The sequence below is a fragment of the Enterococcus raffinosus genome (assembly GCF_019175485.1).
Lineage (GTDB): Bacteria > Bacillota > Bacilli > Lactobacillales > Enterococcaceae > Enterococcus_A > Enterococcus_A raffinosus.
The window spans coordinates 344,914-402,584 of the sequence record NZ_CP072888.1 but is presented as its reverse complement, the minus strand read 5'-3'; the positions used below and the strand labels follow the sequence as shown (position 1 = coordinate 402,584).

The 57,671-nt window shown below is 40.2% G+C and carries 44 protein-coding genes and 1 other annotated feature (2 of these 45 only partly in view); of the genes, 14 read left to right on the top strand and 30 right to left on the bottom strand.

The annotated features are described in order from the left end of the window. The 6 genes from J9537_RS02025 to J9537_RS02000 all read right to left on the bottom strand — a co-directional run. On the bottom strand, positions 1 to 1,080 hold the 5' portion of the coding sequence (locus tag J9537_RS02025; protein WP_218256534.1) for a BglG family transcription antiterminator. It extends 936 nt beyond the left edge of the window; 1,080 of the gene's 2,016 nt are visible here — the first part of the coding sequence; it begins with the start codon at positions 1,078 to 1,080; the stop codon falls past the left edge of the window. A gap of 12 nt (positions 1,081 to 1,092) precedes the next feature. Next, positions 1,093 to 1,410 carry a PTS cellobiose transporter subunit IIB gene (locus J9537_RS02020; RefSeq protein WP_010747039.1) on the bottom strand — a complete coding sequence of 106 codons (318 nt, stop codon included), beginning with the start codon at positions 1,408 to 1,410 and terminating at the stop codon, positions 1,093 to 1,095. Between the two features lie 57 nt (positions 1,411 to 1,467). Continuing rightward, positions 1,468 to 2,901 (bottom strand): 6-phospho-beta-glucosidase, encoded by a 1,434-nt coding sequence (locus J9537_RS02015; RefSeq protein ID WP_218256533.1) that lies wholly within the window; start codon positions 2,899 to 2,901, stop codon positions 1,468 to 1,470. Between the two features lie 196 nt (positions 2,902 to 3,097). After that, positions 3,098 to 4,447 (bottom strand): APC family permease, encoded by a 1,350-nt coding sequence (locus J9537_RS02010; protein ID WP_218256532.1) that lies wholly within the window; start codon positions 4,445 to 4,447, stop codon positions 3,098 to 3,100. Between the two features lie 245 nt (positions 4,448 to 4,692). Further along, positions 4,693 to 5,694: an NAD-dependent epimerase/dehydratase family protein gene (locus J9537_RS02005; RefSeq protein ID WP_218256531.1), complete on the bottom strand. Its 1,002-nt coding sequence runs from the start codon at positions 5,692 to 5,694 to the stop codon at positions 4,693 to 4,695. Positions 5,695 to 5,731: 37 nt separating this feature from the next. Beyond that, positions 5,732 to 6,937 carry a glycine C-acetyltransferase gene (locus J9537_RS02000; RefSeq protein ID WP_218256530.1) on the bottom strand — a complete coding sequence of 402 codons (1,206 nt, stop codon included), beginning with the start codon at positions 6,935 to 6,937 and terminating at the stop codon, positions 5,732 to 5,734. Between the two features lie 817 nt (positions 6,938 to 7,754). Here J9537_RS02000 and J9537_RS01995 point away from each other — a divergent pair. Further along, the gene (locus J9537_RS01995; protein WP_218256529.1) at positions 7,755 to 8,807 is read left to right on the top strand and encodes a hypothetical protein; all 1,053 of its coding nucleotides are present in this window, start codon (positions 7,755 to 7,757) and stop codon (positions 8,805 to 8,807) included. 119 nt (positions 8,808 to 8,926) lie between these two features. On the opposite strand, the gene J9537_RS01990 is transcribed toward J9537_RS01995, so the two are convergent. The 7 genes from J9537_RS01990 to J9537_RS01960 form a co-directional block, all read right to left on the bottom strand. Further along, on the bottom strand, positions 8,927 to 9,235 hold the full coding sequence (locus J9537_RS01990) for a DUF2089 family protein (protein WP_218256528.1): 309 nt from the start codon (positions 9,233 to 9,235) through the stop codon (positions 8,927 to 8,929). Between the two features lie 24 nt (positions 9,236 to 9,259). Then, positions 9,260 to 11,980, bottom strand: a complete 2,721-nt coding sequence (locus tag J9537_RS01985) for an LPXTG cell wall anchor domain-containing protein (RefSeq protein WP_218256527.1) — start codon at positions 11,978 to 11,980, stop codon at positions 9,260 to 9,262. Between the two features lie 9 nt (positions 11,981 to 11,989). Next, a complete protein-coding gene (locus J9537_RS01980) occupies positions 11,990 to 12,844 on the bottom strand; it encodes a peptidylprolyl isomerase (RefSeq protein WP_218256526.1) in 855 nt (284 codons plus the stop codon). Beyond that, positions 12,841 to 14,046, bottom strand: a complete 1,206-nt coding sequence (locus tag J9537_RS01975) for a class C sortase (RefSeq protein ID WP_218256525.1) — start codon at positions 14,044 to 14,046, stop codon at positions 12,841 to 12,843. The genes J9537_RS01980 and J9537_RS01975 overlap by 4 nt, the downstream gene beginning before the upstream one ends. Before the next feature lie 103 nt (positions 14,047 to 14,149). Beyond that, positions 14,150 to 16,018, bottom strand: a complete 1,869-nt coding sequence (locus J9537_RS01970; RefSeq protein ID WP_245001276.1) for a SpaH/EbpB family LPXTG-anchored major pilin — start codon at positions 16,016 to 16,018, stop codon at positions 14,150 to 14,152. A gap of 17 nt (positions 16,019 to 16,035) precedes the next feature. Next, positions 16,036 to 17,595, bottom strand: coding sequence for a SpaH/EbpB family LPXTG-anchored major pilin (locus J9537_RS01965; RefSeq protein ID WP_218257307.1), 1,560 nt, complete (start codon positions 17,593 to 17,595; stop codon positions 16,036 to 16,038). A gap of 1 nt (position 17,596) precedes the next feature. Beyond that, positions 17,597 to 20,626 carry a hypothetical protein gene (locus J9537_RS01960; protein WP_218256523.1) on the bottom strand — a complete coding sequence of 1,010 codons (3,030 nt, stop codon included), beginning with the start codon at positions 20,624 to 20,626 and terminating at the stop codon, positions 17,597 to 17,599. A 411-nt stretch (positions 20,627 to 21,037) separates the two neighbouring features. Here J9537_RS01960 and J9537_RS01955 point away from each other — a divergent pair, with 411 nt between their 5' ends. Together J9537_RS01955 and J9537_RS01950 are read left to right on the top strand one after the other, a co-directional pair. Beyond that, a complete protein-coding gene (locus tag J9537_RS01955) occupies positions 21,038 to 22,528 on the top strand; it encodes a sensor histidine kinase (RefSeq protein ID WP_218256522.1) in 1,491 nt (496 codons plus the stop codon). Then, positions 22,518 to 23,276 carry a LytR/AlgR family response regulator transcription factor gene (locus J9537_RS01950; RefSeq protein WP_218256521.1) on the top strand — a complete coding sequence of 253 codons (759 nt, stop codon included), beginning with the start codon at positions 22,518 to 22,520 and terminating at the stop codon, positions 23,274 to 23,276. Before J9537_RS01955 ends, J9537_RS01950 begins: the two co-directional genes overlap by 11 nt. 45 nt (positions 23,277 to 23,321) lie before the next feature. Here the strand turns inward: J9537_RS01950 and J9537_RS01945 are convergent, their stop codons facing one another. After that, positions 23,322 to 26,807, bottom strand: a complete 3,486-nt coding sequence (locus tag J9537_RS01945; protein WP_218256520.1) for a MucBP domain-containing protein — start codon at positions 26,805 to 26,807, stop codon at positions 23,322 to 23,324. Positions 26,808 to 27,235: 428 nt separating this feature from the next. Continuing rightward, entirely contained in the window at positions 27,236 to 28,162 is a 927-nt protein-coding gene (locus J9537_RS01940; RefSeq protein ID WP_218256519.1) for an aldo/keto reductase, read from the bottom strand. 163 nt (positions 28,163 to 28,325) lie between these two features. On the opposite strand from J9537_RS01940, the gene mafR reads away from it, so the two are divergent. Beyond that, positions 28,326 to 29,774 (top strand): global transcriptional activator MafR, encoded by a 1,449-nt coding sequence (mafR, locus tag J9537_RS01935; RefSeq protein ID WP_218256518.1) that lies wholly within the window; start codon positions 28,326 to 28,328, stop codon positions 29,772 to 29,774. 9 nt (positions 29,775 to 29,783) lie between these two features. Here mafR and J9537_RS01930 read toward each other — a convergent pair whose 3' ends face one another. The 5 genes from J9537_RS01930 to infC form a co-directional block, all read right to left on the bottom strand. Beyond that, on the bottom strand, positions 29,784 to 32,336 hold the full coding sequence (locus J9537_RS01930) for an HAD-IC family P-type ATPase (RefSeq protein WP_218256517.1): 2,553 nt from the start codon (positions 32,334 to 32,336) through the stop codon (positions 29,784 to 29,786). A gap of 155 nt (positions 32,337 to 32,491) precedes the next feature. Beyond that, complete coding sequence (locus tag J9537_RS20760; protein WP_280640431.1) at positions 32,492 to 32,620, bottom strand: hypothetical protein; 129 nt, start codon at positions 32,618 to 32,620, stop codon at positions 32,492 to 32,494. Between the two features lie 188 nt (positions 32,621 to 32,808). Continuing rightward, entirely contained in the window at positions 32,809 to 33,168 is a 360-nt protein-coding gene (rplT, locus tag J9537_RS01925; RefSeq protein WP_010747118.1) for a 50S ribosomal protein L20, read from the bottom strand. Between the two features lie 61 nt (positions 33,169 to 33,229). Further along, positions 33,230 to 33,430: a 50S ribosomal protein L35 gene (rpmI, locus tag J9537_RS01920; protein ID WP_010747119.1), complete on the bottom strand. Its 201-nt coding sequence runs from the start codon at positions 33,428 to 33,430 to the stop codon at positions 33,230 to 33,232. A gap of 73 nt (positions 33,431 to 33,503) precedes the next feature. Next, complete coding sequence (gene infC / locus J9537_RS01915) at positions 33,504 to 34,028, bottom strand: translation initiation factor IF-3 (protein ID WP_010747120.1); 525 nt, start codon at positions 34,026 to 34,028, stop codon at positions 33,504 to 33,506. Between the two features lie 27 nt (positions 34,029 to 34,055). Beyond that, positions 34,056 to 34,184 (bottom strand) — a sequence feature (ribosomal protein L20 leader region). 132 nt (positions 34,185 to 34,316) lie between these two features. On the opposite strand from infC, the gene J9537_RS01910 reads away from it, so the two are divergent. Next, positions 34,317 to 35,351 carry an FUSC family protein gene (locus J9537_RS01910; RefSeq protein WP_218256516.1) on the top strand — a complete coding sequence of 345 codons (1,035 nt, stop codon included), beginning with the start codon at positions 34,317 to 34,319 and terminating at the stop codon, positions 35,349 to 35,351. A gap of 78 nt (positions 35,352 to 35,429) precedes the next feature. Further along, positions 35,430 to 36,239 (top strand): Cof-type HAD-IIB family hydrolase, encoded by an 810-nt coding sequence (locus J9537_RS01905; RefSeq protein ID WP_218256515.1) that lies wholly within the window; start codon positions 35,430 to 35,432, stop codon positions 36,237 to 36,239. Between the two features lie 128 nt (positions 36,240 to 36,367). On the opposite strand, the gene J9537_RS01900 is transcribed toward J9537_RS01905, so the two are convergent. From J9537_RS01900 to J9537_RS01880, 5 genes are all read right to left on the bottom strand, one after another. After that, positions 36,368 to 37,837, bottom strand: a complete 1,470-nt coding sequence (locus J9537_RS01900) for an IS1182 family transposase (protein ID WP_137438785.1) — start codon at positions 37,835 to 37,837, stop codon at positions 36,368 to 36,370. 154 nt (positions 37,838 to 37,991) lie between these two features. Further along, positions 37,992 to 38,897, bottom strand: a complete 906-nt coding sequence (locus J9537_RS01895; protein ID WP_010747123.1) for a magnesium transporter CorA family protein — start codon at positions 38,895 to 38,897, stop codon at positions 37,992 to 37,994. Positions 38,898 to 39,051: 154 nt separating this feature from the next. Then, positions 39,052 to 39,891, bottom strand: coding sequence for a sugar ABC transporter permease (locus tag J9537_RS01890; RefSeq protein ID WP_010747124.1), 840 nt, complete (start codon positions 39,889 to 39,891; stop codon positions 39,052 to 39,054). Beyond that, on the bottom strand, positions 39,891 to 41,216 hold the full coding sequence (locus J9537_RS01885; protein WP_376713203.1) for a carbohydrate ABC transporter permease: 1,326 nt from the start codon (positions 41,214 to 41,216) through the stop codon (positions 39,891 to 39,893). Before J9537_RS01885 ends, J9537_RS01890 begins: the two co-directional genes overlap by 1 nt. 130 nt (positions 41,217 to 41,346) lie before the next feature. After that, complete coding sequence (locus J9537_RS01880; RefSeq protein WP_218256513.1) at positions 41,347 to 42,603, bottom strand: extracellular solute-binding protein; 1,257 nt, start codon at positions 42,601 to 42,603, stop codon at positions 41,347 to 41,349. A gap of 331 nt (positions 42,604 to 42,934) precedes the next feature. Here J9537_RS01880 and J9537_RS01875 point away from each other — a divergent pair, with 331 nt between their 5' ends. From J9537_RS01875 to J9537_RS01860, 4 genes are read left to right on the top strand one after another with little or no spacing between them, the layout of a single operon-like run. After that, complete coding sequence (locus J9537_RS01875; RefSeq protein ID WP_218256512.1) at positions 42,935 to 44,038, top strand: ABC transporter ATP-binding protein; 1,104 nt, start codon at positions 42,935 to 42,937, stop codon at positions 44,036 to 44,038. A gap of 14 nt (positions 44,039 to 44,052) precedes the next feature. Next, a complete protein-coding gene (locus J9537_RS01870) occupies positions 44,053 to 45,819 on the top strand; it encodes a glycoside hydrolase family 13 protein (protein WP_218256511.1) in 1,767 nt (588 codons plus the stop codon). A 45-nt stretch (positions 45,820 to 45,864) separates the two neighbouring features. Next, positions 45,865 to 47,490, top strand: a complete 1,626-nt coding sequence (locus J9537_RS01865; protein WP_218256510.1) for a glycoside hydrolase family 13 protein — start codon at positions 45,865 to 45,867, stop codon at positions 47,488 to 47,490. Between the two features lie 2 nt (positions 47,491 to 47,492). Then, a complete protein-coding gene (locus J9537_RS01860; RefSeq protein ID WP_218256509.1) occupies positions 47,493 to 49,115 on the top strand; it encodes a glycoside hydrolase family 13 protein in 1,623 nt (540 codons plus the stop codon). Between the two features lie 25 nt (positions 49,116 to 49,140). Here the strand turns inward: J9537_RS01860 and J9537_RS01855 are convergent, their stop codons facing one another. Then, a complete protein-coding gene (locus J9537_RS01855; protein WP_028020537.1) occupies positions 49,141 to 49,797 on the bottom strand; it encodes a deoxynucleoside kinase in 657 nt (218 codons plus the stop codon). A 383-nt stretch (positions 49,798 to 50,180) separates the two neighbouring features. On the opposite strand from J9537_RS01855, the gene mvk reads away from it, so the two are divergent. From mvk to fni, 4 genes are read left to right on the top strand one after another with little or no spacing between them, the layout of a single operon-like run. Continuing rightward, positions 50,181 to 51,122 carry a mevalonate kinase gene (mvk, locus tag J9537_RS01850; protein WP_218256508.1) on the top strand — a complete coding sequence of 314 codons (942 nt, stop codon included), beginning with the start codon at positions 50,181 to 50,183 and terminating at the stop codon, positions 51,120 to 51,122. Next, positions 51,115 to 52,104 carry a diphosphomevalonate decarboxylase gene (gene mvaD / locus J9537_RS01845; protein WP_218256507.1) on the top strand — a complete coding sequence of 330 codons (990 nt, stop codon included), beginning with the start codon at positions 51,115 to 51,117 and terminating at the stop codon, positions 52,102 to 52,104. The genes mvk and mvaD overlap by 8 nt, the downstream gene beginning before the upstream one ends. Beyond that, positions 52,105 to 53,193 (top strand): phosphomevalonate kinase, encoded by a 1,089-nt coding sequence (locus J9537_RS01840; RefSeq protein ID WP_218256506.1) that lies wholly within the window; start codon positions 52,105 to 52,107, stop codon positions 53,191 to 53,193. It abuts the gene before it with no gap. After that, positions 53,183 to 54,226, top strand: coding sequence for a type 2 isopentenyl-diphosphate Delta-isomerase (gene fni / locus J9537_RS01835; protein ID WP_218256505.1), 1,044 nt, complete (start codon positions 53,183 to 53,185; stop codon positions 54,224 to 54,226). Before J9537_RS01840 ends, fni begins: the two co-directional genes overlap by 11 nt. Positions 54,227 to 54,244: 18 nt before the next feature. Here the strand turns inward: fni and J9537_RS01830 are convergent, their stop codons facing one another. The 4 genes from J9537_RS01830 to adhE form a co-directional block, all read right to left on the bottom strand. Then, positions 54,245 to 54,886, bottom strand: coding sequence for a FadR/GntR family transcriptional regulator (locus J9537_RS01830; RefSeq protein WP_218256504.1), 642 nt, complete (start codon positions 54,884 to 54,886; stop codon positions 54,245 to 54,247). Continuing rightward, complete coding sequence (locus J9537_RS01825) at positions 54,870 to 56,027, bottom strand: MFS transporter (protein ID WP_218256503.1); 1,158 nt, start codon at positions 56,025 to 56,027, stop codon at positions 54,870 to 54,872. The genes J9537_RS01830 and J9537_RS01825 overlap by 17 nt, the downstream gene beginning before the upstream one ends. A 137-nt stretch (positions 56,028 to 56,164) precedes the next feature. Beyond that, positions 56,165 to 56,638 carry a hypothetical protein gene (locus J9537_RS01820; RefSeq protein ID WP_010747138.1) on the bottom strand — a complete coding sequence of 158 codons (474 nt, stop codon included), beginning with the start codon at positions 56,636 to 56,638 and terminating at the stop codon, positions 56,165 to 56,167. 280 nt (positions 56,639 to 56,918) lie between these two features. After that, a protein-coding gene (gene adhE, locus J9537_RS01815) for a bifunctional acetaldehyde-CoA/alcohol dehydrogenase (RefSeq protein ID WP_218256502.1) crosses the window boundary here: on the bottom strand, positions 56,919 to 57,671 show its 3' end. Its footprint extends 1,848 nt past the window's final position; only the last 753 of its 2,601 coding nucleotides appear in the window; the start codon falls outside the window, past its right edge; its stop codon occupies positions 56,919 to 56,921.

Here is a 57,671-nt window from a genome sequence, read left to right as displayed (position 1 = left end):
GATTTCCTCCAGCAAGGGATTCTCAATACTGGAGTTGTTCTGCAGCCTTGTTAGCAATGGAATGAAGTGGATCATCAGCCCATCAATCAAGATCGTATCATGTTCCAAGTCAAACGGTGTGTCCTGATCAATCGCCTTCAACGTTTCCAACAATTGGGATCGAATTTCATCCTCTGTCGCATCCGCTTTTTGAAAAATCGTTTTAGCGGTAATTTTGTTTTTTAAATGAAGAGCAATAAAATCCGCCTCTTCAGAAGAAAACGTGATCCCCATCGCCTGTTCGATCCTTGCTAATATTTTCAACGCGGTTTGATATTCAATCGAATCCTCGTCAAAAGCAATCGGCGCTTGGATATCCATCAAAAAACCGTTTTGAATCCGCTTGATCGCTAAGCCGATATGGAGGACTAAATTGTAAACGATGAAATCTGAAAGCTTTAATTGGGATTCCCGACATTCATCTAAAACAATAATGACAATTTCCTCGACACTGATTCCTTCTAATAAATTCGCGTACATGGAAAAGGCAAATAAATTGTCATGCAAACGATCCATAAAAAAGTAATTCATAATAAAGTGGCGGATATTCTGTTCATTTCCTACGACGAAGATCCCTTTATTACTTTTACTTTGAAGCTCGATTTGATACGGTGTGATCAGTTTTTTAATTTCGACTAGATCGTTCGATATGGTTGAGCGAGAAACAAATAGCTCATCTGCGATTGCATCAACGTAAACAGCACTTTGTTCAAAAAAAAGACGGTTTAAAATATAGTATTGTCGATCATTTGATTCCTGAATCGTTGTGATATCCTTTGAAGTAGACTGCTCCTTTACTTCATTCAGATAAAATACATCAAATTTTTTGCTATCTTCAATTTTCAACTGATAGCCATTTCCTTGCTTCGCGTCGATGGTTGCAACAGCTTCCTTTTTCAATGCATCCTCTAGCAGATGCAGATACTTTCTGGCTGTTCGATTGGAAACATCAATTCCCGAAGCAATTTCTTGGCTCGTCAAATACGTGTGCCTATGATCAAAAAGCAGTTTTAGGATTTGTGTTTCTCGTTTGCTCAACATAGCTCTCAACCTTTACTCAATATTTTCAAGAATCACTTTAGACAATTTATCAATCCCCATTGGAATTGGAACATAAGCCTGCGGCGGGATGTTGACAATCGGCTTATTAACTTTCTTCGCACTCTTTTCTAAGCTGTCAAAGTACATCTTCGTTTGCGGACTAACAAGGTATAAATCATATTCATCCTTCGCAATCGTACTTGCTCCTTGCGATTGAGACGTCGCATCTACTTGGATTTCTTCTCCTTTTCCTTGTAAGTTCTCTGTTGTTTTTTTTGCGATTACTGATGAAGACATTCCTCCGGCACAAATAATTAATGCTTTTTTCATCGTTTTTTCCTCCCTATTCGTTCTTATTTTTATCTCCCTTATCATTAGGGAGCTTCTTTAAGCTAAATTCTCACCATTTGACGCAATGACTTGCTTGAACCAATCAAATGACTCTTTTTTGCTCCGTTCCAAGGTTCCATTGCCTTCGTTGTCCCGATCCACATAAATGAAGCCATAACGTTTTTTCATTTCGCCAGTTCCAGCGGAGATTAAATCAATACAGCCCCAAGGCGTGTATCCCATTAAATCAACACCGTCTTCCACGACCGCTTTCTTCATTTCTTTGATATGATTGCGGAAATATTCGATTCGATAAGTGTCATGAACGCTGCCATCGTCTTCTTTTTCATCGATGGCGCCAAAACCATTTTCCACAATAAATAATGGGACATGGTAGTGGTCTGTGAACCAGTTTAATGAATAACGCAATCCTTCTGGATCGATTTGCCATCCCCAGTCTGAGATACCGATATATTCGTTTCTGACAAAATCCTCCTGCTCATGGTAATCGAAATAAACATTCTCCTCTTTATGCGTGATGGCAAAGGACATGTAGTAACTAAAGCCGATATAATCGACGGTTCCTTTTTTCAATTCTGCTAAATCTTCAGGTGTTATATCTAAATCATAACCTTTTCTATCGAAGTATGTCATCATGTAACCTGGATAAGTGCCGTGCACGTGAACATCCGTGAAGTAATAGCGTTTTTCCATTGCTTTCTGTGCCATCAGAACGTCTGCGGGCTTACAGGTCGCAGGATAGATCGGACACATGGCGATCATACAGCCAATCTCAAAATCTGGATTGATTGCTTTACCGATTTGAACAGCCTTTGCACTGGCCACTAACTCGTAATGAGCGGCTTGGTACATAATTTGTTCGCGATCGTCACCTTCTTTGTAGGCAATTCCAGAGTTCGTAAATGGGAAAAATTGGTCATTGTAATTGGCTTGGTTGTTAATTTCATTAAAGGTCATCCAGTACTTCACTTTGTCTTTATAGCGGTTAAAACAAACCTCTGCGAACTTCACAAAGAAATCGATCAACTTGCGATTGGCAAATCCACCATACTCGGTTACTAAATGATACGGCAACTCAAAATGTGAAAGTGTCACAACAGGCTCGATCCCATATTTCAAACACTCATCAAAGAGATCATCGTAAAATTTCAGTCCTGCTTCGTTTGGTATTTCCTCGTCGCCCTTTGGAAAAATCCTCGTCCACGCAATGGAGGTGCGGAAGCATTTGAAGCCCATTTCAGCAAACAACGCGATGTCTTCTTTATAGCGATGATAAAAATCGATCCCTTCATGGTTGGGATAATACTCTCCTTCAAGAACCCCATCTGTGATCCTTCGAGAAATCCCAGGTCCGCCGACCGTCATTACATCTGCAACACTTATGCCTTTACCATCTTCTTGCCAGGCACCCTCAAGCTGATGAGCGGCTACTGCACCTCCCCACAAAAAATCTTTTGGAAATCCTGTCATACATTTACCTTCCTTTCCTTTTCTATCCTCATCATAGTCGGTAGCGTTTACATTTAGAACTTAGACTTTTGCCACAACGTTGTGGCAACTTATTGGCTGCGGCAGTTTCTATAGAAGAAAAAGGGCTGATTGCCGCAAAAAAACACCTAAGATAGAGAATTCTGTCTTAGGTGCTTTTATCAAATTGATTTATTTTTTATTTGTATTTTTTCTTCAAATAGATGTAGAAAGGAATTCCTAATGCTGTAATCGCAATACCGATCATTGCTAATGAGAATTGGTTGATTAAGGTCATCACTAGGATGAAGATACCACCAATAATTGCAACGATTGGAATGAATGGATACAACGGTACTTTGTATGGACGAACCAAATCTGGTTCTGTTTTTCTTAATTTGATTACCGCGATAAATACTAGCGTGTAGAAGATCCAGATAACGAAGACTAGCATGTCAGTCAACATATCAAAACCGCCGACCATCATCATACCGATAGCGATCACTAATTCTAGGATACCCGCAATGTATGGTACATGGTTTTTGTTTAGTTTCACTAATTTATCAGAGAATGGCAATTGTTTTTCAAGTCCCATTGTATAAGGAAGACGCATACCAGTCATTGTGTAGCCGTTGATTGTTCCGTATACAGAAATCAAGATACCGATGGTTACTAGCTTACCACCCATGCCGCCGAAGATTTTTCCAGCAACATCCATCGCCGCATTTTCGTTTCCTGCTAAAGCTGACATATCAATGGTGCGTAGGAAAGCAAATTGAACCAATAAGTAGACAACCATGATTCCTAAGATTCCGCCTGCGATAGCACGAGGCAGATCACGTGCAGGTTTTTTCAACTCACCAGCGATATTTCCGACGTGAATCCAACCATCATAAGCGAACATTGTTGCTAATAATCCTGCTCCTAATGCTGAAGCGAATCCACCAACAGCCGGTCCCGCTTGAACTGGGAACAAGCTGACAGATACATCTCCTTGACGTAACAAACCGAAGATTACGATCAATGCTAAAGGAACTAGCTTACAAACTAAAGTAACCGATTGGAACATTCCTCCGGCCTTTGAGCCTAGGAAGTTGATCAACATGATTGACGCTGCTGCGACGATCGCGATCGGAATGATCGTTGCATCGCTCATACCGAATAAGTTCTTGAACTGAGTGGCAAAAATAATTGCTAAAGCGGCTACGTTTGCTGGGAAGTAGATAACTACTTGTGCCCAACCAAGTAAAAAGCTCCAAAATTCTCCGTATGCGCGTTCAATATAGCGCAACATCCCACCAGTCTCGGGAATCGCTGCGGCTAACTCCGCACCTGTCAGTCCAGCACAGACACTAATTAATCCACCTAGGAACCAGGACAACATGTGTAAGCTGGTTGACCCAGTTACTGCAGCAACACTGGCTGCTTTAAAGAATACCCCTGCACCAATTACAGTACCCATTACTGTCGAAAGGGCCGGGAAAAATGTCATTGTTCGTTTTAGTTCACCTTGTTGTGAACCAACGATTTCTTGTTGGTCGACTGCCATTATTTTTCCTCCTTATGTCGAAGCGACTGTTTGTTCACTTCTTAACTTGAGCTTCAAATCAAATAATTGAAGTTATCACATAAAAGAAATAAAACAAAAAAATTGCGCTATACCAAGTATTTAATAACTTCCTCCATTTGTTCGGACATTATTTTAACATGGAGAAAGAAAAAGGGAAACGTTATTTTAAACATTTCCTTTTTTCTTAGTCACCCCTCATTTTCTATTAAGAAATACTCATCCTTTTATGAATTGACTTTATCAAAGGACACTTTTGTTTCGACGCCTTCTGCCTTAAATTTCGCTGATAATCTTTCTAACATTTCGTCAGTCATTTTATCTAAATCAAAGTTTGGACTGAAGTCCCACTCTTTCCGTGCACAACTGTCGTCGATTGAGTTTGGCCAAGAGTTCGCAATTCCTTGACGGGCTGGATCTACATCATAGTTTAATTCGAAGTCTGGAATACGACGGCGAATCGATGCGGCAATTTGTTCTGGCTCAAAGGACATCGCTGTAATATTGAATGAGTTGCGGTGTTCCAAGCGACTTGAATCCGCATTCATTAATTTTACGATTCCTTCGATCGCGTCATCCATGTACATCATGTCCATATAGGTACCTTTATCGATGAATGATGTGTAAGATTTGTTTTTTAATGCTTCATAATAAATGTCTACTGCGTAATCTGTAGTACCGCCACCAGGTTCTACTTTGTAGGAGATCAAGCCTGGGAAACGAACGGAACGAGTGTCCACACCATATTTTGTGTGATAGTAATTTTCTAATAATTCACCCGCTACTTTTGTCACCCCATACATGGTGGTAGGATGCATCACTGTATCTTGCGGTGTGTTGTCTGGTTCACAGTCTGGACCGTAAGCCGCGATAGATGATGGTGCGAAGAATTTAGTTTCAGGTCCAATTTCACGTGCCACTTCTAACGCATTCATTAACCCTGTCATATTTAAGTTCCAAGCAAATGCTGGACGTTTTTCAGCGGTTGCTGAAAGCAATGCGGCTAAATGAATGATCGTATCCACTTCATAACGTTTTGCAACATCTAAAAAGCTGTCGTAGTCTGTTACATCTAATTCTTCAAATTGACCATTTTCTACTACTGGGCTGCCTTCAACAGTACGGATATCTGTTGAGATAACATTTTTCACCCCAAGATCGTTACGTAATCTTTCAGTTAATTCTGAACCAATTTGTCCTAATGCACCTGTGATTAATACTTTTTTCATGGATGTGACTTCCTCTCTCTATTTGTATTAATATTTTTTATTGTACGGTTTCTTTGATGATGCCTAATTCTTTACCTACTTTTTCATATACCTTGATTGCGTCATCTAGCATTTCTTTTGTATGACCTGCGTTTGGCATATTCCGAACACGGCCGGTTCCCAATGGAACAGTTGGGTAGACGATTGGTTTTACATAAACACCGTTTTCTAATAATTTCTTCGAGAATTCCTGTGCTAGTTTTTCATCTCCAACGATGACTGGTGTGATTGGCGTTTCTGATTTTCCGATGTCATAGCCGATACGTTCCAATTCTGATTTGAAATAATTGGCATTGTCCCAAAGTGTGTCCACATATTCTGGATGTTCCTCAATTAAATCAATGGCTTGGATACATGCTCCTGCAGCTCCTGGTGTTAATGAAGTAGAGAATAAGAATGGACGTGCTTGTGATTTCAACCAAGTAATCAATTGTTTCGTACCTGCGACATAACCGCCGACAACACCGATTCCTTTCGATAAAGTCCCCATTTGGAAATCAATATGGTCCTGCATGTCAAAATGTTTTACAGTACCGTGACCTTTACCCATGACACCTGTTCCATGAGCGTCATCAACATAAGTAATGACATTGTATTTTTCACAAATCTCAACAATCTCAGGGATCTTCGCTACATCGCCGTCCATTGAAAAGACGCCGTCTGTAATGTACATGACTTTGTTGTATTCGCCACTTTCAGTCGCTGCTTTCGCTTTTGCTTCCAAATCTTCCATGTCTTGGTGGTTCACACGAATAATTTTTGCGCCAGACAAACGACAGCCATCAATAATTGACGCATGATTCAATTCATCAGATAGAATGGCATCACCTTTTTTCATAACCGCTGAAATAGCGCCCATGTTACAGTTAAAGCCAGATTGGAAAGCAATCGCTGCTTCGGTTCCTTTGAATTCCGCAATTTTTTCTTCTAATTTTTGGTGAATGTCTAAAGTTCCATTGATTGTCCGAACTGCTCCAGCACCTGCACCATAATGTTTCGTTGCTTCCACATCTGCTTCGATCAACTCGGGGCGAGTAGCAAATCCTAGATAGTTGTTAGAGGCAAGGTTGATCATTTTCTTTCCATTAACAGTAATGATTGGTCCATTGCTTCCTTCCAACACATCGATTGTATTGAACAATCCTTTTTCTCTTAGATCTTCCAAGTTCGTTTCAAGAAATTGGTCAAGAACTTTTGAACTCATAACGATTCTCCTCCATACGATTATTGCGCAATCGAAGTTGTTATTTTTTGCCTTTAAAATTTAAACAACTCAAGATATTGTTTGCGCTTTCTTTATTTACACTCTTAGTCTAGCCGCCTTTGATAACGTTTACAACTTTAACCCTCGACAATTCTTTGAATTATAATAAAAGTTAGAATCTTTCTAATTGATTCTATTTAATTATCGATTATTTAGTTTTTGGAGCGAGAAAATGAGACTATTTTATTTTTTTAACTATTCAAAATATAACGTGTTCTATTTCACAATGATCGTTTAAAAATGATTTAAAAGAAGGCATACTTTTATGTAAACGCTTATACAGCAATTTTATGTCCTTATTTTATTACGCGACTTTACTCACAATTTATGGGACGATTTCTAAATAAAAACAAAAAGACTGTTTTTTTACTGTCTCTGCTTGTTTCTAATCGTTTACAAATAAAAGTCGTTATCATTTTCATATAAAACTGCTATTTCATATTTTATACTCGATTTTGTAAAAAAAAGAATGAATTCTTGCTAAAAAAAGAAAACACTCAGGAGAAAACGATTGTTTCACTTTGTCCCTTGCTTCTCTTTTTTTTGAAAAGAATATCCTGAGAGAGAATTTCGCTTGAGTGTTATTTTCAAATACTCTGTCTGTTGACTTCCTATTGAAAAAAATTTTTGTAGCTTAAGTGGGAAATTTTTTTATTTTTTTAATAAAAATTGAGTTCGTTTTCTTTCTTATTTAGCGGTATGATACTTTCAAGAAGAAAAAGAAACCGTATACAATGAAGAGAGGATGAAGAGAAACATGAGAAAGATCGTACAGACTACCCCATTAAGTCAGCGTCAATTATTTTCAATGAAGAAGGAGACTCTAGAGGCTAAAATAATTGCTTATTTCGATCACTCAAAAAATGCTGCGGACATCATACAGTATGCTGTGGCGATCAATGTAAGAAATGCGCTGGTTTGCGGCGACTTCGCTTTTATTTGCCAAGACTTAATCCGTCAAATATTTATGACAGCTAAACCCTGTGATGCCATGCGAAGATATTGTCTCCTTTTTGAAGATTATTTTTCCAAGACAGAGTGGAAGAACGTTGTTAAGCGAGTCTTTCTCAATCAACGGGAATACCAGCAGTATGCTGAAAAAGCCCGTATATATAAGAATATTTTGGATGCTCCTAACACTGGTTCCCGAAAAAATCTTGATCTTGACATCCGTTTAGTCTCAGTCTTTGAAGACGCGAATGGTAAAAAGCACACCTTGACGCTACGAGATGCTGATGAAACAAAAACAAGAGCGCAAGCCGCGAGAACCTTAAAGATCTTGACCACCCTAACTATTTTCAAAAAAGCAGATGGTACACGAAAATTTGTCAAGCTCGTCAAAAACAATCGTCCCGGTGAAAAAGATACTTACGACGAGGAAACTGAAATCGACGATCTGACTGAACTGGATCAAATTTTTGATGTTGAACCAGCAAAAGCTGAATCCATTGAACTCTTTGTTCCAGCCGACTTCGATCCAAACACGTTAACAGAGTCAGAACTACTAACCGTTGTTCAAGCAGAGCATCCAGAAGTGAACAGTTTAGAAAATCTCCATTTGACCTTTTCTAAGAAGGAAACTGAAGAGTTTATATTAGCAAAACCAGCTGCGGGAGATACTATTGAAGTGCCTCCGAAAGCAACTAGCAACAGTCAGAAAACTTCTACATTAGTCAAGGATCATAATGCCGTCGAAGTCGCTAATCCGCCAGTTGAACCGACTAAGAAACCAAAATTAGTCCAGCCACGTACAAATAAGCAGGGCTATCGGTTTAATCTGATCAAAGATTGGCTAAAAAGGAATACTTAATACAGACGAAATCTCTGCTGTCAGGGTTTATTTCGTTTGGTCATTTCTACTGAGTAATAAAAAAGCTCCCTCGAATGCTAGAGAATCTCTAACATTCAAGAGAGGTAAATTCATTATACTCAGTCAATAATCAAGCAATTCAATGACTTGCTGTATTCCAATACGACAGTTTTGGCGATATCTTGGTCGATTTTTCCTTCTTCTTCTAATTGATTGATCAATTTCACGACCGTATCATTGTCTTTTCGTTCGTTCACTTGAATTTTTTGGATTAGCTTGTCCAGTTTTTTCCGGATGGTCGGATAACTGGTTGAGTAAGTCCCCGCTAACTCCTTAATTGAACCAGAAGATAAAATAAATTTTTTTACAAAATTGATTTCTTCCTCGTTTAATTCTGAGAACCAGCGAGGGATGTGTTCATTTTTCATTATAGACCTCTTTTCTTCGCTACATCATTTACAAGCGATAGTTGTTTTTTTAATTAATGTAATACTGCCGATGATTAGTGCTATACCACACCAAATCAGCAGATAATTTATCGTGTTTCCCGTCTTAGGAAGCTCCTTTTTCGTTGACTCGGTCGCGCCATTTATCGTTTGGTTTCGAGCAGAGACGTTAGCATTATTACCGCCTCCACCATTTGGGGTCTTTGGCGTTCCTCCAGCTATGTTTACTTCTGAATTATCTGTCGGTTTCTTTTTACCGTCTCCCTCTTTTGAATCCTCAGAAGAGTCTTTAGAACTGCTTTCTTCATTCGTTGAAGAGGATTTGGTTTCTTCGGTACTCTCTTCTTCTGTACTTCCTGAAGTGGACCCGGTTGAACCGCTGCTTTCTTTTGTACTGCTTGTTGATGGTTTTGTTGAGCTGTTACTTTCCTCCGTGCTACTTGAGGATGGTTTTGTCGAACTGCTGCTTTCTTCTGTACTGCTTGAGGAAGATTCTGTCGTACTACTGCTCTCTTCCGTGCTACTTGATGACGATTCTGTCGTACTACTGCTTTCTTCCGTACTACTTGAGGAAGATTCTGTTGAACTACTGCTCTCTTCCGTGCTGCTTGTTGATGGTTCTGTTGAGCTGCTACTCTCTTCCGTGCTGCTTGTTGATGGTTCTGCTGAGCTGCTACTCTCTTCCGTGCTGCTTGAGGAAGATTCTGTCGTACTACTGCTCTCTTCCGTGCTACTTGATGACGATTCTGTTGAACTACTGCTCTCTTCCGTGCTGCTTGAGGAAGATTCTGTCGTACTACTGCTTTCCTCCATACTACTTGATGAGGATTCTGTCGTACTACTGCTTTCTTCTGTGCTGCTTGTTGATGGTTTCGTTGAGCTGCTGCTTTCTTCCGTGCTGCTTGATGGTGGCGGTACTTCACCCGTATACTCATGGGCACCAATATCTGTTTGACCATCCGCTAAGCTATTGCCAAAATAATCTTGACCGCCATTATCAGCGAGTGTTGTTCCAGCATTAATTGCTGGTGAGGTTGGCAACAATTGATAGCCAGATACACTGTCTAGTCCAGTCCCGCCGGTTCCCGGCGCTACCATTACCTCTTCTTCCACTGCTTCATCCTCTGTTGCTCCACGCTCATGCTGTGGTTCTCCCGGGAGACTGATGACATTATATTCCCCAGTTAATTCTACTGAAGGATTCTTAACAACAATTGGATTTTCCTCATTGTTCGGAAGATTCGTGTAGCCGTAATAAAGATTGTGATCATATTTAACTGTCGCTGGGTGCTCTTCGCCATAATGTGCGGGCTGCCAATACGGCGTGGTATTTGTACCTTCATTATAGAAGAGATTGTTTTTCATCCGTACATAGCCCGGTTCTTCCTGACTCATCACGGTAACGTCCAAACCGGCCCCAGTGTAAAAGGTATTATTATAGACATTCGCGGTCTCTTCCTCTGTGATTCCAGGATAACGAGGATCGTTGTATTCTGGATTCAAACTGTTCGAGACAAGGAATAGGTGCTTCCGGTCATTCTGACTGATATTGTAGCGGATCAAACTGTCAAAATTTTTCGGTGAACAAATCAGCATAAAGCCGCCTTCGTTGTCATGACTGTAGTTGTACTGATAAATGGTTCCAGTTCCAGAATCGCAATCAAAGGCTTCCCCGTCGTAGTTGTCTACAGTATTGAACGCTTCGTTGTATTGGAAATTAGGAAAGTAGCACAACCACGGCCAAATGCCTGCGTTTACCTGCCATGTTCCATTTTCTTTGCTAGTAAGGTCCCACTTTGAATGACTAAAGCTTGCGGTGTCTGATACATTGTACTGAATCAGTGGTTTGTAACAGAATTGTGGAACAATCGCGTCACCTCCGCTTTGTTTTACATAATTATTTTCAATCAATACCTCTGTATGTCCATATTGCTGAATCGCACTTTCTTCAATCGTCGTTGCTTCAGTTTCTGGGGTAATGATGTCCCCATAAACAGTAGCTCCAACAGAAATCCCTGTACGCGTCACATTTTCCACCTGACAATTAGTCACTGAAATATTGTGAAAACGAGTCACCTCTCCGGTAGGCGTTCCTGAAACCGTGAAAAATATCCCGCCGTTTCCGATGTCTTTTGCATTCCAACTGCCATTCACATCGCTAACATCCAAATTATCTACATGAATATCCTGTGTTAAACCATTATTTTTTGCCAAAACATAAAGACCCACGCGGTCTGTTTTTGACATTTTATTCGTGTCCTCGCCTGGTCCGATATTCGTAATGGCTAGATTGCGAATCGTCCAGTGGCTGGCATTGTACAAGGTAACAGCGGAATAAATGTCTCGCTTTTCCATTTGGTCAACATAGCCTTCGCCATTTCCATTAATGGTCGCTTTACCGCCAGTATCCCCATAGCTTTCCAAAATAATCGGAGCGCCGTCAGCTCCTTCTCCATTCCGTTTTCCATCTAAAACAAGCGTATCGTCAAACACACTCTCTTCATGAAGGCGAATCGTATCACCGGGTTCAAATGTTGTTTTTTCCAATTTATCTAATGTTGCCCATGCCTGATCTGGCGAAGTTCCACTATTGTTGTCATTGCCGCCCCCGGCATCAACATAATAGACTGCTCCAGCAGCTTCCGTTTTTTCTGGTAATAGTCCAAAAAGCATTGGAACTACCAAGATCAGCACTCCTATAACGGACCATATCTGATTCTTTTTCATTTTTTTCTCCTATTTAATTTCCACTTTTGCCTGCTTTACCCATTTCTTAACAATTGCCTGATATTGTTCCTTTTCTAAATGCAGCGTAATTTTTTCCTTTACCGTTTCAAAAGATTGCGTTTCGCCTGTTTTATTTGAGAAACAATAATACCGCCAAGTCTTGTCTGCTTTTTCAAATAACCCACTCCATTGTCCAGCAGACAAATCATTTATCTCGGTCAATTCCTCTTCCCGATATTTAATCCACTCTCGTAAAGATCTTTCATTCAAAGCAACTCGTTCAAAAGTTATCTCTGAATTTGTCGTAAGCTGCTCCTGCGAGACTGCTTCTTTGCTTAATTGTTCAAGTGTCTGTTGCTTGCCGAATACACGATAAAGCTCTTTTGCATCAACCTCTTTAAATTCTGATTGGTGCTCTTGATAATACTCTCGCAACTTTTTGTCAGTCGACTTTTTTATGATTTTCTTCTCTAACGCATTGATCGTCGTACGATATGAATAGCGATAAAAAGATGATTCATCGTATTTTCTCAAGCCATATACAACTTGATGCTCTTTGATTTTTTGTTCATTATCCTGATTGACCTGTTTCATTTCCCGATTTAGTGTCTGGTAATCTAAGATTGTCTCGATCTTTTGCTTCTCGGCCTGCTGTAGCTGCACTTTTTCTTCTACGATCTTTTTTTGAAGATCATGTTCATTTAACCTAGGATTGATTTTCTGATAAAAGGCATATTCTTCTTTTGTAATTCTTTGACCATTTACCTTCATTGCCCATTGATTATTCCACCAGATAAGTCCCGCTATCAGTAGAAGGGCCCCTGCAAGTAAAACAATAAGTAGTTTGTTGTTTTTTATCTTCATGTGCCACTCCTGAAAACCAAAATTCGATCTTTTTCTTCAACGACGACGTTCTTCTCTTTAGCCTTTAGCGAAAAATGTGCTTCTTTGACTTTCTTCACCCTTGTACGTGCGAATACTTTCCCATCTTCTGAAAACTTCAGTCCGTAAACTTTGCCAAAAACTGGCGAGAAGCTCACTCTGCCATCGTCATCTGATAAAGCAACAACAGGCTGCCCGTTTTTTAGAATTGGATTTTTCCCACGCTTGTCTGATAAGTAAACAGACTGATTTGTAATCGGCTGTTTCGTCTCTTGGTCCAACAAATAAAAGGTAAGCTGATAGTCTCTTCTTCCAATCAAAGCTGTTCGAATAATTCGATAAAAAATCCAGAGAATTAGTAGACTGCCACTGATAACGGCTGCCAGCATCAATAGCTGCTTGATTTTTTTCCGCTCATCTACTTGAGCCTTTTTTCGAGCCATCGCTTTGGTGTAGGGAACCCGATGCCCGCGAACTAACAGCCGGTGAGAATTCACTCCATAAGGCGTACAAGTCATCAGTGTCACAGAATCCATTCCATCTACGATCAAGAGAGCCTTCGTTTCTGTTGGTTCAATCACTTTGATTTGATCCACCTCATAGGCATGTGTCTCATTCAACACCTCTAGAAAGAATTGGTCCTTCTTCTTCAGCTTAGGCAAGTCAGTAAATAGTTTGGCTTTTTTCAAGCCACGGTGAGAAGAAATCACACTGTGGGAACTATCGCCGCCATTAATGGAAGAAGTCCCCTCCAACACTGTTGCCCCTTTGGATAAGAAGAAATCATTCGTCACATCAAAAACCGGAAGCTTCACATCAATTTTCGGGATAATGATCGTGCCAGTCGTATGTTCCTTAACATAGGAAGGTGAATTTTTTTGATTCTTTTCTTTGCTTCTGCGTTGCTGTGAGAAGGGTTCGCCATTCGATCCGGGATTTTTTTCCTTCTGGGCTTTTGCGTCTTGTTTTGCCATTTGTTTTTGCAGCTTTTCAATTTCGGCCTTATTCTTTTTCGATGCTTCTTTTTGATATCTTTGGACCGTTCGCTGATCCAGATAGTCATTGATGCCTTGGCTGATGAACGGGTAAACCAGCAAAGCGAGTCCAAAAAGAAAAAAGAGCAACATAACCAGTCGTTGGATCATTACTGCTGTTGAATTTGATTTTCTCTTATCCTTCGCCATAAACCTGCTCCTCATCAATAACTGTCGTTGTCTTTTTTTTGAAAAATGAAGACAGCAACGATGGGTGTTGCTTGTCGTTACTGTCTTCTAAATTTTGTACTGCCTACGCCTCTTTACGTTGTGAGCGTAAGTATACAACGCCTACAATCGCCATTACGGCAACGCCTGCGGCCATCATCAAATAGATTCCTGAACCACCCGTTGAAGGCAAGCTGCCCTTTTGTTTATTCACCACTGTTTCCGCTGTACCTGAAGTTAATGGATCGGTACTATCAAACGAATTTTGATTGACCGTGAAGGCTACACGATTTGCTAATAATACATATTTATCGTTCGGTGCTTTGGTTTCTTCTAAGTAGTAAGTACCATTCGCTAAACCTTTGATCGTTACGTATCCTTGCGTGTTTGACATAAATACTTTCGCATCACTTTTGTTCGTTACCCAAGAAACTTCCCCATTTACGCCAACTTTCAAGTATTTTGCAGCATCGCTGTCTGCATCACGCACAACAAATTCTGCTCCTTCTAATGCTGCATTGTCGTTTGATCCATCAACCTTAACAAAGTTATATCCGCCAGTATAGACTTCACTACCTGAACCTGTGTCTGTATCATGATCGGTTGTAACTTCTGCCGTATTGTTTACTTCTGTCCCTGGAGCGATTGTTTGCAGCAGCTCCATTTTGTAAGTCATGGTCAAGGTTGCATTCGGCTTCATTGCTGCGATCCCAGCCGCTGTGAATGTGACTGTAAATTCGCCAGATGTTGTATCAACCAATGTATAATGAGTCCCTTTTGTAAATGTCGTTGTTCCATCTGTTAAAACTAACGTAGTATTGTCTAGTTTCAAATGAACACCATGAGTATCTTTGATTTCATACTTCACGTATCGCGGTGCGTCATTTACTCCATCGCCATCTTTATCAATCTGATCTTTAATCCCGTTTGGAATGACAGTTTCGACTTTATAGTCGACTTTATCGCCGACATTGACGGACCCGCCTGTATTGGTTTTCTTCACATCAATATCATCATTCTGAATGGCGTTCGTTCCAGTGAAAGCTTTTGATTTGTTTGTTGCGTCTAGAGTAAATGACTGATTGATCGCACCGTTTTGGATCACATAACCAGGTGCGGTTGTTACCTCTGTTAAATAGTAAGTTCCATACAATAAGCGATCTTCAGAAAATTTACCAGCGACGTCCGTTTTAAATTTATGGGCATCCGCTACATTTGTTGACCATGTAGGTGTATCGGAGGCGTCAAATCCGCTTAAGTATTCAGTTCCTGTTGCGTTATAAACCCCTTTACGATGGATCACAAATTCTACATCTTCCAATGGAATCGTTGTTCCATCATCATTTTTCAAGTTTGAAATTTTTTCTACTTCAATTCCTGCTGTTTCAACGACATTCTTTGGATACAAGTGGATCGTATCTAAGGTCACGTCGCTCGCATTTTTAACTGGCAAAGCCACTACCATGTTATCTGCTGTCGTTACACCCGCCATCGGTGTTTCTACGATTACGTAAACAGCGTTTTTACCGCCTACTTTAGCGTCTACATTGGCAAAAGTCAGATCCCCGACGGTCCCTGTGGTAGCTGTTGTTTGTGTATCGACGGGTGTTTTTGCTGTATAATTTGCTGTTTTAATTTCCTCTAAGGCTTCTTCCATCGTGTACTTTTTGCTTGTGCTTGTATTTATTGCGTTTAACAAGATGTAAAAGTCATTAGTTACATCGTAGATTTTAAACTCTACGCCGCCAAAACCGGCAGCTGAATTAAAGACCGGCATTTCTTCCCCAGTATTTTGAATCTCGGCCTGTGTGCTGCTAAAACGTTTTTTGTGCAACTTAATGTCCACCGTTGTTCCTGCCGCCTGTGCCGTTAATGAAGATCCGAAGCCTAATGTGATGGGTAATACCATGACAAGGCTCGCAAGTAGAACCAATACTTTCTTTTTCACGTTCATTTCCTCCAATTAGTCGTTTAGTTGTTTCCTTGTTGCTGTTTTTTTCTAATGCTATAAGTAACGAGTGCCAATAAAATCAGCAGCCCGCCTAATAACCCAAGGTCTAAGATTTTCTCGCCGGTACTTGGTAATCGGCGTGAATTATTACTCGTAGTAACTGTTGTTGTAGGATTTCCGCCACCTGTTGTTTCTCCACCACCCGTACTTGGTAATTTACTATTGATAACCTCCAACAAGCCGGTTGTTTTCCCTGCTTCGTAGGTGTTCTTTTCAATTTTGAAATCAATCGGCTTTTGTAATAGACGATAGCCCTTTGGCGCAGCCGTTTCTTCTATTTGATAGTCGCCATAAGCGATTCCTTTCAATTCGAACAGACCCGCTTGATCTGAAACAAGCTTCAACAATGCTTCGTCTTTAGCAGGGGCATCGGATTTTTTCCACTTATACTCCGTCGATAAATAGTTTCCCTCTTTATTCTTGACTACAAAGGCAGCATCTTTAAGCTTTGTTTCGCGCTGGCTTCCATCTACCTTGATAAATCGATAACCGCCAGTGAGTACTTCCTTTGAGGTACTTGTTTTTTCCTGCTCCTTTAAAGAATCGTGGTATTGCAGCAAGGCTTTATTATAAAAAGGCGTATCCGCCGCTGCACCTGCTTTGATAGACAGCTGATAACCAATCGTTAGTTGGCTTTCTTGATAAGCCGCCAGCTTGTTTGGGACAAAATTCACTTCAAAGCCGTTTTCTTTCGCCCGAAGCTTATAACTAGTTGCATCAATGGCTTGGCCTTTTTGGTCGGTGATTTTCACTGATTGGATATCCGCTACCAAAGCTGGATCAGGTATGTCGATCACTCTAAAATACTGATAACTGCTGATTGGTGTCGGGACGGTCACATGAATCTTGTAATGAATTGCTTCATCATAAGTGAAATCTGAATGATCCTCTGCTAATTGCTTGTCGATTTTTGGTTCTGTCGGAATTATTAGCAGGCTGTCATTTTTAGAATAGACATGAATTACTTCATCCGGCACCGCATTATTCAACTCGTCTTCAATAGAAAAATGCATAATAATCGAATCACTAGGAGCCGCTTGACTCACCGAAGCCGTCTCTATAAATAGATAGCTTGCATTATGAGCTTTATTTTTCTTGGCCAACGATAGCTTCAACACACCATCCATTGATTCCTTCTGTCCTTGCTTGTTCGGAACATCCATTTGCGCGGTTTTTCCTTTAGCAATGACTTCCATTCCTAAGCGATTTGGAACGGCTTGTCCGACCGCTAGGCTCGCAACCTCTTCTTTCGTTACACTTTTTGCTTGTTCCAACGCTTCTTCATGAGAAGTCGAATGAGTACGAACAAAGTGCGTGATGTCGATGACTGTGAACTCGGCACCATTGATCCCCTGTTTTTCAGTCAGCATGTCTTGAGCAGATTGGTTAGCTCTTGTCGCCTGTTTATGCAGATAAACCGTTTGTGTTTCTGAGGCCTCTGCATGGTGTGAATTGAGCAGGCTGCCTGTCAAAAGAAAGACAATCGCTAGAAGGGAGAATAGAATAGAAGGTTTCTTCATATTAAGCACCCGCCTTTCTGCGATATTCAATGATTCCACCAGCCAAAGCTAGGAGAATTAGAAACCCACTTGCAAAAAGGGTCTGTTGCTTCAATCCTTCTCCACCAGTTTCTGGCAGTGGTACTTTCTCGCGATGATTGTCCACGTGAATACTCAATGACTTTCCAGTATTAAATTGAACAGTGAATTGATTGGTTTCTGTTCCATCTTGATCCTTGTAAGTCACAGCATACCCTGAATCATCGACCTCCTTCAGCTGATAGGTCTCGCCTTCTGTCAGGATATCTGTCCAATCAGTAATCTTCGTACTCTCATCTGCCAAATCTTGATAGAAAGTAATCGGCACATCGGTGTCCTTAGCTGTCACTTCTGCTTTCCCATGGGCAACGACTTGATTGCTGCTGTTTACTAATTGAAACTTAAATGTCTCACCATCAAAAACACCGTCACCAGTTACTTTTTTCTTGGCACTAAAATCAAAGGTATTTTGATTTTCAATATTCAGGGTGATTTTCTTCGAGGAATCATTGTAAATAACTTGAAATTCATTGTTTTTCTCACCAGTTCCGCCAGAATAGACTGGTTGATAATTTTGTGTGTCGGTCTCCACTAGTTGATAATTTTTACCTTCTTGTAAAATTTTTGCCCAATCAGTGATCTTATTCGCCGTACTATAATCACTCGTGGTGAAGAATTCAATTGCTTGATTTTTTCCTTTTTCTGCGATGGTTACTTTCCCATAGGCAATTACTGGGTTTCCAGCAGAGGATAAATCCTTCAATTCAACTGTATAAGTCTTATTGGGCGTCAGTAGACCGGTCCCTTCAACTTTTTTATTAGCTTCAAAATCCAATGTGTCTTGATTATTTACAGAAAAAGTAATTTTACCGCCATTTTCGTAATCTGCTGTATAGGTGTTCCCCTCGACTGGTGCGTCATTAGAAGGATCCTTTGTATGATAGGTTACTTGATAGCCCTGACTGTCTACTTCAACCAATTCATAGGTGATCCCATCTTCTAAGATGACCGTCTCCACACCATTAATCGTCATCTTCTTCCAATTTGTTATTTCTTCCGTATAGGTGTTATCCGTATAAAAAGTGATCGGCTTATTGGTATTCTTTCCATCTGTCGTTGTGATCGTCGTTTTCCCGTAAGCGACCGCTGAACCGTCCCGTGTATCTCTTAATTCAAATTCAAAGTCTTTATCTTCTGCTAAACTGCCAATTCCGCTAATCTTCTTTTCCGCTTCTAGCTTGATAGGTTCCTTGTTGACTACAATGAAACGCCAACGATGCTCCTGCTTACTGTCATATTTGAACTGATTTGTTTCCTTCCCATTCGTATCTTGAATGTGAACCTCATAGCCGTCTGTATCGAGTTCGTTGATATAGTACCAGCGTCCATCAACTAGAAAGTTACTCCAATGATTTGGATCATTCTTGTTTACGTTTTCGATCGGGGTCGTATAGGACTCGTCACTATAAAACTTAATTTCAACTTCACGACCTTTATGTGTCACTTCTGTAACCGTCTTTCCGTAAGCAACCACCGTTCCATAGCGATCCGCAATGTTGAATTTGAAAACTTTCCCTTCTGCTAGCTCTCTTTCATTTTCACCTGAGACTGTCTTATACGCTTTTAGAAAGTCCGCCTCCACATCTCCCCAAATCGCGTCAAAATCCGTTTCGGTCCTTGTATCCTCGGAATCATTATCGTTATAGATAAAGGACAACTCATTTTGATATTTTCCTGACCCATATTCAGGCACATCTACATCTACCGCAAACGAAACATCGTAAGCCATGATCGCACCGTTTGAGGGGCTTTTACCCTGTGTACCATAAATATCATGCAGCTGACTTTTCTGATCACTCGTCAGGGATAGGTCTGCATCTATCGCATCATGAATATTAGCATTACCAAAACCGACATAATGAGCCTCTAATTCTTCATAATAGTGCTTTGACCCTGGCATCGTACCAAAAGCCACGAGAACCGTCTCTGTTCCATCGTCATGCTTATATACGCCATAGGCTCTTTGCCCGTTATTCGCATCAGGATAGGCCTGTACATAATCTTGAAATTCTTGATAGCTTTGACCGCTTGTCTGTTCTAGCTTTAGAAACGCATTGCCGTTTCCTTCTTTTTCAATGACAAAGTCTGAGAAATTAACTTTCTGCGGAGCTCCGGAAATGTTTGCACCCAATTGACGATCGCCCATTCGTGAACCAGCCTCATCTGTCGTAATAATATAGGTAGGAACTGTCACCCACAGAGAATCTTCTTTAAAATGGGTTCCTGGAACCAAGTGATCGACTAGAAGGCCATTGGCTTTATCCGCAATCTTTGTCACTCCCTGATCTTTTGTGTAATAATCAAAGGCCGCACCATAATCGAGATAATTTGCTCTCACTGCCCAAGCAATCGCATTTTGTCCATTAACCTGCTTTCCCTCTTTATGAAGATACTTGCTTTCATCAGGAAATGGGCGATCTTCTGGGTCATGGACGGATGGATCAGGCCCATCAGTAACTTCTAACACATCACCCTTTCCGTTTCCGCCACCGTCGATATTGTCCCCTGCTTTTCTAGCCGTTGCCGTTAAATCCAATACTCCGTTATATAGACGTTCCGCTTCGATTGCGGCTTCGCAAATAGTAAAAACGATCTTATCTCCTTGGATTTTATACGTTAAGTAAGGATCTGAAGGTGTATTTCCAAGAACCCCGGTACTCCAGTGGTACGAGAAATTGTAATCATTAGGTATCGTGATCTCAAACGTATCCCCAACAGAAGTTCCTTCAGGCAAAGGATCAATTTTGAACTCCATATGAACTCGTAACTGTTGTCCGGTTTCTAATGACGTTCCTCCACCCGGTCGTTTTTCTGCATAATAGTCAGTAATTTCTAAATTATCTTGAAGTGTCGCAGCTAAAGCTTTATCTGAATTTAGATTGAAGAAAACTACGATGTAGGTACTAAGCATAAGGATTAGCATAGCAACAACATTCATCTTGCTTTTTTTCACATCTACTCCCCTTTTCATCTAACATTTTTAACGCTTTGTTCTTAAAAATAATTATAAATTATCAAAATAGAAAACTTTTAAATTTTCATGAATAGTAAAATAACCACCTAAACGTTGGATAAACGAAGAAAAAGCGACGTTCAAGATGCGCGAACGTCGTTTTTCTTTTAAAAACATTTTTAATTTTAATATTAATTTTGTTGTGTTTTTATTTTAGTTTTAACGAATCTCAACAATGATTTATATTATTGGACAACAGGTGTAATCATATCTTTATGGCTTTTTTAAATTATTTCTCATCTAAAAGATACTATTTTACCCTTTTTTGTTATATAATTAAATGAGCTTCTTATTAATTGAAGGATATTTTCACTCCATATTTTTTAATAATATAATAAAGGAATAATTTAGATGATTTATTTTTATTCGCGAGATATTACGATCTTCCAAGAAATATTTTTATATCTTTTTCAAATGGCTCCCTCTTTGATCGTTTACTTAGGGACATTAGCATATTGTTTTCCAGATAAAATCAATAAATTCTCCCTTTTGCTGACAACCATTGCTGCCTGTAATTTAGGATGGATTTTCAAAAATATCATTCAAAGCTATTATCCGGGTGTATTAGCCATCCATAATATTTTTAATATCTTTTGTCAGTCCGCTATGATTTTGATTCTTTATTTGGTTTTCAATCGCGGAAATCGACTTTTCCTATGCAACCTGTTGCTAGTAACGGGATTTACTATCTTGACTGCTGGCTTTTTTGAATACATTCGAATATTCTTAATGAATTTTTCTGACTCTCCTTTTTTTTCAGTGAATATTATGAATTGGTACTATTTACTCTCGCTATTCTTTTTGCCTTTGATAAAAAAATTTCTAGAACATGTCAAGAAGCTGTTCTTAAGCTATTCATTGCAGGCGTTGATTGTATTATGGACCGTATTGCTGGCTATTGTTTTATTTTCACTATTTATTCAGGTCAGCTCTATCTCGGCATCTTCTGATTATCCAGGACATACCTCAACGATTTTCTTATCGGATAACCATTTAGGTGCTGCTTTGATTCGACGATTGGCACCCTCTGCTTACTTTATCGTTGAACCTGTTCATAAGCTATTTACAGTTGGAACCATTCTGGTGATCCAAAATACATTAGCCATTGGTGCTTTTGTCTTCTTGTTATTTCTAAATAGACGCTCGAAACAAATTTTATCGGAACAAGAAAAACAGAAATACGAGTTGACTCAATACATTAATAGCTTAGAGAATGTCACTCAAAATATTCGAAAGAACCACCATGATTTTAGTAATCTGCTCTTTTCATTAGGCGGGTATATCTATCAATCTCCCATCAATGAAGCGGCATTGAAAAGATATTTTGAAGACGTGACTCAAACATTTGAAGAAGATTATCACTACTTTTTAGAGATTTCCAAGCTGAAGAATCTAGAAATGCCGGAATTAAAGACATTGATTTTCACGAAAATTATGACTGCTTCTAAAAAAGAAGTTCCCTTCGACATTGAAATCGAGCAGCCAATTGGACAACTAGCTATCGATCAGCTTGCCCTATCTCGAATCTTCGGTATTTTGATCGACAATGCTTTGGAAGCTGCTGCAGAAAGTGATCAGCCTTACGTGCGTCTAGCCATCATTGATGATGAGCATCAATATGTATTTATTCTAGTGAATGCAACTAAAAACAACACTCTTGCACCTGCTGTCTTACAGAAAGAAAACTTTTCAACGAAAGGGAAGAATCGCGGACTGGGATTATCTATTGTTCAATCCATCATTCAAACCTATCCTGATCACCTTTCTTTAAAGACAACACAAAACGAGCAGGAATTCTGCCAAACATTATTTTTGAAAAAGGAGTACGAACATGGCCATTAACGTTTATATCGCTGAAGACAATATCACTCAGCGCGCAACCTTAGAACAAGCGATCAAAAATTATCAGCTTTTTTCTGACTGGGAATTAGCACTTGTTTACAGTACCGGCTCCGGCGAAGAGTTATTAAAAAATATTGATCGCAGAAATCAATGGAATATCTATTTTTTAGATATTAATTTAGATGAAGAAGCTGGACTGAGTAACGGCTTTGCGGTCGCTCAAGAAATTCGTAAATTCGATCCTTTTGGGTTCATTATCTTTATTACTGTTCGTTCTGAGCTGAGCTTCTTAACTTTTCAATATCGCGTGCAGGCATTGGATTTCATCATCAAAGACCCCGCCGTAGATATTCGCGAGCGCGTTCATACCTGTTTAAAAACGATTGAGCAGCGCTTGGCATCCTTAACTACGAGCCAAACAATTAAATTGAATACCGGAAACGAGATCACTTCCTTTATTCTTGATGACATTCTGTATTTTTCTTCCAATAAAGGACACGTTCTTTCTCTTCACACTAGAAATGATCAGTATCTGATCAATCAAACCACATTGAACAATTTGGAAGAGCAACTCTCAGATAATTTTTTACGCTGTCATCGCAGTTTCTTGATTCATAAAAAAGCGATTGTCTCTATTGCCAAAAATTTTTCCTCGGTTACTCTAGAAAACGGCGTGGAAATTCCTGTAGCCGTTCGAAAAAAGGGACAATTAAAATCGCTGCAATCCAAATTACTTTATTGTTCCTAACTAAAAACCGCTGAAGGATTTATGCTCCTTCAGCGGTTTTTCAACTTATTCTTTCCTTATTCTTTTTAGTTCCATCCTTCCGATAAGCACGATGATTCCCATTCCTGTTAAAGTCAGAATTAGTGAGCCGGAGTATTTTTCTCCAGTAGCGGGTAATTTCTTCGTACTTGCTTGGCGCTGCCCAGCAGCAGGTAAGGTTCTTGTCGTTCCATATGTGGTCGTTCCCCCATCTGCAACTGGATTTTCTTGACCATTGCCCGGATTATTCCCTCCACTCACTGGCACCTCTTTCGATGCTGCTTTTACATAAACATAAGTAATGGTTTGTTCCTCTGCCTGATACGTTCCCTTCGCATTTTTCGGTGTTTCTTTAACCGTCCAGCCTTCAATATCCTTAGCAGTTGTTTCATAGGCTTCATCTATGATGCCTGCTTTCTGTTCTGAAGGTGCTAACTCCTTGCCTGCCTCATCCACGTATTGAATCTTGATCGTGCTTTTGTTTGTATAGATATAGGTGACAACTTGAGGTTCAAACGTGTATTTTCCGGCAGCTTGTCCAATCCTTTCTTTCAATCGGTACCCTTTGAATTTCTTTTCCTCTGTTTGATAAGACGAGTCCACTTCGCCAGTCATTGAGAGCGGCTTCGCTAATTGTTTGCCCTCTTCAGTCAAATAATTGACAATGACGAGTGATTTTTGCTTCTTGTAAATAACCGTAATGACCTGATCTTCTTTTTTGTATCTTGCGTCACTGTCTAATCCCTTGACTTCCTTCCATTGGTAGCCAGCGATTTCTTTATTTAGTTTTTCAATAGGAAGCGGAGTACCAATCGGCTGTTTTCCAGTAAAACTTTCCGCTATCTCATCACCCGCTTCGTCTTGGTATTGAATCGTGACATTTCCTAATTCAATCGGTTCCGTAATCTTCTTATAGATATAAGTGACTTTGGTGATTCCATCAATGTACTCACCCTCTACATTTCCTTTTACTTCACTGAATTCGTAACCGTCGATCTCCTTTTGAACCGTTGTATATTTTTCCCCAACTTCAGCAATCGTCACTTCGCTATTTAGAAGCGGATGCCCTGTTTCATCCTGATATTCCACAATCAGGACGCCCTTTTCAGTTCCAGAGCCCTTCTTCGCATAGATCAATGTCACTTCCTGTTCTTGCATGGTAAATGTTCCGCTGACTTGACCATCAATCCCTTTTAAAACATAGCCGTCAAAAGGTTTCACTTCTGCCGTATAAATTGTCTCTACATCCCCTGTTAATACGACATCTGCACTTAATGGATTCTGTTCTTCATCCTGATAATGAACCGTTACTTTCCCTTGAGCTGCTGGATTTTTCGTATAAACATAGATAACTTGAGTCACGCCTGACGCATACTTGCCAGTTGCATCCCCTTTTATCTCCTTCAGCGTGTAGCCATCAATATCTTTTTGGACAGTTGTATAATCACTGCCAATCTCTCCTGTCGACAGCTCATCACCAGCCAACGGTTTTCCTGCCTCATCTTGATACTGTGCCAGCACAATCCCTTTTTCCTTGGCAGATTTTGCATAGATCAAGGTGATTTCCTTGGGCTCGTCACTGAAGATACCCGTAATGGAATCTCCTTCCTTCACACCAGAAAAGACATAATCATCAATTTGTTTAATTTGAGCGTGGTAGGTTTCTCCCAACGCACCCGTCAGCGTTTCATCTGGACTGATTTGAACCAGCTGCTTGTTTTCATCATAGGTCATATAATGAACGATCACCGGCTCTGATTTTTTCCAAACAGCATACAGGGTCTCATTCCCTTTTGGTATCGTAATAGATTGCCCGGCAGCTAAATCAGCATCTGGATCTTTTGCGTCCTTATTCTTTGACCAGCCCGCAAATTGATATCCTTCTCGTGTGGCATGCAGATCCGTACCCGCTGGGATCGTTTGAGCCAAATCCTTATACCCTACTTGATAATAGGTCTCGGGCTGTGTTCCTTCGTAGTAAATCGTTCCTTCATATTTCGCAAGTGCCGTTCCCAAATCAAATATCCCGCCATTGCTGTCATATTTGATCCAATCAATCTCTACAGAACCGATATCTGCCTTTGCCGTTCGCGGCAAGCCACGCTGGTCTTCAGCGACATTGCGCAAATTCTCTACTTGATCATCTGCTAATTTCTCTGGTGCTATTGGAACCGTTGGCAGAATGATCGCATCATTTGATGTCCCTGCTTTGATCTTATTGTAGTTCTCTACGAGGCCGACCAGCGCTGTGCCAAAAACATTTTCCATCGTGACTGAAGTCGCTGTGCCATTATCATAGCCGAGGTTCGATTCAAGGTTTCCTGCACCGTCTACTCTGCCATCTGCAATATTATTTTTACTTGCTGCCCTGGCCTTATTTCCCACAAATAAATTATTGGCGTAACGTCCAGCTGAATAATTCAAGCCATAGCCTGAACTGCCGATTGCTCCGCCGTCATATGCCGCTTCATTTTCAACAAAGCTGTTATTGATGTAATCAACAGCGGCTCGTCTTCCTTCAGTCAAACCACCGTTGGCATAAATCTGGATCGCCCCACCGCTATTTGAGGAAAGATCCTGCCCTAATGCTTTGTTTTGATAAAACGTATTATTAATGAATGTCGCAGCACTGGCGATATTGTCATTGGTTTGGATCAGAATGGCCCCGCCATCGTCCCCAGCTACATTGCCAACAAATGAATTGCCTTCAAATAAAATATCTGTCCCTGTAACGGTATTGAAGAAGGCAATCGCGCCACCGTCAGCAAGTTTCGCTTTCCCACCGCCTGATACATCTTCAACTGATTTATTGCCTTCAAAGTAATTGTTCTTGAAGGTGAACTTCGCTGATGCACTTGGTTGGAAGAAGTAAATTGCTCCGCCTTCACCGCCGACATTTCCTGTTCCCGCCTGCATGGTTTGATTGCCGATAAATTTCGAATTGTACGCCTTGAAATTCGCCGAGTAGCCTTTACAAGCAATCGCTCCGCCTGAGTAACCAGAAGCATTGTTCACATTATTAGAAAACGTACAATTTTGCAGCGTCGTATTTCCACTAGTGTAAAAGGCGCTGCCATCATCATAGCCTCGAAAATTATTGACGATCGTATTCTCTAAAATGAACTCACCTTTATACCCAGAGACTGTCAGTGCGCGGGTATTATTTCCCAACCCTTCAAAAGTAAAATTTTTAATGGTCAGCCTTGAGGCCGCATTGCCAGTTCCGCCACTATAAGAAAATAACTGCTTCGCTGTCGTAGACTGAAGAGTTTTTCCCTCGCCATCAACCTCTACCTCGTACGCTGATTCCACTAAACCGATCGTTGCCGTGATATCCGTTGGAAAACTATTGCTTAAAGTAACTCGGCGATTTTCCGGTGCATTCTTTACCGCATCCTGAAGTTCGACAATCGTATCCACCGCTACTTCGTCAGCCATAGCGCGCTCACCAAATAGGATCGATAAACAGATACCCGCAATCAAACTGACTAAAATGATTCCTCTCTTTTTCATATGTATCCCCCTACTCTTTTTAAAAACAATTGTTATTTTTTAGAAACAATACTCGCTGATAAATCACTTTTCTACGAGCGACAAATCAGTTATATTTAGTCTTTCGTCGATTATTTCATCCTTATTTAGACGTTAACCGATTAATAATCCACTCAATATAATTCATTTTTTAAAGATTTTATATTAATTATTGATTATTTATAACCATTGTAATTTAAAACATTTTTAGTTCAATAGTTTTTAAAAAATAATTTACACGGATTATTTTTTATTTTATCGTTTGGCTAAATACCTTAATTTATTAATAAAAGACAAAAAATATCTCATTTCAGAAATAACAATTAATTAAAAAGGATAAAAAAAAGACTCATCCTAATGATGAGTCTCCTTTGCTGTTGCTATTCAAAAATAATTAGAATCGTTTACTATTATGGTAGATCATTTCCCGCTGCAAAGTATACATCGTACCATTCTTGCTTCGTAAGAGTTACCTCTCCACCTGCGGCACTTTCTTTGATTCGCGTGGGATTCATGGTGCCTAAGATCACTTGCATATTTGCTGGATGACGCAAGATCCAAGCCGTCGCGATCGCATTTTTATTTGTATTGTATTTTTTCGCTAATTTTTCTAACAGTTCATTCAATTCTGGGAATTTGTCGTTATCGACAAAGACTCCTTCAAAGAACCCGTATTGGAATGGCGACCACGCTTGGATCGTCACACCCTTACGACGAGAGAATTCTAACACCCCGCCATCATGGTCGAAGGAACGTGTATCTGTCATATTCGTATGCATCCCGTAATCAATCATACCTGTATGCATAATCGAGAATTGCAATTGATTGATCAACAGCTTTTGATCCACATGTGCTTGCAATAGTTGGAATTGCTCTGGGTTAAAGTTTGATACACCAAAGTGACGAACTTTTCCACTTGCTTGCAGAATATCAAAGGCTTCCGCGATCTCTTCTGGCTCCATCAATGGATCTGGGCGGTGCAACAGATAACTATCTAAGTAATCGATCCCCATCCGTTCCAAAATACCATCTACAGAGTCTAACAGATGCTGCTTCGAAAAATCATAACGTTTCTCATCGCCAGTCACGATGCCGCCTTTTGATTGAATGAAGAATTTGTCTCGAGAGATATTGGCTTCTTTTAACGCTTCACCAAAAACCAATTCTGATTTTCCATCACCGTACATATCTGCCGAATCAATAAAATTAATACCACTTTCTAAAGCTGTCTCCAAAACTTCCGCTGCTTTTGTGGAAGTTAGCGCTGACATTCGCATGATTCCTAGTGCAATCGCTGAAGTTTCCCAATAGCTGCTGCCGATTTTTCGTTGTAACATGGTGTCCATCCTCTCTGATAAAACATTTTTTTCTTACTTATAAAAGTATAGACTATTTCCCTCATAAAAAAAATCCCTAGCACTTAGAATCTCATTCAAGAGGTTGTCGCTTGACCCGCAGTGCTTCTCTTTCGTATGCTTAGTTCCAAAGGAGGCTTCCTCTATGTACTCGATGCTGAAAAAAATTATTACCGAAAAAGATATTCATCGTCAGATCTTACTCTTGGAGCAGCTTTTGAATCACCCGCAACTGACCGCTAAAGAACTAGCAAAGAACATCGGAACCACTGAACGAACAATTTTCTCTGATTTACAGCTGATTCGCCACTACCTGCCGGAACATTGGACATTAGACTCTGATAACAGCGGGATTCGTTTGCTCTCAAAGGAAAAGGCGTTGACCAATGATCTATGGGAAGCTTTTTTGCCCCATTCAGTTAGCTTGCAATTAATCAAAGAACTTTTTTTTACGAAGGAACTGAATATTCCTCGTTTTCTTGATGAAACGGGCGTCTCCTACGAAACGCTTAAGCGCCATCGAACAAAAATCAATCAACAGCTGAAGTCCTTTAACATTAAAATTCGCCTAACCTCAACGAACGCCTATCTAATCGGCGAAGAAAGTGCTATTCGAATTTTTTATCATCGACTGCTGCTTCCCTTCACCCATAACAATTACTTCTTTGAGGATTATTCGATCCATGAAGAACATTATCTATATTTTTTGACAAAGAGGATTACTGACGGCATATCTGTTGAGACAGAACAGATTTTTGGTATTTGCTGGTTTTTTATCAACAGTATTCGCATCAAGGCTGGCTGCTCAATCAATGACTTCAGCTTTGAAGCCAACGATCCGCTGTTTAGTCTCTACGCACCACTACTAAAAGAGCTCTATGAAAAAGAAGGCGTCTATTTGAAAGAGGAGGAAATCTTTTTTGCCTTTTTCTGCTTTTTAGAAAGCTGGAACTACAACAATCCCTTGGGCAAGAATGTTTCAAAGGTGTTAACGCAGGAATACCCGTTGTTGCGAAAGAACGCTCAGGAAGCGGTTCAGGAAATTGCGGATGCCCTCCATTTACAAGCGTTGCTGCAAACAAACTTAGCGACAAACATCGTGCTTTTATTGTTAAAATATGCAGAATCGCCAGTATTGTCGAAGCAATTTCAACTAGAATATCAGGAACTGCTGCTGCAAAGAAATGACCAATATGCTATTTTGGCCGAAGCCAGTACCAAACTGTTTAATCGTTTGCCGCAATTTTCTACAATTGGAGATACTACCTATTTCGTCAACCTCTTTTCTCTTTTGAGTCAGCAAGCGATTTATACGATTCAGCCGCCTAGCAAAACAGTCTTTTTCATTTTCCAAAGCGAGCCGTCCTGGAAAGCCTTCTTGCAGCAGGAACTAGCAGACCTTTTAGGAAAACGGGTGAACCTCGTATCGCTAGAAATTTCTCAATTGCCGGAAGCGAAGATGGGTACCGGGGATTTGATTCTCTCTAACATTCCGCTAGATTCGATGCCCGTTCCGATACTCTATTTATCCACCATTCCAACTAAAAATGAGCTCAGTCAATTGACCGAACTCACTTCACATTCTTATTTATAAGTAAAACGGTTAGTCATTCTGGTAACGGCTGACCGCTTTTTCTTTTCTCCGAAAAACCCCTTTACTGATCCTCTTCTCGATTTCAACGACTAGAAACAGCAGCAATGCATTGGCTAAAATTACTAATTGCTGCGCCAGACTAAGTGCCGTTGTTCCAATTAGCTGCTGCGCCAAAGGAAGGAAGACCACACCTGCTTGAAGAATAAATAGAATGCCTAATGAAAGAAACAAAAACTTATTCTCGAAGAAGCGGCGATTGATCGCTGGATCAAACAGCTCACGACAATTGATCATGTATACTGCCTGCCCTAAAACAATGCTTTGTAAAAGAATGGTCTGCTGCAGCGCCACTCCTTCAAAGCGCATAGATAAGAAGTAGGCTGGAATCATGATCAGCAGAGAGACATACAGAATCCGAAAGAAGCTATAGCCTGATAGTATCCCCAGCTTTGTGTCTCTTGGCGGACGCGTCATCGTATCGCTGCTTGCTTTTTCAAAGCCTAAAGCATAGGAGAGCGTGATTGTAGTCACCATATTCACCCACAATATTTGAATCGGTGTCAACGGTAGCGGACGGTTCATTAAGAGAGCCAATATCACGATCAACCCTTGCGCCAAAGCTGTAGGTAAAAAGAAATTAATCGTCTTTTGCAGATTATCAAAAATCCGACGCCCCTCTTTAACTGCTTTTACAATTGTATAGAAGTTATCGTCTGCTAATACCATATCAGCAGCCTGCTTGCTTACCTCGCTGCCTTTGATCCCCATCGCGATCCCAATATCTGCTTGCTTCAGGGCCGGCGCATCATTCACGCCATCGCCGGTCATCCCAACAACTTCTTCATTTTTCTGCAACGCAGTCACGATTCTCAGCTTATGATCAGGCGTCGTTCGAGCAAATACGTCCACATGCCCAACCGCTTCAGCCAATTCCTCATCTGACATTCCGTCAATGTCGGCCCCCTCTAGTAGTTTAGCCGTGTGCTTCAAGCCAATTTGTTCACTGATCGCTTGTGCCGTTGCTTTATGATCCCCGGTGATCATTTTTACTGAGATTCCAGCCTGCTGCGCCTGAGCTACAGCACGAATCGCACTCTCTTTTGGCGGATCAATAATCCCCGCCAAGCCAGCAAAGGTTAAGCCATGTAAGGCGTCATGGGTCAATTCCGCAGAAGAAACCTTTTTATATCCGAAGCCCAGAACACGCTGGCCTCTGCTAGCCAACGCTAAACCACGCTTTTCCCACTTACTTTTTTCCGTATTTTCTAACGCTGCTTTTTCTAATAATACTTCCGGTGCCCCTTTAATGAAAATCACGTACTCATCGTCAACGGCATGTAGTGTTGCCATATACTTATAGCTAGAGCTGAAGGGAATCTTTCCTAACACTGGTTTTAGCTGCTGATTTTCCTCGTCTACATACTTCAATAGTGCCAGCTCTGTTGGATTGCCATGGATTTCTTCGATTTTTTGCTCATCTTTGGTTTTTAAATCCTGACAATTGTTCATGATTTCCTTCACTAACGTTGGTTTCTCCGTGACAACCTCCTGCACAGTCATCTCATTTTTCGTGAGCGTTCCTGTTTTATCTGAACAGATCACTGTCATCGATCCTAACGTCTCTACCGCTGGCATGCCTTTGATAATCGCATTCTCATCAGCCATCTCCTTGACACCCATGGATAAAATCATTGTTAAAACGGCTGGCAGTCCTTCAGGAATCATCGCAACGATCAACGCGATACTCGCCGAGAACATCAAGCTCCAATCCATTCCATACCTGAAACTCGTAAAGAAGAGTAAAAACACAATTAATGCTAAAATCCCTCTAAAGATTTGCTTGTTTAACTGGTGCATCTTTTTCACTAACGGTGTTGTCTGAGACTGGATCGACTGCAACGCATGATTGATTTTTCCGATTTCAGTGGCGTCTCCTGTTTCAATAACCACACCACGTGCCGAACCTGTCTGTACCAGCGTACCTGAAAAGGCCATATTTAGCTGATCCCCAGCTAGAGCCTCTTGCGCAATCGCATCAACCTTCTTTTCAACTGCCTCTGATTCACCAGTTAAGATCGATTCCTCTACCGTTAAGTCATGTACCTCGATCAAACGTAAATCAGCGGGAATCACATCGCCTGCCTTCAAGAGAACAATATCTCCTCGAACCAGCTCCTCTGAATTTACTTTAAGCGCTTGGTCTTCATTTAAAACCGTGGCTTCCTGCCCCATCATCTGCTTTAATCCGTCTAATGATTCCTCCGCTTTTCGCTCTTGCCAATAGCCTACAAAGCCATTGACGATTACTACTAGGAAAATAATACTGCCTTCAATCACTTCGCCTGTCGCAAATTTCAATAGCGCCGCAACAATCAAAACCACCATCAATAAATCTGTAAAATGCTTGGCGATTTTACGCCACAATGGAACCTGCTCCTTTTCTTCCATCTTATTCGGTCCATTGTTTTTCAAACGTGTCTTCCGTTCTTCTTTTGTTAATCCAGCGACTTGTGAGTCTGTTCTATGTAAAACATCTTTAGTTGATAATTGGTACCATTTCATATGTATTCCTCCATCTCATTCATTTGATACCTTAAGTATACGGAGAAATCACAATTTTTAAGGTCGATAATTTCATAGAAGACTGAAATAATTGTGTTTTAGCAAACAAAAAAAAGCGCCACTTCAAAATGAAGTGCCGCTATGCCGCAATAAGACTAGTGTAAAAAGTTTTGCAGATCATCGCCGTAGTCATCGATTTTCTTCGTTGTCAAAATTGTCCCTGCAACTAAAACGCCGCCTACGATAAGTGTACTAGCAACCATAAACTTAAATAATGATTTCATGCTATTTCCCTCCTGCGTTTTTTATTAATGAAAAACGAAACCGTTAAAACTCGCTTAACTGTCCCGACCATTTTATATATTAAACATAGCATAAGTAATTGAAAGTATCTTCTAATATGCTTAAACGTTTGGTACGGTTTTTGAACAAATAAAAAAACCCCGCTCCATCGAGCGAGGTTGATCATTCATTATTTAGCTAATGAATCTTTTGCTTGGTCAGCTAGTGCAGTGAAAGCAGCTGCATCGTTAACTGCTAAGTCAGCTAACATTTTGCGGTTGATTTCGATACCGGCAACTTTAAGACCGTGCATTAATTTTGAGTAGCTCAAGCCGTTCATACGAGCTGCAGCGTTGATACGTGCAATCCACAATTTACGGAAGTCGCGTTTCTTTTGACGACGATCGCGGTATGCGTAGTTGTATGAATTCATTACTTGTTCTTTAGCTGTTTTAAATAGAGTGTGTTTAGAACCGTAGTAACCTTTAGCTAGTTTTAATGTCTTTTTACGACGTTTACGAGTTACAGTTCCACCTTTAACACGTGCCATGTTTAATTCCTCCTAATAAATAAATCATTGAATTTTTTAAGTTGTAAAGCGGGTTGCGCAATTATTTCATGCGTGCCAATTGTTGGCGGATACGTTTGTAATCGCCTTTTGATACCATAGACGCTTTACGTAGTTGACGACGTTGTTTTTTTGTTTTTCCGTGGAAACGGTGACTTGTGAACGCGCGGAAACGTTTCAAACCGCCTTTACCAGTGCGTTTTACGCGTTTTGCTAAACCGCGATGTGTTTTTTGTTTTGGCATGACTAAATTTCCTCCTACTTTTCATTTCGCATACTCTTTAACGAGAGTCAAAGATGCATTCTCAAAATTATTGCTAGTCTTTCTTCTCTTTCGGTGCAAGCACTAAGAACATGCTACGTCCGTCCATCTTCGCCTTTTGTTCCACTGTCGCGATATCGGCAGTTTCTTCAGCTAAGCGATCAAGAACTTTTTGACCAATATCTTTGTGGGTAATGGCACGGCCCTTGAAACGGATTGACGCTTTTACTTTGTCGCCTTTTTCCAAGAATTTACGTGCGTTACGAAGTTTTGTATTAAAATCGTTCACGTCGATTGTTGGGCTCAAACGAACTTCTTTAACGTTGATCACTTTTTGTTTCTTGCGAGCTTCACGTTCTTTTTTCTGTTGTTCGAAGCGATACTTCCCATAATCCATAATACGCGCTACAGGTGGTTTTGCACCAGGAGCGACTAGGACTACATCAAGGTTTGCTTGTTCAGCAATCTTTAAGGCTTCTACTTTCGATTTCACACCTAATTGTTCGCCGTCTTGTCCGATCAAACGTACTTCACGTGCACGAATGCCGTCGTTAACCATCATATCCTTTGCTATGGTCATTCACCTCCAAAATTTTTGAGAGAAAAAAAGCGAATAAAAAAACGAGTTCTTTACGAACCCGCACGTAGTTCGACTCATCGAAAAGATCAGTCATTAACTATCTAGCCCAGCGAGATGTTCGCGTAAGGCGAGAAGCGGGTGCTTCTGCTTTCATTTCTCAACTTTACCAGTATACAAGGAGTAACTTAAAATGTCAACCAGATAATTCCTATTTCTGATTGTTTTCTGAAACTTTTGTTGAAATTTCTTTAGTTTGTGTGCTAACGTATAGAGGAAGGAAGTGATCGTATGGAGCATTCTTTTTTTAAAGAATTGATTCATTACAACAAACCCAAGGAATCCCCATTACGCTTGATTGGCGCCGGCCTTTGCATGAGCAGCATTCTTTTTACCGGCTACTTATTCCACCAACTAACGATTTCTAGTTTCGGCTCATTAGGTATCTTCACCTTTCTCTATTATCAAAAACTTCCATTAAAACAATTGATGATCCGTTTATCTATCGTCGGCAGCTTTTTAACTGTAGGAAACTTTCTCGGAATGCTTTCCACTCATGCTGCTTGGACGGCTCCGATCGTCGTTGCAATCGTTGGTTTTTTAGGAAGATTTTTCTTTAGATTATATGGTATCGCTAAACCTGGTCCCTTCTTTATTGTCATGGTTACAGCAATGGGGGCTAGTACAAAAATTCCGCTACATAGAATTCCCATAATGAGCAGCTTCTTGCTTCTCGGTGTTCTTTTTTCTTTAGGCTTCGCTTCCCTGCTACATCTTGTAGAAAAGGAACCTTTGCCTGCTAGTAAACCTCCAAAAACAGTGAAGGAACGAATCAATGATGATCCAGCAGTAGTGATCGATAGTCTTTTATATAGCGGCTTTTTATTCTTTGCTGTTTATCTAAGTATGGGACTGCAATTGAAAAACCCTTATTGGTTGGTCGTTTCCTGCGCCTCCATATTACAGGGAGACAATCTTCGAGCGATGGCTCATCGCAATGTTCAACGAATCTTCGGTACGATTATCGGACTGGCAATTGCAGCCTTCCTGCTGAATTTACCATTATCCGTTTTTGAAACCTTACTGATTATTACCGCCCTTTTTGTAACAGTCGAATATTTCGTGAAACGTAATTATGCCATCGCTCAGTTCTTCTCCACCCCAATGGCATTAATGCTTTCTATGTTGGTAAGACAACAGTATCTTTATTCTCTGATCCAATTCCGCTTTCTAGGAATCGTGATCGGCAGTTTATTGGGGCTGTTTGCTGGCTGGTTGATGAGTACCAGTTTAGAATTTTACAACCGTAAATTCCATTCTAATTAAATACAACCATTAAAAATCCGAGTGAGCCCACTCGGATTTTGCTATAATAAGAACAATAAAAATGAAGGAGGCTCCACTATGTATCGATTGATTGCTTGCGATCTCGATGAAACATTGTTAGATAAAGGCCGACATGTTTCAAAACGAACACAAGAAACAATAAAAATGGCTGAAGCGCAAGGATTGGTCTTTGCACCAGCTACCGGACGCGGCTTTTATTCCATTAAACAAACGCTAGAAGAGTTAGATGCGGCGAATAAGAAAAATCATTATATGATCGGTTTTAATGGCGGCGTAGTCGTAGAAAACTATGGACCAACAATCATCAAAGATTTTCCTATGCCTTTTGAGATTTTGGCTCAACTATTTGAATTTGGTTCGAACTATGATGTTGCGATCCATCTCTATACCTTCGATCAAACGTATGTCTATCACAGCAACCCAGAGGAGGACGCCTACTTAACGACAATCCCCCACGAAAAACGGCCGGATGATGAGATAAGCTTTCTAAAAGATCAAGTCTGCTATAAAGCCTTGTTCCAAAATTTAGATCGCAGCTATTTGGAACGGTTAGAGCAAGAGATGCCCAAGTCCCTCCACGATGTCTTAGAGATCAGTTATTCTTCTAATCGTTACATCGAATTCAACCCTAAAGGAGTCAGTAAAGGAGTCGCCTTACAAACACTCGCCGAGCATCTGGAGATTCCTATGGAAGAAACAATCGCAATCGGTGACAACACCAATGACTTGGCTATGATCCATGCAGCAGAACTGGGCATTGCCGTAGCAAACGCGGTTCCTGCTGTAAAAGAGGCGGCTCAACATACAACCATTGCAGATCACGAGCAAAGCGCTGTAGCCGAAGTCATTGAAACATTCATCCTATAAGATAAAAAAAGCGAAGCATCATTTGATGGAGCCACTGATAAAGTACCCTAGTTTCTACAAAAACTCAGATTAATGAACGGAAAAAGCCCGATGATCAGCCTACAAAGTTGATCATCGGGCGTTCTTTATTATTTTTCTTCCGCTTTTTCATCAATCAGCTTAACGATTCGTTTTAAATTAGTGACAAAGAGCGTACTGGCTCCTTGAAGCATCATGCCCTCAATGTCTTTAGACCAGGAAACATTGTAGCCATGTCTGTTTTTGATTTCACTATTCTTTCCTTCAATCATATAACGCATACGGTAACGTTTTTGGAACGCTTCCGTTTCCTGAAATGTCTGTTGGTCGCTATGTGCTTGGGATTGAATCGTCACACTGTACGTTTTACTTTTTGCCCCTTCTTTATAACAGTCCTCATTCAATGGACAAGCTTGGCACTTTTTTACATCAAAATAGAAGGTCAATCGTTGGTTTTCTCCTTGATTTTTCTTTCCTTGAACAGCTTTTCGAAAGGCCAATTGTCCATTGGGACAGACGTACATTCCAGCGTCCTTATTATATTCCCACTCCTGTTCGGGATCTCGTGTGCCATTTGAAATCACTGGATGAAGTTTTGAATAAAGTTTAATTTTTTCTTCTGCTGTAAAAAGTAAGTTGGCTTTTCCTGAATACGCTGTATCACCGATAACTTCCTTCACATCAATTCCGTTCGCACGTGATTTTTCAACTAATTCTTTTAAATATGGGCCGTCTCCAACATCCCCACCAGTCACACTTGCGGCTGCGATAATTCGTTCTTCGGTGATAGCCAGATGGGTTTTATAGCCGAAAAATTCTGTTTCTGCGGTTTTATGTCCAACCTTTGCGGACGTATCGTGAGAATAGACTTCATATTCTTGGCAATCTTCAACCGTTTCTTTTAACTGATTGACTGACTCCGCGACTGCAGGTATGACGGACCATTCTGGATGTTCCTCAATTGCTTTTAAGAGCGTCTTTACATAGTCTTTTTCTGCTTGGTACTCGTTTTTTTGATTTTTTTCAGGCATGATCTGTTTCGCTTCAGGTTTTACTGTATAAATCGCTTTGCGCACCTTTTTTGAATAAGAACGTAAGAGCTCTATTGCGGATTTTTTATTAAATCTAGAAGCGGTATGTGTGGCATCTACGATAATTCCTTTGCTTTTGATAATCTCTTTTTCGATCGCGAGCTGAACGGTTTTGTTCAATAAGAGATCTAGTAAATTTGAATCGTTCAAGCGTTGTCGTCTGAATTTCGTCAGTAGACTTGGATCAATGACCTCGTCTTCTGGAGCTAAGCCAAGAAAATATTTGTAGGCCATGTCTGTTTTACTGCGAGCAACGAGATCCACATCAGACGCGGGAAACATCGCTTTTAACATCAAATATTTGAATAACTTAATCGGATCATAGGCATTGCGACCATCGTTTAAACAATATTTATTTTCTAGTTCCTCGTAAACAAAAGAAAAGTCAACTAACTCATTGAACCGACGCAAAATATGATCGGCTGGGATGAGTAAATCATAAAGATCACTATATGGACTAAGTGTGGTTTGAACCATTTGTTTAAGCATGAAATCGCCCCCTAGATACTTCTAATTATAAAGATATCTGGACAACGAATCACTATCTAAAAGAAAAAATTGTCGAAAGAAAATGCCTGCATTCTCTTTCGACAATTTTTGTTATTGAACTTTATCAGTGGCTCCTCATTTGATTGCTTCGCTTTTAACGTATTCTGCGCCATAAGACCAAGATTAACCACACTGATAACCCAAGACTGATGATTAGCGTAATAACCCACCCAATCTCAGAATGCGTAAACGGCAATGGCATATTCATCCCGAAAAAGCCCGTCACGATTGTCGGAATTGTTAGTAACAACGACCAAATCGTCAGAATTTTCATCGTATCATTCAAATTGTTGTTCAATAAATTATTATAGGTACCAGATAATTGATCCAAAATTTCACTAGACAGTTTCGTCATCTCTACTGCCTGCCTCGCCTCGATCAACGCATCATCCAGCTCTTCTTTTTCCTTATCGGTAAAACTAGAAAAAATAGATTGAACCTTTACTTGTTCCAGCAACACAGCATTTTGCTTAGTCGCTGTCACTAGATACACCAAACCGATCTCCAAATCAGATAAAGCCAATAAATTTTTATTCGTTGTTTTCTCCCGTAGTTTCTTATTTAGGTGGATTCGCTGACTGTCGACTTCCTCCACTAACGGAAAATAATAATCAGAAATCAAAAATAACGTATGAAACAATAAACTCGCGGTACTTTGATTCGGCTCATTCGATAAGATGTTTTCAATAATATTCTCAACATAAGAAGTCCGATCATTTACAAAAGAAAAAAAGGTATGGTCCTTCAGAATAAAGGCCATCGGACTTGTCTCATAATGATTATCCTTTTTCAAGAGGTTCGGCACATTAAAGATCAATAGAAGGGCTTTTTCCATCGGATCATACTCCACCCGCGCCCGTTCATTATCATCTAATGCGTACGTCAGCATTTCGTCGCTGATCGCATAGCTGGCTCGTAATTTTTTTATCTCGTGAGGCTGTGTAGCATCTACATTGATCCATGAACACATCTCTTGATTGAATGTTTGTCTGCTGTCCATCACAATCCTCCCTAACTAAATCATTCACCTTCAGTATAGCAAAAAAATTTGATTCAGTAGTTTAATACTACTTGATAATAAAAAAGAACAGAAGCGAATTAATTTCACCTCTGTCCTCAACGATTCAAATTTGTAAAATGAAAGCAAAGCTAAATTATCCCTTCACTCCGCCAGCCGTGATCCCTTCCACATAATACTTTTGCATTACCATAAACAACAATGTGATCGGAATGGCGATAATCACACATCCTGCTGTAAAAGGCATGAACCATTGATTGATCTTATCTGGCTGAAGCATGGTGAACAAACCGATTGCTACCGTGTATTTCTGCTTTTGTTGACCCAAAATAACCTGTGCGAAAATGAAATCCATCCACGGAATCATAAACGTCATTAATGCCGTATAGACAATGATCGGTTTTGACAACGGCAATGTGATCTTAAAGAAAATATCCTTTTTTGTAGCCCCATCAATCATAGCTGACTCGTCTAAGGAGTACGGAATCGTATCAAAAAAACCTTTCGCGATATAAAAACCTAATGCCGCACCCGCGGAATATACGATGATCAAAGCAATCAATGTCCCATCTAGTTCCATCGCCTTTAAGATATAATACACAGCAATCATGCTCATAAAGCCAGGAAACATGTTCAAAACCAACGCTAACTTCAAGAAACGATTTCGAAACTTAAACTTGATTCGCGAAACAGAATAAGCGATTGCTACAGTGATGAACGTTGAAATGAGGCAGGTAGCGATTGCTACAATTAGTGTATTGAAAAACCACTGGGCAAAAGGATATGAGTTATTACTGAATAGCATTTTATAATTCTCCAGCGTAAAGGTTTTCGGAATAATATAGTTGACCGACATCGCTCCTTCTCCGCGAAAGCTAGTCAAAACAACCCATAAAATTGGAAATAGCCAAATGATCGAAAGAGTGATCAACAAGATGTAAACAAATGCTAGTGTTCGCGTTTTTTGCTTCTTCATCATTGCAAACCTCCTTCATAAGATTTTGAGCGAGTATAAGCTAATAAACTAAAGACCGCGCTCAACACAAAGATAATGATCCCTATGACACTGGCTAAGTTATAATCACTCGCTACAACGGTCAATTTATACAGCCAAGTTACTAATAAATCAGTATCCCCGGCTTGGTAGAGAGCAGAATTATTGGGTCCACCGCCAGTTAATAGATAGATCACATTGAAATTATTGATATTTCCAATAAACTGCTGAATCAGATTAGGTGTCATGATTAGCAGAATTTGTGGAAATGTAATGGATCGAAAAATCTGAAATTTATTTGCTCCGTCAATCTCAGCTGCTTCGATCTGCTCAGTCGGTAAATTCATAATGATTCCTGTCGCGATTAACATCGTTACCGGAATCCCTACCCACATATTGACAAAAATAATCGAAAACTTCGCCCAAGTGCCGTCACTTAAGAATGGTAACGCGTTAGAAATCAATCCCCACTTCTCTAGAAGAGCGTTTAAAGGGCCCCAATCCGCTAAAAGATTACGCATGATTAACAAAGAAACAAATTGCGGCACCGCCATCGTGATTACAAAGATCGTTCGAAAAACTTTTTTCCCTCGCAGCCCTTTTGTGTTAATTAGCAGGGCCAGTAAAATTCCAAAAAAGAAGTTGGTTGCCGTAGCTACAACAGCCCAGATCATTGTCCACGACAACAACGGCATGAAAGTCCCTGCCATACGGCCGGTTAATACATTGCTAAAATTTGCCAGGCCAACCCAGTCAAACAAGTGTCCAGGAGGCAAATGATTATGATCATAATTCGTAAATGCAATACCAATCATATAAACCAACGGCAAAATAGTAAAAAGCAGCACACCGACTAACGGAATGATCATTAATGTCATGTGAAAGCGGCCGTTAGCTAGTGTTTTTAGATCTTCTCTAAAACTTGGGATCTTCTTATTTTCTTTATTTAACAAAAATAATTTTCGATTACTCTTCAGGCTGCACCAGTAAACATAAGCAAATACGCCACAGAAAATAATAGCTGCTAATCCATAGATCATCAATAGCATGGAGTTGTCGCCTTCTACCGACACCTTCATCTTTATTCCATCAATCGTTTGCCATTGCATCCCTTGAGTTTTCGTTCCCAACGTTACTAATCCGACAATTCCCGGAATAACCTGATAGATACAAGCGATAATAAATATAATTTCAGACAACAAGAATAAAATACCTTTAAAGAATTGTTTATTTAACAGGTTGCTGAGTCCCATGATTCCGAATGATAGCTTTGTTTTGAGGTCTCCCTCCCTGAACACACGCTTCATTGAGAAATCATCACCATAACCCCCGGATATTTCCATTGAAAGAACCTCCTTTTTTTGAAGTAAGCTTGTTCGATACACAAAAGAATTTCGGAGCAAAAAAGGTTAATTTTTTTGCTCCGACATCTACTCCTTACTTGTTGCCAGAGATATCCTCAACTAGTTGATCTAACTTCGCTTGATATTGATCTGGCTTGATTTTTCCATTGTAAGTATCACTTAAAACGGCTGCAGAGGCTGTCCAAAAATTCGTCATTTCAGGAATCTTCGGCATAACAACAGAGTAATCCGAACCACTCATGGTAACGACCGTTTTCGCTAATTCATCATTCGCCACATAATCCGCTTGTTGAACCGCTGTATTCGATGGAATAATATTTCTCGTTTCATCTTTAAACTGAGCTTCTTGTGTCGCAGCATTAGATAGGTAAGCCGCAAGTTTGTAATCTGCTGCAATTTTTTTCGAATCACCATCAGCAGGAGCTTGGTTTACTGCATATAATTTCACACCTAAGAAAGCTTTTTGTTGGACTTCATTGCCCCCGATAGTAATTTTCGGATAAACTGCGATTCCTAAATTATCTTTTCCAACCGCTTCAATCGCTTTATCTTTATCCCATGGACCCGATTCAAATGCCGCAATCTTCTCGTTCTCAAATTGCGAAATATAATCGTCTCCGACATTCACAAATCCAGAATTATTTTTCTGATCTGCGATCCATTGCAATACTGAAACGCCTGCAGAATTATTCCAATCTGTCCCGTTCACGTCTTCTCCAGTATCGCCAAATAGCTTATCACCTACCGACATGAACAATGGACCAATTTTATAAGCATCGACAGCCTTTAAATTCGCACCGAAAGTCGCTTCTTTAGTAATGTTCTCATAGGTTCCGACTTGGTCTTCACTCAACAATTTTTTATTGTAATAAAGCACTTGAGATTCGATTCCGTATGGGAACGCATAGACCTTGTCTTTATACGTAGCCCCTAACAATGCTGTTTCCGACTGTTCCTCTTTAATCTCGTTTGCATATTTTTCAGGAATTTCTTGAATAACCCCAGAGTCTACTAATTGTCCTAACTGATCATGAGGCAGCGCAAAAACATCTGCCGCAGAAGAAGGATCTTTTTTAACATTTTCTTGAGCCTTCGAGTCTTCAGTTTCAACAACCTTTACATTGATATCTGGATTGTCCTTTTTAAAGTCTTCTAAAACTTTCGTATAGAATTTTTTTGAATCCGTTGTAACCCATAACGTCACATCTGTTTTATCTGATGAGCTAGCCGCTTTCTTTTCATCAGATCCTGACCCACATGCAGTCAATGTTAAAACAGCTGCTCCTAACATTGCCCCTGACAATAAATACTTCTTTAATTTACTTTTCATTCCGCTTCCTCCTGCGTTAGTTGATTTTTGCTACAAAACATATTATGCAACCGATTGCTCTTTTTTGCAATAGAAAGCGCTTAAATTATTTTATTTTTTTGAATTTATTTTATTTTAAACAAAAAAATTGTTTTTTTAAATCTCATGTCCTTCATTTCTAAAAGACTATCAAACATTGTTAATACAGCGTTTAACTTATATTCATCGCTTGTTAAACATTATAAAATACAAATTATTTAACTATCGAAATATAAATTACACATTTGCAACCGATTGCATAATATGTAATAATTGCACCACAATAACCTATTAAATCCAAAGGAGCATTAGAATGGTCGAATTAAATTTGAAACACATCAACAAGAAATACCCAAACAATAATGCCTACTCTGTCAAAAATTTTAATCTTCATATCAAAACGCATGAATTCATCGTCTTCGTTGGTCCCTCAGGTTGCGGAAAATCCACCACACTTAGAATGATCGCGGGATTGGAAGATATCACTGATGGCGAATTCGAGATCGATGGAATTAGAATGAACGATACTCCACCTAAGGATCGTGATATTGCGATGGTTTTTCAAAATTATGCCCTTTATCCTCATATGACTGTTTTCGAAAATATGGCTTTTGGATTGAAATTGCGAAAATATCCTAAAGATGACATCAAACAACGTGTAGAAGAAGCTGCGAAAATCTTAGGTTTGACAGAATTGTTAGACCGAAAGCCCGCAGACATGTCAGGCGGCCAACGGCAGCGAGTTGCTATGGGTCGTGCCATCGTCCGTGATGCAAAAGTATTTTTGATGGATGAGCCTTTATCTAATTTAGATGCGAAACTCCGCGTACAAATGCGAGCAGAAATCGCTAAAATCCATCAAAACTTAGGTTCCACGACAATCTATGTAACTCACGATCAGACGGAAGCAATGACTTTAGCAGATCGTATCGTCATTATGAATGAAGGGGTCATTCAACAGGTGGGATCTCCTCAGGAACTATATAATAGACCAGCGAACAAATTTGTTGCCGGCTTTATGGGTAGTCCAGCAATGAATTTCTTTGAAGTTACTTTTAAAAATGGGCGCATCACAAATCATAAAGGTCTGGATCTCCCTTTGCCGGAAGGACAAGTAAAAACGTTAACGGGTCAAGGATATGAGGGTAAAACAGTAACTTTTGGGATTCGACCAGAAGACATTACAGCAGAAGAGGTTGCTTTAGAAGCTTATGAGAATTCCGTTGTCTCTGCCACCGTTGTTGTCAGCGAACTGCTTGGATATGAGTCCATGCTGTACTCCACAATCGGTGACACAGAATTCATTTCTAAAGTAGATGCTCGAGATTTTCATAATCCTGGCGAACAAATCTGTCTCGCCTTCAATTTAAATAAAGCTCGCTTCTTTGATTTCGAAACGGAAGAGGCAATCTATTAGTAACGGAGGTTTACATGAACACAGCAGCAATCTATCATCGCACTGAAAGTGAATTTGCCTATTTATACACAAACGAAATAATGCATATACGTTTGCGTACCGCTCGGGCAGATTGTAAAAACGTCTCATTAGTCCATGGAGACCCTTATCAACTAGACAAACAACGCTGGTATAGCAAACCCGCAAAAATGAGGAAGACCCTATCTACCGATCTGTATGATTATTGGGAAATTGATGTTACTGCTCCTCGCCGACGTCTGGGTTACGGTTTTATCGTTACAGGCTACGACGAAACCTCTGTTTTTTTTACAGAACATGGAGTTTTCCCTGTTGAAGAAATCTATTTGTTGATGGCTAATAACTATTTCCGCATGCCCTTTTTCCATGAGATTGATCGCTTCAAGGCACCTCAGTGGGTAAAAGAAACCGTTTGGTACCAAATCTTTCCTGAGCGTTTTGCTAATGGAGATCCTAGTAACGATCCAATAGATGTACTCCCTTGGGCTAGTAAGGAATTTCCTGGACGACAAGATTTCTACGGCGGAGATCTTCAAGGAGTTATTGATCACCTAGACTATTTAAGTGATCTAGGAATTAATGGCATTTATTTTTGTCCAATTTTCACTGCTCCTACCAATCACAAATACGATACAACGGATTATTTAGAAATTGATCCTGGGTTTGGCGATAAAGAGCTCTTTCGAAAATTAGTCGAAGAATGTCATCGTCGCGGGATACGTGTCATGTTAGATGCGGTATTTAATCATATTGGTGATACCTCTACGCAATGGCGTGATGTCCTAGAAAAAGGAGAGCAGTCTCGCTTTAAAGATTGGTTTCATATCCATTCTTTCCCCATTCATTATACAAAAACAGACGACTTTGAAGTTGCGGAAGATATGAATTATGATACGTTCGCTTTTACACCTCATATGCCAAAATTAAATACCGCAAACAAAGAAGTTCAGGAATACATCTTAACGATTGCAAAATATTGGATCCAAGAATTCGATATCGATGCTTGGCGGTTAGATGTAGCTAATGAAGTGGATCATCATCTTTGGAAAAAATTCGCGGAGACCTGTCACGAATTAAAAGAAGATTTCTATCTACTCGGAGAAGTTTGGCACAGTTCACAACCTTGGTTGCAAGGCGATGAATTTACCGCGGTGATGAATTACGCCTTTACTGAATCTATCACGAACTATTTTTTAGAGAAAAAGATTCCGTTGGATAAATTAGTCAGCAATCTAAACGAACAGTTAACACTGTACCGCAAGCAAACAAATCAAATGATGTTAAACACGATCGACAGTCACGATACACCTCGTTTATTAACACTTGCCGGCGGCGACAAGAACCTAATGAAACAAGTTCTAGCGTTTCTTTACTTGCAACAAGGGGTTCCTTGTCTTTACTACGGGGACGAAGTCGGCATGGATGGCGGCATGGACCCTGATTGTCGAAAATGCATGGTCTGGGATCCTAAAAAACAGGATTTGAATCTTTTTGCATTTGTAAAGGAATTGATTGCGTTTCGCCGAGAAAATCAATTCATTCTTTCCGAAGGCTCGCTCGAATGGCAGAAAGTTGATGCGAACACTGGAACGTTAATCTTTACAAGAACTATTCCAGATGAATGCATGATCGGCATTTTCAATACAGGTGATCTACCAATCGTTGAGCATTCTCTAGGCGAATCCATCATGCTGCATCTAGCTGATGCAGACAGCGATAGAATTACGATTGAACCGAATGGTTTTGCAATTTTTAAAAAATAACGGAAGGCTAGATCCTTTCCTCATTTTCATAGGAGTGTGACGTTTATGAGCCACTGGTGGCAAGAAGTCGTTGTTTACCAAATTTATCCACGCAGCTTTCAAGACACAAACGGCGATGGAATCGGAGATCTAAAGGGAATTATTTCACGACTGGATTACCTGCAAAAACTTGGAATTGGGGCCATTTGGCTAAGTCCGGTTTACCAAAGTCCAAATGATGATAACGGCTATGATATTTCAGATTATCAAGCCATCATGCAAGAATTCGGCACGATGGCAGAGATGGAGCAATTAATTCATGAAGCGAAGGAACGCGGCATTCGAATTATCTTAGATTTAGTCGTCAATCACACTAGCGATGAACACCCTTGGTTCATCGAAGCACGAAAATCCAAGGACAATCCTTACCGTGATTTTTATATCTGGCGTGACCCAATCAATAATACTTATCCAAATGATTTGAAGAGTATCTTTAGCGGACCTGCTTGGCAATATGACGAAAAGACGAAACAATATTACCTCCATCTATTCAGCCAAAAGCAGCCCGATCTAAACTGGGAAAACGCTTCTGTTCGGCAAGCTGTATACGACATGATGAACTTTTGGATCGATAAGGGCATTGGTGGTTTTCGGATGGATGTCATTGACTTGATTGGAAAGATTCCGGATAAAAAGATTACTGGTAACGGGCCTAAACTCCATAAATACTTACAGGAAATGAATCACGCGACCTTTGGCAACAAAGAGCTTTTGACTGTTGGCGAAACATGGGGAGCGACGCCTGACATCGCAAAACTTTATTCTGACCCTTCTCGCGAGGAATTATCTATGGTTTTCCAGTTTGAACACATTGGTTTAGATGAAGTAGCGGAACAATCTAAGTGGGTCAGCCGACCGTTACAGATTAAAGAATTAAAAACTGTTTTTTCAAAATGGCAAACTGAATTAGGTGATAACGGTTGGAATTCCCTTTTTTGGAACAATCATGATCTCCCTCGTATTGTTTCTCGTTGGGGAAATGACGAGGACTATCATGAGAAATCAGCAAAGATGCTAGCTATTTTACTCCATTGCATGAAGGGCACACCTTACATTTATCAAGGAGAAGAAATCGGCATGACCAATCATGTAGTTACTGACATTGAAGAAGTCGAGGATATTGAAAGTCGAAATATGTATTTCGAACAGCTCTCAGCAGGACAATCAAAGGAAACCTTATTAAACGCGATCAATCAAAAAGGAAGAGATAACGCGAGAACTCCGATGCAATGGGATACGTCTCCTCAAGCTGGTTTTACAACAGGAACGCCTTGGCTCGCAGTTTCACCAAACTATTCCAAAATCAACGTTACAAAAGCTTTGCATAATCCCCAATCAATTTTTTATACCTATCAAAAATTGATTCAATTACGTAAAGAGCACCCGATTATGGTTTGGGGAGATTATCAGTTACTGCCTGACACAGCGGATGAAGTATACAGCTACCTTCGAATCTACGAAGACAAACGATGGTTGGTCGTCGCGAATTTCTCAAACACCCCTCATTCCTTTACTTTCCCAGAAGGAAACTTAGGAAAAGTGATTATTTCAAACTTAACATCAGATATTCCTCGCGAGCAAACTGTTAAGTTAGCTCCTTGGGATGCTTTTGTAGTAGAGCTAGGAGATTAATAATGAGTAAATGGTGGAAAAATGCTGTAGGATATCAAATCTATCCCCGCAGTTTCATGGATAGCAATGATGATGGAATTGGTGATCTAAAAGGAATCCAGTCAAAACTTCCCTATTTGAAAGAATTAGGGATTGATTTTATTTGGCTCAACCCTATCTATCAAAGCCCCAACATAGATAACGGCTATGACATCTCCGATTATCAAGCAATCAATCCCGAATTTGGTACACTTGAGGACTTGAAGAACTTACTCGAAGCAGCTCATGCGCAAGGGATTCGTCTCATCATGGATTTAGTAGTAAACCACACCAGTGATCAGCATCCTTGGTTCATCGAATCAAGAAAAGACAGAGAAAATCCTTATCGAGATTATTATCTGTGGGCTGATGCAACCCCTGAAAAAATGCCTAATAATTGGCAAAGTTTTTTTGGAGGATCAACTTGGACCTATGACCAGCAAACGAAGCAAGCGTATTTTCATGTTTTCGCAAAAGAACAGCCTGATCTCAACTGGAAAAATCCAGCAGTGCGGGAAGAAATCTATCAAATGATTCGCTGGTGGCTCGATTTTGGTATCGACGGTTTTCGTTTAGATGCGATTAGTCACATTCAAAAAGAACCTTGGGATTTTAAAATTACCGATAATCCATGGGCACCTTTCATGAATGTCGCTGGTATCGAAACATATATGTCTGAATTGCGAGAAATCTTCCGCAGCTACGACATTATGACTGTCGGTGAAGCCAGCGGAGTCAATAGTAAGAAAGCTCCATTTTGGACACATGAAGAAGACGGTTATATCGATATGATCTTTGAATTAGAGCACCAAGTTCGAAGCGGAGAACCTGGGAAAGAGGTGGGCGATCTCTTAGGGTTCAAAAAAGTCTTGTCACGATGGCAAAAAGACCTGCAGCCGATAGGGTGGAATGCACTTTATATCGATAATCATGACAACCCCCGTAGCAATTCCGTTTTTGGAAACGGAACAAGTGAGTCGGCATCCGCACTAGCAACTGCCTATATGCTCTTAAGAGGAACACCCTTTATCTACCAAGGACAAGAATTAGGAATGACCAATTATCCTTTCGAATCGATCGATGAAGTGAACGCGACAGATTCATTGACATCCTATCATGCTTGGCTTGAACAAGGATTGTCGCCTGAGGAAGCTCTACGTTTAACCACTCATTGGACTCGGGATCACTCTCGCACTCCAATGCATTGGAATAACCTCGGCGGTTTTTCTAATAGCCTGCCTTGGATGAAGGTAAATCCTAACACTGACAAAATCAATGTTGCTATGCAGCAAGCGGATCTTTTCTCTCCGCTCAACTACTATAAAAAGTTGATCTCATTGAGAAAATCAATGCCTGTTTTTATTTCTGGAAGTTATCAAATTGAATTGCCAAAACACCCGACAGTCTGGGCTTATACACGCAAAACAGTATCCGATGAAGCCTATGTCATCACTAACTTGAGCGATCAGCCACAATCTGTTACTCTACCAAACCGTTGGATAAATACAGCAACTACGATATTACTGGCAAATTACCCCGACCCATCGTGGAAAAAAACAGTGACATTACGTCCTTTCGAGGCGATAGTGGTAAAAAAAGATGCTTAACCCCATTGAGTTAAGCATCTTTTGATTATTCCACTACTGCGCCTTGAACTTCTAAAATTTTTTCATCGATCAAACGAATCACTTCATCACGAGCTGCCGCATCATCTACAAAGTTCAAACGATCACCGTCAATTTGAATTTTAGGGCTCTCATTGTACTCTTCATACCATTGGTCGTACCGGCTATTTAATTCTTTATAATAATCATAGAGTGTTGGATCAAATTCTAATTGTTCGTACTCTCGTCCACGTTTTTGAATACGTTCCATCATCGTTTCAAAGGAAACTCGAATATGCACTAATAAATCAGGATGTTTTTTGTGAGCGGCGTAAGGCAGCTCTTCCATCATATTCGCTAATAATTCATCGTAGACCTTAACTTCCGTCTCAGTTGCACGACCAAGATCGGCGTTTAAATGAAACAATAATGAATCTTCATAGATCGAACGATCCAAAACATTGTTATCATCCTGCATCGCTTTTTTGATGCTGTCAAAACGTTTATTCAAAAAGTAAATCTGTAGTAAAAATGCATACTGTTCTGGATCAGCATAAAACAGCGGCAATACTTCATTATCATCAATGGATTCATAAAAAGCTTGACTGCCTAAATGCTCTGACAGCATCGCGGTCAAACTTGATTTCCCTGCTCCAATGGTTCCTGCTAATACGATCACGCTCATAAACCTCCAACTCATTTCATACAAAATATAGTGCGTTTTTTTCAACTTATCTAATATACCCCCAATATCTTGTGCCGTCAATTGAAATACTTCTAAAAAAAAGCATTTCCTTCTTCTAAGGAATGTTTAAAAAATCGTTGATTTTCAAAATCTTTTCAAGGGTTTCGTTTACTTGTCGGCTTTCTCTGAGTAAAATGAAAAAGAGAAATAAATAAATAGTCGTTATAAAGAAAAATCAACCCCTGTTTATTCAGGTGGAATACAAAAAAACGTATTGCTTTCACTAGAAAAATAATTGCTTTAAAATCATTAGCAGACAGCAATAAACTGCAGAAATATTTTTTTGGGAATAGTTACTCTAAAACGAAATAGGGGTTTTTTTAATGAAATCGATTGGCACGGGTTATGCCAGTGGGAAAATTATATTAATGGGAGAACACTCGGTTGTCTATGGAGAACCAGCGATTGCTTTTCCCTTTTCAGGAACAGGAATCCAAGCAACGATTCGCGCGAATAAATTAGAATCGTGGATTGAATCCAGTTTCTTTCACGGACCGCTTTCAGAAGCGCCTAATACAATGCGCAATGTTACGGTCTTACTTTGGTATTTGGTAAAGCATTTCAAAATTCCAGAACCATTTTATTTAAAAATAGAAAGTACGATTCCAGCAGAACGCGGAATGGGCTCTAGCGCAGCGGTAGCAGTCGCGATTACTCGTGCTGTCTTTGATTGGATGGAAGAACCAGCCACTCAGGAAAATGTGCTGCATTTCGTAAATCAAGCAGAAGCTGTGGCGCACGGAAATCCTAGCGGGATTGATGCGACCACTATTAGCGGTACTGAACCAATTCTTTATCAGAAAGGGATTGGTTTCCAACCCTTCCAATTGAACATGGATGCCTTTTTAGTAGTGGCCGATACCGGCGTTAAGGGACAGACTCGTAAAGCGGTTAAGGACATTGCTAAACTAATGGAAATGCGTCCTTACGAAACGAATAAGCAAATGCAAACACTGGGTAAATTGACTGCCCAGGCTCAAAAAGCCATTTTACAAAATCGACCACAAATTTTAGGCGATTGTATGAATCAAGCACAAGGTCTATTGCGTTTATTAGGAACGAGCAATCGGCATTTAGATCATTTGATTGAAACGGCATTAGAAAATCACGCTTTAGGCGCGAAGCTAACTGGCGGCGGTCGTGGCGGCTGCATGATTGCTGTAGCTGAAGACGAAACAAGCGGGCGACAATTGCAACAGATTCTATTGGATGCAGGCGCACGAAATACATGGATCGAAGGGTTAGGTGTCTATGCGCATGTTTAATGGAAAAGCTCGGGCTTATACGAATATTGCCTTGATAAAATATTGGGGGAAAGAAAATCAAGAGCTGATCATTCCAATGAATAACAGCTTATCCCTAACATTGGATGCGTTCTATACTGAAACAAGCGTTACTTTTTCAGAAGACGTGTCCGAGGATCTCTTCTATCTAGACAATCAACTGCAGGATTCGAAAGCGACCCTAAAAGTGAGTCGCTTTCTTGATTTAGTGCGAGCTAAAGCAAGCACGAACTTGGCCGCAGTTGTCAAAAGTCAAAACTTTGTCCCTACAGCAGCTGGCTTGGCTTCTTCTGCTAGCGGCTTAGCCGCTTTAGCTGGTGCAGCCAGTGCAGCGCTAAATTTAGACCTGTCACCAGAAGAATTATCCCGTTTGGCTCGACGCGGATCAGGCTCTGCTTGTCGTAGCATTTACGGCGGGTTTGCTGAATGGCAAAAGGGCGACTCCGATGACTCTTCTTTTGCTATCAACATTCCTAGTGACGGCTTTGAAAACGAGCTTAGTATGCTCTTCATAGTGGTTAACGACGCACAAAAAGACATCTCCAGCCGCGACGGTATGCAGCGAACAGTCGAAACCTCTGCTTTCTATAACGGCTGGCTACAGACTGTACCGCAAGATCTTAAGAAAGCACGAAAAGCCATCGAGGATAAAGATTTTACTGCTCTTGGAGAAGTCACTGAAGCCAGTGCCTTAAAAATGCATGGAACGACTTTAGCGGCAACTCCCCCATTTACCTATTGGTCAGCAGAAAGTATGAAGGCGATGAATCTCGTTCGTCAGATCAGAGAAAATGGGCTGGCTTGTTATTTTACGATGGATGCTGGTCCCAATGTCAAAATTCTAGTTGAACGTAAAAATGAAGAAGCATTGTTAGATACCTTAAAAGACCACTTTAACCCACAACAAATCGTTGTTGCTCATGCTGGTTCTGCTATTGAAATCTTGTCAGAGGAGGAGAATTAAATGATCGAAGTGACTGCACCTGGAAAATTATACATCGCCGGTGAATATGCGGTCGTTGAACCGGGACATCCGGCAATCATCGTTGCGATCGATCAATTCATTTCCGTCTCTATTGGTCCAGCTAAAAAAAGCGGCAGTATCCAATCCGCTCAATATAGCGACATGCCGATTCGTTGGACACGACGTAAAAATGAATTAGTCTTAGATATTCGAGACAATCCGTTCCATTATATATTGGCTGCCATTCACTTTACTGAAAAATTCGCTCAAGAAAAAGGTAAGCAGCTAGCCTTCTTCGACCTAAAGGTTACCAGCGAATTAGATAATTCCAATGGACGAAAATACGGTTTAGGCTCCAGCGGCGCTGTAACAGTGGCTACTGTCAAAGCACTGAACGCATTTTACGAACTAAATCTTTCTCAACTTGAATTATTCAAACTGGCTACACTGGCTCACCTGAACGTCCAAGGCAACGGCTCCTGCGGCGATATCGCAGCTAGCTGTTATGGCGGCTGGCTCGCATTTTCAACCTTTGATCATGATTGGGTATTGGAAAAATTAGCTACTGAAAAAATGACTACCTTGATTGAAAGTGATTGGCCAAATCTAAAGATCGAACCCTTGCAAGTTCCCGAAGATTTGCGCTTATTGATTGGCTGGACTGGCAGTCCAGCATCAACTTCAGATTTAGTGGATCAAGTTCATCAATCCCGTGAGGAAAAGAAAAACTCTTATGAGAATTTCTTAAACGAGAGTAAAAACTGCGTAGATCTAATGATCCAAGGCTTCAAACAAAACGATATTGCTTTGATCCAAAAAATGATTCGCAAAAACCGCAGTTTATTAAATCAGCTTACTAGCCTAAGCAACGTATCCATTGAGACCGAAGAATTGAAACGCTTGAATGACCTAGCAGAAAAATATGGCGGCGCCGCAAAATCTTCTGGCGCAGGCGGTGGCGATTGCGGAATCGTGATTGTTGATAAACGTGCCGGTATCTTACCGTTGATGAGTTCGTGGGAAAAAGCGGGCATCACCCCGTTACCTTTACATGTCTACCATCTTACGGAGGATCGTCATGAATCGTAAGGATGAACATGTTTCATTAGCTAGAGCTTTTCATCAGAAACCCAAAGAAAATGATTTCGACGCAATTCGTCTCGTTCATTCTTCTTTGGTCAATACACGTCCAGAAGAAATTGACTTGAGCACAGATATTTTAGGACTAAAGCTCAGTGTCCCCTTCTACATCAATGCCATGACTGGTGGCAGTAAAAAAACAAAAAAAATCAATCATGATTTAGCAATCATTGCTCGAGAAACCGGCCTAATGATGGCTACTGGTTCAGTTAGCGCAGCATTAAAGGACCCTAGTGTTGCCGATTCCTATACCGTAGTTCGGGAAGTAAATCCCAATGGCTTGATCTTAGGGAACATGGGGGCAGGAAGAACCAGTGAAGATGCAAAAAAAATCGTAGATCTGCTACAAGCAGATGGCATGCAGATTCATCTGAATGTACCACAAGAACTTGTCATGCCTGAGGGCGATCGCGATTTTCATGAATGGCAAAAAAATATCGAAGAAACCATCCAGCAATTATCTGTTCCGGTGATTGTGAAGGAGGTCGGCTTCGGTATGAGCAAAGAAACCATCCAGCAGCTGCAATTGCTTGGCGCTCAAGCAGCAGATGTCTCAGGACGCGGTGGCACGAGCTTTTCTCAAATTGAAAATGCTCGTCGGAAAAAACGAGAATTGGACTATTTGGATGATTGGGGTCAATCAACAGTTATCTCACTGCTAGAAGCCCAAACAATCGAGGATATGACCATTTTGGCTTCTGGCGGCATTCGCGACGCGTATGATATTTTTAAAGCACTCTGTTTAGGCGCTAAGGCTGTCGGCATTTCAGCAGCCATCTTAGATCACCTTATAAGTAATGGCATTGACGCGACAATCGAATTGATTGAAGACTGGAAGATACAGTTGCATCGCCTGTACCTTATGACGGATAAAGCCGCAACGACTGATTTGATTCATAACCCTATTATTCTAAGCGGTGCGCCAAAAGAATGGTGCCAAGCTCGAGGAATTGATTATAAAAAATTAGCGGTACGCTGCTAGCCAAAAAAGAGGATGCGATCAAATCATTGCGTCCTCTTCGTCTATAGAAATATTTTTTTGAATCATCGCCTGAACTTCTTCCACTTTCCTATCAAGTAATGCCCGATAAATCTTATTATGCAAACTTGTATTATCCTGATACGCTTCCATTCGCAAGACCTGTTGACTCAAATGTAATTTTATATCAGGAAGTAGCTCATTGTACCACTTGATTAAAAAGGGATTGCGACTCATAGAAACAATTTGTTGATGGAAAGTCAAATCTGCATCAATGTATTCGGAAAATTTCCCCGCTTCCAGCAGCTGATTCCGTTGAAACAACACTTCTTTCAACTCCAGCATTTCCTTATCCGTTTGGTGTTTTGCTGCCATGATAGACGCTTGGGTCTCAATCATAGATCGTGCCTGCAAAAGCTCCTTCGTCGAATACTCACCGATTATGCCATTTTTGATGAAGGTTCCAGAACCTTGCTTCACCTCTAAAATATTACTAAAAGCTAGAATTTTAACCGCTTCACGCAATGTGGAACGACCAACACCAAAAAACTCAGCTAATTCCTTTTCGACGGGTAGTTTATCTCCTATCATCAGCTCTTTTTGCTGAATGTAATTCTCCAGCTGTTGAATCGTTTCGTTCACCAGATTACGATTTTTCGTCATTCTCATAGCCTCTTCCTTGAATTGTCAGTAGTAGTATCCCGCTACACAAAATAATCATACCATATAAGAAGATGTTGAAGGATTTAAAAATATCGACAAAAATCCCTAAAAGAATCGGAATCATTCCACCCACAATATAGCCAAAAGATTGGATCATCCCTGTCCATAAACTTGCCTCTAAAGGATCCTCACTAGCCTGAAGCGGCAACAACATCGCTATAGGAAAATAACCGCCTAGACCAAAACCAATCAGAAAAATGCCGCCAATCAAGAGAAAAAACACATTCATCATCAAGCAGACTATTCCCAAAACGATCATTACGCCACAAAGAATGATCCAATTTCGGCTCTTTCCCCAATGGTCCATCAATACTGGAATGACAAAACTAAAAAGCATTTGCACAATCACAAATAATGTTAAGTATTGACTAGCTGTCTCACGAGAAAAACCTTTTTGAACAAGCAGTTCGACTAACCACGTGCTCATTCCATAAAACATGCCTGATTGTAAGCCAAAAAATAGAACCATCTTCCAAGCTTGCTTATTACTAAGTGGAAACCCCTTTACTTTAGCTACTGAGCTCATCATTTGAACAGACTTCTTTCCCATCATAACGAACCAAATTAATCCCGCTAGAATAGCTAACAGACTCCAAATTCCTAACGCAAAGGGCCAAGTGTTTTTAGCTAACGAAAGACTAAACCTCGATGCCGTAGCCGATCCCACCCCCATACTGATTGAATAAATACCAATTAGCAAGCCTGTTTGTTTTGGAAAAAACTCCTTAATCAAGCTTGAAAGCAAGGGACCGATGATTGCGATTGAAAAGCCAATGACAATAGCAGAAACGACTAAACTTATATAACTTGAAAATATTCCCCGACTGGCGGTTGCTATCGCCAATAAAAATAGACAAGCCAGAATGCTTCGATCACGACCGAATTGTTGCTGCATTCGTTTGACACCAAACGCCATCATGCCCATGCATATTACAGGAATACTTGTTAATAAACTTACTTGAAAATTGTTCAGCTGCAAGTCCTGCTTGATCATTCCAATTAATGGCGGTATGGATGAAATCCCCAATCGAAGATTCAACGCTACGATAAATACCACAAAAATCATTTTTTTATTTTTCATGATGCACTCCTTTCAAATTCATATGATGTATTTTAAAACATCATATCATTTATTGGAGAGCACATCAATTCGTCGTTCTTTATTTGTGTCATCTAATTCAAAAATCAAAAAAAAAAGAAACCCACGAATGGATTTCTTTATCTTCTAAGTAGTCGTTGCAGCCAGTTTTTCTTCTCACCGATCCGAATATTTCCGCTGATTTTTTTTGCATCCAGCATAGATTGAAAATAGATATTGTCTTGCAGTAATAACTGATTAATAATCTGCAAGCGTCTAAAATGCTTTTTCTTGCTCGCATCGAACTCTAGCTCCTCTGGTAAATTCCCAGAAACCTCAAGACGAGCATAATCTCTTTGAACCAGTTTCATCAGTTCGTATTGCTGCGTCAAAAGTCGATTGATTTGCTTGATTTCAGGAGGTGCCACAGAAAATTTTGAATCCGAGGGAGCCAAGCGACTCAACGCGGCAACATAATCTTGCATATCTAACATAAAGATATGATTTGCTTTACTTGCCATTAACTTCTTTTCATTTGTTAAATAATCAATTAATGCACCTAAACGCGCATTTGATTCACTTAGTTCTTTTATCTCTCGCTTCAGCTTCTCCATGCCCTCGAACCCTTCTTCTTATCCTAATTCTAGTCTATCGTTTTTCACAGACTATAACAATCAAAGAGATTCATTTTTCCTAAAAAAATTGAATCTTTTAAATAAAAACAATCGAAATTATTTTTTTCTAAAAAATATATAAATTTCCCATAACTCGCTATTGTCTTTGGGACATCGATCGAAATTATTTAGACAGCTATTCATTTACTATTTGTTTGCCTAAAAGGATAGGAAATGTTCAAAAAAAAAGAACCCTCATAAAGAGGGCTCTTGCTAAGCTCTACGCTTTGTAATCGTAAGCTGTTACGATGATTTCTTTCAGCTCGCTGATTAATGGTTCTTTAGGGTTAGCTGTTGTACATTGGTCTTCGTAAGCTAACTCAGCCATACGATCCACTGTTGTATTCAATGTTTCTTGAGTCACGCCTTGCGCTTTCAAGTTCATATCAATACCACAAGTTGCTCCTAAGTTGTAAACTGCTTCGATTAGTGCTTCCACTAATTCTGCAGTTGTATTGCCTTTAAGTCCTAAGAATTTAGCAATATCAGCATAATCAGTATCCGCACGGAAGTAGTCGTATTTAGGGAACATCGCATGTTTTTGAGGATCTTTGGCATTGTAACGGATGATATGAGGCAATAGAATTGCGTTCGTACGTCCGTGAGGAATACCATATTCTCCACCAATTTTATGGGCAATTGAGTGACAAATTCCTAAGAATGCATTGGCAAACGCCATACCAGCCATCGCTGATGCGTTATGCATTTTTTCACGTGCTTCTGGATCAGCTGTTTTAACAGATTTTTCAAGGTTTTCAAAAACGATCTTGATTGCTTGTAAGCTTAATCCGCGAGTATAGTCAGATGCCATAACAGATACATAAGACTCGATCGCATGTGTCAATACGTCCATACCAGTATCAGCTGTTACTGAAGCAGGTACTGTCATAACAAATTGAGGGTCAACAATCGCTACATCCGGTGTTAACGCGTAATCTGCTAATGGGTATTTCACGTGTGTTTCACTATCTGT

What these genes read in the sequence shown, in the direction of transcription:
- J9537_RS02020 (WP_010747039.1), bottom strand. Translation starts at nt 1,410, where the DNA reads ATGAAAAAAGCATTAATTATTTGTGCCGGAGGAATGTCTTCATCAGTA.
- J9537_RS01970 (WP_245001276.1), bottom strand. Translation starts at nt 16,018, where the DNA reads ATGAACGTGAAAAAGAAAGTATTGGTTCTACTTGCGAGCCTTGTCATG.
- fni (WP_218256505.1), top strand. Translation starts at nt 53,183, where the DNA reads ATGAATCGTAAGGATGAACATGTTTCATTAGCTAGAGCTTTTCATCAG.
- rplT (WP_010747118.1), bottom strand. Translation starts at nt 33,168, where the DNA reads ATGGCACGTGTTAAAGGTGGAACTGTAACTCGTAAACGTCGTAAAAAG.
- J9537_RS01855 (WP_028020537.1), bottom strand. Translation starts at nt 49,797, where the DNA reads ATGAGCGTGATCGTATTAGCAGGAACCATTGGAGCAGGGAAATCAAGT.
- J9537_RS02010 (WP_218256532.1), bottom strand. Translation starts at nt 4,447, where the DNA reads ATGGCAGTCGACCAACAAGAAATCGTTGGTTCACAACAAGGTGAACTA.
- J9537_RS01985 (WP_218256527.1), bottom strand. Translation starts at nt 11,980, where the DNA reads ATGAAAAAGAATCAGATATGGTCCGTTATAGGAGTGCTGATCTTGGTA.
- J9537_RS01865 (WP_218256510.1), top strand. Translation starts at nt 45,865, where the DNA reads ATGAGCCACTGGTGGCAAGAAGTCGTTGTTTACCAAATTTATCCACGC.
- J9537_RS01900 (WP_137438785.1), bottom strand. Translation starts at nt 37,837, where the DNA reads ATGCTTAAACAAATGGTTCAAACCACACTTAGTCCATATAGTGATCTT.
- J9537_RS01820 (WP_010747138.1), bottom strand. Translation starts at nt 56,638, where the DNA reads ATGGAGAAGCTGAAGCGAGAGATAAAAGAACTAAGTGAATCAAATGCG.
- J9537_RS01945 (WP_218256520.1), bottom strand. Translation starts at nt 26,807, where the DNA reads ATGAAAAAGAGAGGAATCATTTTAGTCAGTTTGATTGCGGGTATCTGT.
- J9537_RS01895 (WP_010747123.1), bottom strand. Translation starts at nt 38,897, where the DNA reads ATGGACAGCAGACAAACATTCAATCAAGAGATGTGTTCATGGATCAAT.
- J9537_RS01955 (WP_218256522.1), top strand. Translation starts at nt 21,038, where the DNA reads ATGATTTATTTTTATTCGCGAGATATTACGATCTTCCAAGAAATATTT.
- J9537_RS01975 (WP_218256525.1), bottom strand. Translation starts at nt 14,046, where the DNA reads ATGGCGAAGGATAAGAGAAAATCAAATTCAACAGCAGTAATGATCCAA.
- rpmI (WP_010747119.1), bottom strand. Translation starts at nt 33,430, where the DNA reads ATGCCAAAACAAAAAACACATCGCGGTTTAGCAAAACGCGTAAAACGC.
- J9537_RS02005 (WP_218256531.1), bottom strand. Translation starts at nt 5,694, where the DNA reads ATGAAAAAAGTATTAATCACAGGTGCATTAGGACAAATTGGTTCAGAA.
- J9537_RS01995 (WP_218256529.1), top strand. Translation starts at nt 7,755, where the DNA reads ATGAGAAAGATCGTACAGACTACCCCATTAAGTCAGCGTCAATTATTT.
- infC (WP_010747120.1), bottom strand. Translation starts at nt 34,028, where the DNA reads ATGACCATAGCAAAGGATATGATGGTTAACGACGGCATTCGTGCACGT.
- J9537_RS01875 (WP_218256512.1), top strand. Translation starts at nt 42,935, where the DNA reads ATGGTCGAATTAAATTTGAAACACATCAACAAGAAATACCCAAACAAT.
- J9537_RS01910 (WP_218256516.1), top strand. Translation starts at nt 34,317, where the DNA reads ATGGAGCATTCTTTTTTTAAAGAATTGATTCATTACAACAAACCCAAG.
- J9537_RS01840 (WP_218256506.1), top strand. Translation starts at nt 52,105, where the DNA reads ATGATCGAAGTGACTGCACCTGGAAAATTATACATCGCCGGTGAATAT.
- J9537_RS01885 (WP_376713203.1), bottom strand. Translation starts at nt 41,216, where the DNA reads ATGAAGCGTGTGTTCAGGGAGGGAGACCTCAAAACAAAGCTATCATTC.
- J9537_RS01905 (WP_218256515.1), top strand. Translation starts at nt 35,430, where the DNA reads ATGTATCGATTGATTGCTTGCGATCTCGATGAAACATTGTTAGATAAA.
- J9537_RS01940 (WP_218256519.1), bottom strand. Translation starts at nt 28,162, where the DNA reads ATGTTACAACGAAAAATCGGCAGCAGCTATTGGGAAACTTCAGCGATT.
- mvaD (WP_218256507.1), top strand. Translation starts at nt 51,115, where the DNA reads ATGTTTAATGGAAAAGCTCGGGCTTATACGAATATTGCCTTGATAAAA.
- J9537_RS20760 (WP_280640431.1), bottom strand. Translation starts at nt 32,620, where the DNA reads ATGAAATCATTATTTAAGTTTATGGTTGCTAGTACACTTATCGTAGGC.
- mafR (WP_218256518.1), top strand. Translation starts at nt 28,326, where the DNA reads ATGTACTCGATGCTGAAAAAAATTATTACCGAAAAAGATATTCATCGT.
- J9537_RS01890 (WP_010747124.1), bottom strand. Translation starts at nt 39,891, where the DNA reads ATGAAGAAGCAAAAAACGCGAACACTAGCATTTGTTTACATCTTGTTG.
- J9537_RS01825 (WP_218256503.1), bottom strand. Translation starts at nt 56,027, where the DNA reads ATGAAAAATAAAAAAATGATTTTTGTGGTATTTATCGTAGCGTTGAAT.
- J9537_RS01980 (WP_218256526.1), bottom strand. Translation starts at nt 12,844, where the DNA reads ATGAAGATAAAAAACAACAAACTACTTATTGTTTTACTTGCAGGGGCC.
- J9537_RS01930 (WP_218256517.1), bottom strand. Translation starts at nt 32,336, where the DNA reads ATGAAATGGTACCAATTATCAACTAAAGATGTTTTACATAGAACAGAC.
- J9537_RS01880 (WP_218256513.1), bottom strand. Translation starts at nt 42,603, where the DNA reads ATGAAAAGTAAATTAAAGAAGTATTTATTGTCAGGGGCAATGTTAGGA.
- mvk (WP_218256508.1), top strand. Translation starts at nt 50,181, where the DNA reads ATGAAATCGATTGGCACGGGTTATGCCAGTGGGAAAATTATATTAATG.
- J9537_RS01950 (WP_218256521.1), top strand. Translation starts at nt 22,518, where the DNA reads ATGGCCATTAACGTTTATATCGCTGAAGACAATATCACTCAGCGCGCA.
- J9537_RS01860 (WP_218256509.1), top strand. Translation starts at nt 47,493, where the DNA reads ATGAGTAAATGGTGGAAAAATGCTGTAGGATATCAAATCTATCCCCGC.
- J9537_RS02015 (WP_218256533.1), bottom strand. Translation starts at nt 2,901, where the DNA reads ATGACAGGATTTCCAAAAGATTTTTTGTGGGGAGGTGCAGTAGCCGCT.
- J9537_RS01830 (WP_218256504.1), bottom strand. Translation starts at nt 54,886, where the DNA reads ATGACGAAAAATCGTAATCTGGTGAACGAAACGATTCAACAGCTGGAG.
- J9537_RS01870 (WP_218256511.1), top strand. Translation starts at nt 44,053, where the DNA reads ATGAACACAGCAGCAATCTATCATCGCACTGAAAGTGAATTTGCCTAT.
- J9537_RS02000 (WP_218256530.1), bottom strand. Translation starts at nt 6,937, where the DNA reads ATGAGTTCAAAAGTTCTTGACCAATTTCTTGAAACGAACTTGGAAGAT.
- J9537_RS01990 (WP_218256528.1), bottom strand. Translation starts at nt 9,235, where the DNA reads ATGAAAAATGAACACATCCCTCGCTGGTTCTCAGAATTAAACGAGGAA.
- J9537_RS01965 (WP_218257307.1), bottom strand. Translation starts at nt 17,595, where the DNA reads ATGAAGAAACCTTCTATTCTATTCTCCCTTCTAGCGATTGTCTTTCTT.